Consider the following 57,671-nt stretch of genomic DNA (forward strand, 5'->3'; position numbering starts at 1 on the left):
GAAGGTCGAGCGTTCGCATCGCATCGACGCCGAAGAGTTCTACCGCCTGCTCGACGGCGTCGTCCTCGGCGACATCGGAGCGTTCAACGACAAGCACAAAGAGTGGGAGGACTACTACAACTACCACCGCCCGCACGGGAGCCTGGCCGGCCAGACCCCATATGAGAGGCTGCTACAGAAAACCCAACTCCCATCCCAGGGTGTCAACGACCTGAAACAGCAGTACAGCTAGCTCCGGGTCCACTGCTGGGAACCGCCGGCCACGCAGGTCTGCAGGGTCACCGGCGTGCTGTTCCCCGTGCCGCCGCTCGGAGCCAGGCACAGCCCGGAAGCCACTCCGGTGATCGTGCCGTCGGTGTTGGTGGTCCACTGCTGGTTGGCGCCGCCCGTGCAGTCCCAGATGATCGCCCGGGTGCCGGGGGTGGTGGCGGCGCCTTCGGCGTCGAGGCACTTGCCGCCGTACACCAGCAGCTGCCTGCCGGACGTGAGCGTCCACTGCTGGTTGCTCCCGCCGTTGCAGTCCCACAGCGCCACCTGGGTGCCGTTGGCCTGCGACACGTTCGGGACGTCGAGGCAGCGGCCCGAACCGGTGTTGCGCAGCACCGACGTCGACCCGCCACCCGAGCCGGTCACGGCCAGGTTGTCGAACTGGGCCGTCTCCCCCTGGCTGGTGCCGATGCCGACCTGCCCGGCCGCGAAGGTGGTGTCGGTGACCGTACCGAGCACGGCGCCGTCGGCCGAAGCGGTGATGGTGCTGCCGGAGAAGCCCAGCGCCAGCTTGTGCCACCGGTTGGTGCCCAGCACGGCCGTCGTGCCGCTGCGCAGCGTCGTGACCTGCTGGCTGGTGTTGTTGCGCTGGATCGACCACGTGCCGGTGTCGCTGATCCGCAGGTAGTACGCGTTGACCGCGCCCTGGTTGCCCGTGTCCTGCGAGCCGACGCGGCCGAGCAGCTCGACGTACCCGGGCTTCTCCAGCAGCACGTCCGCGTTGACCGTGTAGGTGCTCCAGGCGACGTTGCCCAGCAACGCGTACGGATCGGTCGTCTTCTTCCAGGGGATCGCCTTCTGGGGCGCGGCTTGGCGCACGCACGTGCCGGCGCGCCCGCCGCCGCAGGACGACGTCTCGAACGCGCCCTCCATGTCCATCAGGTACTTGGCTTCCTTGCCGGTCGCGTAACCGTCGAAGTCGTCGCTGTAGGGCAGGTTCAGCGAACCCTGCGACGGGCCGGCCGCGGTGCCCTTGCCCTGCCCGGTGGTCGTCGTGACCGTGTACAGGTAGCCGGGCTGGGCGGTCAGGGAGAACGCGCCGCCGGACGGGGTGATATCGGCCGTGTGCACGAAGTGGTCGGCCGGGTTGTTCGAGTTCAGGTTGGTCGCCCACACGTGCACCTGGCCGGTGGACAGCCCGCCGGTGGTGGTGAAGTTCAGCGTCTGGGCCGAAGTGGCGTCCATCGTCTCGATGATCGTGCTGTGGTCACCGGTGGTCGGGGACTTCAAGGACACGTAGCTGCCGTTGGCGCGGTTGCCGCCGAGGTACCCGCTGGAGGCGTCGAGGTACTTCCAGCCGGGCGCGGTGAACTGCGTGGTGTGCGCGAGTGCCCAGGTGTCCTTGCCGACCGAGTAGGAGCCCGACCACGGCTGGTTCGCCAGCACCAGCCCGACGGTCGGCCACGGGATGTTCGGCGTGGTGGCGGCGATGAGGTCCCAGTTGAGGTACGCGGTCATCTTGCCGTCGAGGTAGACGCGGTTGATGCCGCGGGCCAGCGGCTTGGCGCCGTCGTTGTAGTCCTGGGAGCCGTTCTCGCTCGACCACAGCGTTTTACCCGTGTTCGTGACGCTGGACGGGACGCTGCACGACGTCTGCGCGCTGAGGTAGCCGCACGTGTAGTGGGCGCTGAGCACGTCGGTCGCGTTGCGGTAGGCCGTGTTCGTCGAGATCGCGCTCGCGGGTCCCCAGTCCCCCGGCCACGAGTCGCCCGAGATGAGCTTGACTGCGTTGTACCCGTTGGCGTTGAGCGCGTTGCGCATCGTGACGTTCCAGTCGGCGCTCCACTGCTTCTCGTTCTGGACGGTCGTGAGGTAGTCGATGGTCAGCCCGTGCTGCTTCGCGCACCCGAGCCACGAAAGGTAGTAGTCGGTCAGGTCGTTGGAGAAGAAGGTGCCGTTGCCGATCCAGCCCGGCGCGCCCCACGGCAGGCCCACGAGCCTGATGCCGGGGTTGCGCGCCTTGGCCTGCTCCATGATCCACCACTCGTACCCGCGGTTGCAGTCGAGATCACCGCGGAAGTGCGCGTGGCTGGGTTCCGCGCCGCTGGTGGAGTTGGTGTCGCCACCCATCTCGACCTTGAGGATCTGCAGCGCGGCGCCGTACCCCGGCTTGAAGAGGTAGTCGAGGATCTGGCCGCGCTGCGGCTCGGGGTAGTCGATCAGTAGGCGGCTGTTGCCGCCCCCGCCGCTGACCGCGCCGACGCCGTCGAACGTGCGGCCGGCCGAACCGCCGTCGAGCGTGATCGAGGTGGCGGCCTGGGCCGGCGCGGGGGCGGCCACCACGCCGGCCGCCACGAGGACGGTGGCGACCACCGCGGCTCGCACCCTCCGCAACAGGGTTCGGGGCATGGCAGCTCTCTCTTCCGGCGAAGGGGGTCAGACGGCCGTGACGGTCCACTGGTTGTTGGTGCTGCCGTTCGGGGCCCACAGGACCACCGCCGACCCGGACGTGGCGTTGCCCGCGCCGTCGAGCGCGGTACCGGTGGCCCGGTTGACGATCTGGTAGCGGCCGTTGCCCAGCGAGGCCAAGCGCCACTGCTGGTTGTCGCTCCCGGTCCACGCGGCCTGCACGGCGTTGACGCCGTTGCCGGTCCGGCCGCCGCTGTCGGCGACCATGCCGTTGGTGCGGTTGACGATCCGGTGGTAGCCGGTGCCGAGGTCCACCAGCTGCCACTGCAGGTTCGCCGAGCCGTCGTAGGACCACTGCTTGAGCACCGACCCGGCCGCGACGTTCCCGCCGCTGTCGAGCGCCAGACCGGTCGTGACGTTGGCGATCCGCACCCAGCTCGTGGGAAGCGGACCGGAGCCCAACGCGGGAATCTGGCCGGCGAAGGTCAGCTTCACCGCGTACGCCGGGGCGCTGAACGGCGCGGTGGCCGACGGCATCCGGATGTGCAGCCCGGAACCGTCCTGGGTGCGGTCGGGCAGGTCGGTGTACGACCCGGCGGCGGAACCGAGCAGCTGCACGGTCTTCAGCGTGGCGAGGTCGATCCGGCCCGAGCCGAGCGTCGTGATGTCCAGCGTGCTGCCCGGCCAGCCCAGGACCGTGGCGTACAGGACGGAGTTGTCCTTGCTGCGGGTGAACCGGATGTCGCGGTTGGTGCCCTCGCGCGGGGTGGTGAACGATCCGCCGCCCATCTGCGTCGGGCCCTCACCGAAGGCCGACCACGCGCGGGTGGCGTAGATCGACTCGCCGAACCGGCCGAGGTAGTCGCCGATGCCGAGCAGGATGGTCCGCTGCCCGGACGGGATGGTGCCGTCGGCCATCGGCGCGATGTTCAGCAGCATGGTGCCGTTCTTGCTGACGCGGTCGATCAGCGCGTGCAGCATCGCTTTCATCGAGTAGTAGCCGATGCCGGTCGTGTAGCACCAGCTGGAGCTGGAGATGCTGTCGTCGGTCAGCCAGTACGGGTTCTGGATGTCGCCGGGCCCGCCGCGCTCGAAGTCGAAGACCTCGCCCCGGTTGTCGAACCCGTCCTTGTAGGTGGCGACGACGTCCTTGTTCCAGGCGACGGCCTTGGTGTAGTAGTGCGCCAGGAAGTCCAGCCGCCGGGACTCGTCGACGTGGGACAGGTTGAAGTCCTGCCAGAGCAGGTCCGGCTGGTAGCCGTCGACGACCTCGGCCAGCTTGTCGTACCAGAGCTGGTTTTCCGCGGCCGAGCCCAGCTGGCCGTACAGCTTGCGCAGGCTCGCGTCCGACTGCGCCGGCACGTGGTCGTAGTAGCCGGTGAAGTGGTAGGCGTGGTGCAGCGACACCATGAACTTCAGGCCGCGGGCCCGGATCGCGTCGGCGTGCAGCCGCACCAGGTCCAGCCGCGGTCCCTTGGCGACCGAGTTCCATTCGTTGACGGCGCTGTTCCACATCGAGAAGCCGTCGTGGTGCTCGGCGACGGGACCGGCGAACTTCGCGCCGGCGTCGGCGAACAGCTGCGCCCACTCGGCGGGGTCGAAGTTCCCGCCCGCGGACTTGAGCTTCGGCCCGAACTGCACCCAGTTGCCGGCCTTGTCGCGGGCCCCGTTGACGAAGTTGTGGTACGGCCACGCCGACGGGTCGCCGTACACGGCCTTGTGGTGGTTGTTCTCGCTGGACCCGCTGATGTACATGTTCCGGGGGTACCACTCGTTGCCGAACGCCGGGACGCTGAAGACGCCCCAGTGGAAGTAGATGCCGAACTTGGCGTCCTGGAACCACTCCGCGGCGGGCGGGTGCTGGTCGACCGACGACCACGTGGGCGTGTAGCTGCCGGGCCCCGCGGTGGCCGACGCGGTCCCGGCGCGCAGGAGACCGGCCGCCGCCGCGCCGCCGACCGTGAACAAGCCCAGTGCTGTGCGACGGCTGAACTCGGGCATGTCGGGAAAGCCTCCTCGGCTCCGGAATGAGTTAGCGCTAACACGCTCTGTCTAAGCTCGGGCGACAGCGGCGGTCAAGCCTTTCCCGGGCACGGAATCGGGGAATATCCGGAAATCCCAGCGTGAACCATCCGCGCGAGGGTGTAACTTTCACGCCCTGCGGCGACCGCTTGTGAGCGTGAACATCGCCGTGCCACACTGCTCCTCGCCTGGCCTCGGAGCGCGAGCAACGGTGACCACCATCGAAGGAGCACCCGTGAAAGTCGCCACCCTCGTCGTCGTGCTGCTGTGCGCTCTCGGGCTGTTCCCGGCCGCGGCCGTGGCGGACAACCCGATCGTCCAGACCATCTACACCGCCGACCCGGCACCGCTGGTGTACAACGGCCGCGTCTACCTCTACACCGGGCACGACGAAGACGGCTCGACGAACTACACCATGAAGGAATGGCGGGTGTGGTCTTCGGCGGACATGGTGAACTGGACCGACCACGGATCGCCGTTGAACCTCGCCAGTTTCAGCTGGGCGAGCGCGAACGCCTGGGCGGGCCAGACGGTCTACCGGAACGGCAAGTTCTACTGGTACGTCCCGATGACGGTGCGGGCGACCGGCGCGATGGCGATCGGCGTGGCCGTGTCGACCAGTCCGACCGGGCCGTTCAGCGACGCGCTCGGGCACCCGCTCGTCGGCAACGGCGAGATCGATCCGACGGTGTTCATCGACGACGACGGGCAGGCGTACCTGTACTGGGGCAACCCGCACCTGTGGTACGTCAAGCTGAACCCCGACATGATCTCCTACTCCGGCGCGGTGACCCAGATCCCGCTCACCACCGCCGGGTTCGGCACGCGCACGGGGAACGCGAGCCGGCCGACGCTGTTCGAGGAAGGTCCCTGGGTCTACAAGCGCAACGGCTTGTACTACAACGTCTTCGCGGCGAGGTGCTGCTCCGAGTTCATCGCGTATTCGACCGCGCCCGGCCCCACCGGGCCGTGGACCTACCGTGGGACGGTCATGCCCACCCAGGGCGCCAGTTTCACGAACCACCCGGGGTTGATCGACTTCAACGGGAACTCCTACTTCTTCTACCACAACGGCGCTTTGCCGGGCGGCAGCGGCTACACGCGCTCGGTGGCCGTGGAGAAGTTCACCTACAACGCTGACGGCACGATTCCGACGATCACCATGACCACGACGGGCGCGCCGCAGGTAGGGCCGTTGAACCCGTACACGCGGCAGGAAGCGGAAACGATCGCCTGGGAGTCGGGCGTCGAGACCGAGCCGTCCAGCGAGGGCGGGATGAACGTCGGCTACCTCGAGAACGGCGACTGGATCAAGGTCAAGGGCGCCGCTTTCGGTTCCGGCGCCCGGTCCTTCACCGCGCGAGTCGCCTCCGCGGCGTCCGGCGGGCGGATCGAGCTGCGGCTGGACAGCACCGGCGGCACCCTCGTCGGCACCTGCACCGTCGGGGGCACCGGCGGCTGGCAGACGTGGACGAGCGTGTCCTGCCCGGTGTCCGGAGCCACCGGGACGCACGACCTGTACCTCCGGTTCACCGGCGGCAGCGGCTACCTGTTCAACGTGAACTGGTGGCAGTTCGCGGCCTGACGACTTCGGGAAAGAGGCGACGATGCCCGTTCGACCGCGCCACCTGCTCACCGCCGCGGCCACCGCACTGGCCGTGCTCACCGTGCCGACGACCGGCGTCGCCGCGCCCGGCAGCCCGGCGCTCACCCCGCCGCTGGGCTGGAACAGCTGGAACAGCTTCGGCTGCGGCGTCAGCGAAACCGCGATCCGCCAGGCGGCCGACGCGATGGTCTCGTCCGGGATGAAGGACGCGGGCTACCAGTACGTCGTCGTCGACGACTGCTGGTTCGACCCGCAACGCGACGCCCAAGGCGCGTTGCGCGCCAGCTCGTCGAAGTTCCCGAGCGGGATGAAGGCCTTGGGCGACTACATCCACAGCCGGGGCCTGAAGTTCGGCATCTACCAGGTGCCGACCGACCGCACCTGCGCCCAGCGCACCGGCACCTATCCCGGGTCGACCGGCAGCGCCGGGCACGAGGTCCAGGACGCCGGCACGTTCGCTTCCTGGGGCGTGGACTACCTCAAGTACGACTGGTGCTCCCCCGCCGGCACGCGCGACGAGCAGGTCGCCCGGTTCACGGTGATGCGCGACGCGCTGCGCGCCACCGGCCGCCCGATCGTCTACAGCATCAACCCCAACAGCTACCACGCCATCACCGGCGACAAGTACGACTGGGGCCAGGTCGCCGACCTCTGGCGCACCACCGAGGACCTCCTCGACATCTGGCAGAACGGCAACACCAACAGCTACCCGATGGGCGTCGGCAACGTCCTCGACGTCACCGCCCCGCTCGCCGCGCAGGCCGGACCGGGGCACTGGAACGATCCGGACATGCTCGTGGTCGGGCGGCCCGGGCTGACGCTGACCGAGTCCCGCGCCCACTTCGCCCTGTGGGCCCTCATGGCCGCGCCCCTGATGGCGGGCAACGACATCCGCACGATGTCCGCCGACATCAGCGCCGTGCTCCGCAACCCGCGGCTGCTGGCGGTCGACCAGGACCGGCTCGGCGCGGGTGGCCGCCGGGTGCGCGACGACGGCGACGTCGAGGTGTTCGCCAAGCCGCTGGCCGACGGGTCGGTCGCGGTCGGGCTGCTCAACCGCGGCGGCGGCACCACGACCGTGAGCACGACCGCGGCGCAGATCGGGCTTTCCGGCTCGGCGTTCACCCTGACCGACCTGTGGACGGGCGCGACCTCGACGACCGGAGGCGCGATCAGTGCGAGCGTGCCCGCGCACGGCGTCGCGGCGTACCGGGTGTCCGGCGGTTCCCCGCGGGCGGCCACGACGTCCCGCCTGCGCGGCACGGGGTCCGGGCGCTGCCTCGACGTCGACAACGCCTCGACGGCCGCCGGGGCGGGCACGCTGATCTGGGACTGCCAGACCGCGGCGAACCAGCTCTGGACCACGTGGGACAACGGCGAGGTCCGGGTGTTCGGCGACAAGTGCCTCAGCGGTGGCACGAGCGGGGCGCCGGTGACGAGCATGCCGTGCACGGGGCAGGACGACCAGAGGTGGACGTTCGCAGCGGACGGCTCGGTGCGCAACGTCCATTCCGGACTGTGCCTGGACGCCGAGGGGGCGGCCACGGCCAACGGGACCCACGCGATCCTGTGGTCCTGCAACGGCCAGCCGAACCAGCGCTGGAGCCGCGCCTGATCCTCTTGGCGACCAGCCGAACGCCCGAGCTGTCCTCCGACGGGATGGCTCGGGCGTTTCGCTGTCCACCGATGGCTATCGCAGCCTCGGCGGGTCGCGGCCCACGGATCACCCTCGGCGAGACAGCCGAACGCCCGAGCCGTCCACCGACGGCTCGGGCGTCCGGTTCTCCCCGGCAGGTGGCCTCAGCGGTAGCCGGCCGCCACTATGTTCGCCTGGACCGCGTTCTCCGTCGCGTCGGACGGATACCCCGCGACCATCGCCCCTTCGTAGAACGTTCCCGCGCTCAGGTTCGCGCCGCCGCCCGGCTTGCAGCAGTCGCCGCCGCTGCCCAGGACGATCGCTCCCTGCTTCTTCATCGGGCTGTAGCCGCTCGGGAGGCCGCCGTCCCACAGCGTCGTGAGGCCGCCGGACTGGGCGTCGCTGCCCTTGATCGCGAACCGGGACGTCCCGTTGTTCTTCAGCACCGCCGTGACGAACTTGCTGCCGAACGCCCGCTGGTTCGGGTTCCACGTCTGGCTGCCGCCGGGGTAGAGCCCCCACTCGAGGTCGGCCTGCACCCACGGTCCGGTTCCGGAGCAGCCGCCGAACCAGCACTCCTTGCCGAAGTTGAGCGCGTCCATGGCGCCGGCCGCGTCGGCCTTGCGGGTCGTTTCGCTGTTGCCGTAGTCGAAGCAGCAGCCGCTGTTGACGTGCGTGCCGCTGGTCACCATGTACATGCCCTCGGGCGCGCTGCCGGTGGGCACGCCGGTCAGGTGACCGTCGCGCCAGTAGCTGTTGCCCGGGTTGATGTACAGCGAATACGCCTTGCTGCCGCCGACCGCGAGCGACTCCGTGGTCGCCTTCGCGGGGCTGCTCTGGCTGGAGCCCGGCACCGCGCTCGACCCCTGGTACCACAGGTCGTTCCCGCGTCCGGACTGGTCGTAGACCACCGTGATGACGCAGGAAGTGCCGCTGCAGAAGGAATCCTGGGCCGTGGCGTCGGCGACGCCGCCCGCCGCCAGGACGCCGACGTTGCGGGTCGCGTTGTCGGACGCGCGCCGGACCTGGTACAGGCTCCCGTTGTAGGACCCGTACAGCGCGCGGACCGTGCTGTGCGCGGCGACGCACGGCGTGCCCCCCGACGCGTAGATGTCGCACGGGCCCGTGCCGGACGGCGGGGTGGTGGTCCCGGTGGTCCACCGCTGGTTGCTCTGGCCGTGGCAGGTCCACAGGATGACCGCGGTGCCGTTGGCCGTCCCGGCGCCGTTCACGTCGAGGCACAGCCCGGACTGGACGCCGGTGATCGTCCCGTCGGCGTTCTGCCGCCACTGCTGGTTCGCCCCGCCGGTGCAGGACCAGATGATCACCGCGGTCCCGGGCGCCGTCCGGTTGCCGTAGGCGTCCACGCACCGCGTCCCGTTCAGCGTCCGCAGCTCACCGGCGCCGGTGAACTCGAAGGCCTGGCTCGCCTGGCCGGTGCAGTCCCGGATCTCCAGTGCCGTGCCCGGGGTGTCGACGCCGCCCGTCACGTTCAGGCACCGGCCCGACGCGGCGCTCGTGAGCGACGTCGACGCCGCGGACGCCGGTACCGCGCCGGCCAGTGCGGCCGCCACCAGCGCGGCGAGGACCAGCACGGCCCGCACCGGGTTGACTCGAGTGGTCACGAATCCTCCTTCGGGCACCGCAGCGCGCCGCAGCACCATTGTTAGCGCTAACACTTCAGTGATCAGGTGTCCCGGTTCATCCGGAAATGCGGGCGACGAGCTCGGTGTCGAGCACCGCGCAGCGGGGCCCGGCCGAGCCGCCGAGCATCGCGAGCAGCTCGCCCGTCATCCGGGCGCCCATCTCCTCGATCGGCTGGCGGACGGTGGTGAGCGGCGGGTCCGTGCGCCGGCCGATCGGCAGGTCGTCGAACCCGATGACGGCCACGTCGCCGGGCACCCGGCGGCCCGCGCGGCGCAGCGCCCGCATCGCGCCGACCGCCATCATGTCCGACGCGGCGAAGATGGCGTCGACGTTCGGCCGGCGGTCCAGCAGGCGGGCGGTGGCGTGCTCGCCGGAGGCCTGGCCGAAGTCCCCGAACACCACCAGCCCCCGGTCGCCGTGCCCGGCGCCCGCCACCGCCTGCCAGTAGCCGAGCAGCCGGTCCACGCCGGCGGTCATGTCCTGGGGCCCGGCGATGGTCGCCACTGTGCGCCGGCCCGCGTCGAGGAAGCGCTGGGTGGCCCGCTGGGCGCCGCCGCGGTTGTCCACGTCGACGTAGGAGTACCGGCCGGGTTCCCGGCCGCAGACCGGGCGGCCGCCGAACACCACCGGGATGCCGAGCCAGCCCAGGTCGAGCGGGCGGCGGCCGTGCATCCCGATGACCAGGGCGCCGTCGACGTGGCCGCCGTCGAGGAACCGGACGACCGGGGCCTGGTAGTCCTCCGTCGCCGGCACGGTGAGCAGCACCAGCTGCAGGCCGACCCCGGTCAGCGCTTTGCCGGCCCCGGCGGCGATGCGGGCGAAGTAGGGATCGGCGAACAGCCGCGGGACTTCTTCGCACACCACCATGGCGACCGAGCCGGTAGGCCCGGCCGCCGCCCGCGCGGCGCGCTGGCGGGCGTAGCCCAGCTCCGACATCGCCGACTCGACCTGCTTGCGCGTTTTCGGCCGGACGCGGGGAAAGCCGTTGAGCACGCGGGACGCGGTGGCGGTCGACACCCCGGCCGCCCGCGCGACGTCGGCCAGGGTCGGACGGAGTTCGGGTGACTCGACGGAGGACACGTTCGCTCTCCCAAGACGTCGTTGTCTTCGTGGGCTCGCTCGAGGATAGCGCCGGATCCGGGCCGCCTCAGGCGCGCTGGATCCGGAACCGCTGGTTGGCGGCACCGGTGTACGTCCACTGGGACACCCGTGCGCCGTCGGCGCTCGAGGCTTCCCAGACGTCCATCGCCAGGCCGCTCAGCCGGTTGACCAGGCTGACCACGCCGCCGCCCTGGTCGGTGACCCGCCACTGCTGCGCGGGGGCGCCGGAGTCGGGTTGCTGGGTGATGTCCGCGCCGGTGGCGGAACCGGCCACCTGGAGCACCAGGCCGCTGTGCCGGGCCCGGATCCGGTAGTAGCCGTCGCCGGAGTCGAGGAAGTCGAACTGCTGGTTCTGGCCACCGGTGGCCGTCCACTGCTGCAGCGGGGCGCCGGCGGCGGTGGAGACGCCGCTGATGTCCAGGAGCTTGCCGCTGTGCTCGGCCGCCAGGGTGTAGTTCACGCCGACCTGCACCGGCGACCCGGACGGCGGGGTCGGCGAACCGAACTGTGTGAAGAACTTCCACACCTCACCCGAGGTCCAGGTCTGCCAGCCGCTGCAGGCGCACCCGTCGCGCGGGCCGGGGTCGTGGCCGCCGTCGAACGCGGCCCAGACCACCGGGTAGCCGGCCCGGCAGCCGGAGTAGGCGGTCACGATGTGGGTGTGGCTCCCGCTCGCGGGTTCCGGCGGGTTCTGCGGGGTGCACCCGTTATTGCGGACGAACTGGTCACGCAGCGCCCGGCCGGACGCGATGGGCAGGACGTTGTCCCCGATGCCGTGCATGCCGATGTAGGCGACGGGCTGGGTGCCGCCGCTGCACCCGCTGAGGTTCGCCCCGGAGTAGACGGCGACCGCGCGGAAGACCGTCGGCCGCGCGCAGGCGAGCGCGTAGCTCATCGCGGCGCCGTAGCTGAAGCCGCCCGCGAATACCTGCGAGGTGTCGACGCACAAGGCCGCCTCGAGCTGCCGCAGCAGGTCGTCGACGAAGGTGACGTCCTGGCCGCCGGGGTTGGCCCAGCCGTTGCCGTTGCCTTGGGGCGCCACGAAGATCGTGCTGTTGCCCGCGCTGTCCGCGAGCCGCCGGAGCCCGTAGTAGGACCAGTTGTAGCCGTCGGTCCCGCCGGAGTCGACGTCGTTGGCCGTGCCGCCGCGCCAGTGCAGTCCGACGAACAGCCGGTACGGGTGGGCGCTGTCGTAGTTCGCCGGCACGCGCAGGATGTAGCTGCGGGTCTGGCCGCCGCTGGAAATCGTGTGGCTGCCGCTCGTCAGCCCGGGGGCCTGGCCGCAGCCCGCGGTGCCCGCGGCGGCCACCGACGGCGACGGCACGCCGGCGACGGCGGCTTGGGCGGTGCCGATCCCGGGCGTCGCCAGCAGCGCCCCGATCGCGACGGACGTGAACAGCCGTCCGAACCTCATCATGCGGCTCCTTCCCATGGTCAGTTCCGGGTCCATTGCTGGGTGGCCGCGTGGGTGCAGGTCCCCAGCCGCACGGCAGTGCCGTTGCCGGTCGCGCCCGCGAGTTCCAGGCAGAGCCCCGACTGCGTCGCGGTGACCGAGCCGTCGGAGCCGATCCGCCACTTCTGGTTGGCCCCGCCGTGGCACGCCCAGATGATCGCGGCCGTGCCGGGCGTGGTCCCGGCGCCTTCGGCGTCCAGGCAACGCAGCGAGCCGCCGGAGTAGACGGTCAGCTCGCCGGCGGCGGTGGCCGTCCACGTCTGGTTCGCGCCGCCGTGGCAGTCCCAGATCTGCGTCCGGGTGCCCTGGGTGGTCGACTGCCCCGGCACGTCCAGGCACCGGCCCGCGGCCACCGAACGCACCGGCGCACCGGTGGTCCCGCTCGCGCCGCTGTCGAGACCGAGGAAGGAGATCGCGTACGCGAGCATTCCCGCCTGCGGCAGGGTGTGACCGGTGCCGGCGATCGTGATGCCCTCGACGGGGGCCTGGGTCCCGGTGCCGCCGTAGCGGTTCCGGGTCCACGACGACTGCGGGTGGTCGGTGGCGGACGGCGTCTGGCCCAGCCCGCGCAGCGCGGTCCACTGCTTGATCTCTTCGCCGTAGTTCGGGTACGCCAGCGTGGTGTCCTGGTCGCCGTGCCACAGCTGCATCCGGGGGTAGGCGCCGGTGTAGCCGGGGTACATCGCGTGCGCCTGGTCGGCCCACTGCTGCGCCGACTTGATGACGTTGCCGCCCGCGCACTGGCTGTTCCAGAGCGAACCGTCGGTGGTGGCGAAGCACCCGGCGGGCACCCCGGAGAACGCGGCACCGGCGGCGAAGACGTCCGGGTATTCGGCGGCCAGGACGTTGGTCATCATGGCGCCCGAGGAGAAGCCGCTGACCACGATCCGGCCCGGATCCACGTTGTAGTGCTGGCGGGTCCAGGCCACCATCGCCATGATGCCGGTGGTGTCGCTGCCGCCGTCGCGGGTGAGGCCCGCTTTCGTGGACACGTCGAAGCAATGGCCGTCCCGGGTCGCCTCGGGGACGACGATCACGTAGCCGTAGCGGTCGGCGGCCGTCGCGTAGTCGTGCCCGTTGCCGTCGAAGATCGCGCTCGCCGAACCGCCGCAGTAGTGCACCAGCACGAGCAAGGCCGGTTTGGGCGCCACGTTGTCCGGCACGTACAGGTACATGCCGAGGTTGGTCGGGTTGGCGCCGAACCCGGTGACGCGGGTCAACGCGGCGGCCGCGGCCGGCCGGGCGGTCGCGAATACCACCGCGAGGGGCAGCAGGAGGAGGAAGACGAGCAGACGTTTCACCGCAGGCTCCATTGCTGGTCGGCCTGGCCCCCGCGGGACCACGGGAGCCCGGTGCTGGTGTTCACGTTAACATTCGACCGATGACCGGGTTGCCCAGTGCGGCCGGAGTCGTCCACTGTGGACAGGACGTGCGGGAGGGCCGCGCGCAGAGTACGGGACAGCGTCGTCACGGGTACTCCTCTTCAGGAGCGCAAGGAGCGCGCGGGGTGCGCGCTGCGAAACCGCCCGGTTACCGCCCGAACGGACTCCAGCCAAGATAGGAGCCGCCGGCGGCAAAGGTCAATCCATCGTGAAAATTACCCACCGGCAACGGATCCCCGCCGGAGTCCACAAAGGAATGAACTCACGGCGGGCTTCCCGGGCCGGGCCCGGGGAGTCCGCGGTGAGCTCATCGGCCGAAGACGCGGCGCTGGATCTCCCGGCGGTAGTCCTCCAAGGTGTTGTCGAGGTGCACGGCGACCGCGCCGGCCGCCGCGTCCGGATCGCCGTCGCGGATCGCCCGGTGGATCGCGGCGTGCTCGTCGATCGCGCCCGCCGCGTGCCCGCCGACCGTGCCGGACATCCCGATGGCGTTGGACTGGCGTTGCAGGCGGCGGGCTTCGCGCACGGACGCCACGAGGAACTGGTTGTGCGACGCGGTGGCGATTCCGAGGTGGAAGTCGTCGTCGCCGCGGTCGAACAGCGCGGACCGGCCGGTCAGGTGCCCTTGCCGGCAGGTCTCGGCGGCGGTCTCGATCGCGCGCAGCTCCGCCGGGGTGGCGTTGACCGCCGCCAGCCGGGCGGCGGCGGTCTCCTGGACCCGGCGGAACTCGAACAGCATGTAGACGTGGTCGAGGTCGGTGGGCAGGAAGAAGCCTCCCCAGCGCGAAGCGCCGAGCATGCCCTCGTCGTCGGACACATACAGCCCCCGCCCCTTGTGCGCTCGTACCCGGCCGATCGCCGAGAGGATCTTGACGGCCTCCCGCACGACGGTCCGGCTGGTCCCCATCCGCGCCGCCAGCTCGACCTCCGTCGGCATCCGGTCACCGGGCCTCAGCCCCAGCTCGGCGATCAGCTGCAGGATCTGCTCGGCCACCAGTTCGTAGCCGGGCCGGTACGGGGCCGGCAGCGCGGTCTTCTCATCACCGGTCACCCGATGAGTATGACTCAAGGGGCGCCGGCCAGTGACCATACCTCGGGGCCCCGCACTCCGGTCAACACTCGCGAGCGCGGCGTGAAATTTACATGCATCTCCGCAGTTGGACGCGGCGAAAGCCGCTCGGTTCGCGTCGCCGCTTGACGCGATTCGGCTCATGGCCCCATATGAGTCCGACACATCCGCCACGGTCCGCGGGCCGGAACCACAGCGAAGTGGGGTAGCCGATGAGGGGTCGACCACGCGGCACGTGGCCGCGCACCGGATCCGTGGCCGCCGCGCTCGCGGCCGCCGCCCTCGTCGTGAGCGCGCTCGCCGCGCCGCCCGCCCACGCCGCGGCCGTCACGATCGCCGTGGCCCCGGGCGGCGACGACGCCAACCCCGGCACCCCCGAGCAGCCCGTCGCCACCCCGGCCAAGGCGCAGCAGCTGGCCCGGGCCCAGTCGGGCGCCGGTGACGTGGTCGTGCAGCTCGCCGGCGGCACCTACCGGCTCGCGGCCCCGTTGACGTTCACCAGCGCCGACTCCGGGCAGAACGGCCACACCGTCACCTGGCAGGCCGCGCCCGGCCAGACGCCGGTCCTGTCCGGCGGCTCGGCGGTCACCGGCTGGACGGTGCAGGACGCGAGCCAGAACATCTGGGTGGCGTCCGTGCCGCAAGGGTCCGACTCCCGGCAGCTGTTCGTCGACGGGGCGCTGGCGCCGCGCGCGTCGATCCCGATCTCCCGCGGCGACGTGCAGGTCACGACGTCCGGCCTGACCATCGTCAACTCCGCGCTGAACTACCTCGCCGCGCTGCCGCAGCAGAACCGGATCGAGGTGGAGAGCCAGAACTCCTTCACCGACCGGTACTCCCCCGTCGACCACGTCAGCGGCACGTCGATCGTCATGCAGCAACCCGCGTGGAACAACAACAACTGGGGCTACGACACCCTCGCCAAGCCCTTCGGCGGTGGCCAGCTGTTCCTCGAGAACTCCTACTCGTTCCTGAAGAACACCGGCCAGTGGTACCTGGACCCGCAGGCCGGCAAGCTCTACTACAAGGCCCCCGGCGGGTGGGTCCCCGGCAGCCACGACGTCGAGCTGCCGCGGCTGACGTCGCTCCTGCGGGTCAGCGGCAGCTACGACAACCCGGTGCGGGGCCTCGCCTTCAGCGGACTGCACTTCGAGCACACGACGTGGCTCACGCCGGGCACGTCGGTCGGCTACGCGAACCAGCAGAGCGGCACGTTCCTCCCGGCCGCGGCGCCGATGCCGGGTGACTTCCTGAGCTCGTGCCAGTCGGGCTGCCCGCTGTTCGAGGGCGCGCGCAACAGCTGGGCGCAGGCCCCGGCCGCCGTCCAGGTCTCGGCCGCCACCGGGATCACGTTCAGCGGCAACACCTTCACCCACCTCGGGCAGGTGGCGCTGGGCATCGGCAACGACGCCGACGCGCACGCGTCCGGGGTCGGCCTCGGGGCGTCGTCGATCACCGTGGACCACAACACCTTCACCGAGGACTCCGGCGCGGGCATCGTCGTCGGCGGCGTGCGGCCGGACGCCCACCACCCGTCGAACGCGGCGATGACCGACCACGACATCACGCTGTCGGACAACACGGTGAGCCGGGTCGCCCTCGACTACCGGGAGATGGCCGGCATCCTGTCGACGTACGTCACGCACGCCGTGATCACGCACAACGACGTGGCGAACCTGACCTACGACGGGATCGACGTCGGCTGGGGCTGGGGCGCGAACGACCCGGGCGGCAGCCAGGACTACCGCAACCGGGGCCTGTACGACTACCAGCCCGTGTACTCCACCGCGACGACCCTGCGCGACACCGTCGTCAGCTACAACCGGGTGCACGGCACGAAGAAGCTCATGCACGACGGCGGGAGCATCTACAACCTCTCCGCCAACCCCGGCAGCTCCATCGACCACAACCACGTCTACGACAACAACCGCACGGTCGGCCTGTACCTGGACGAAGGTTCGCGGTACGTGAGCCTGTCGGCCAACGTGATCCAGGACTCCGGGGTCTGGGCCTTCACCAACGCCAGTGGCAGCAACAACACCGACGACAGCACCTTCAGCGGCAACTGGTACAACGGCGGCGCGACCAACGTCGCCACCGGACCGCCGCACAACAACGTCCTGAGCGGCAACGTCCAGGTGAGCGGCACGAACTGGCCGTCGGGCGCCCAGCAGGTCATCGCCGCCGTGGGCCCGCGCGGTACCGGTCCCGCCGCGAGCCCGGTGCGCGCGGCCGGGGCCGGCAAGTGCCTGGACGTCAACGGCGCCAGCACCACGCCCGGCGCCCAGGTGCAGATCTGGGACTGCAACGGCGGCACCAACCAGTCCTGGACCCGGACCACCGCGGGCGAACTGACCGTCTACAGCGGCGACAGCACCCGCTGCCTGGACGCGTCCGGGCAGGGCACCACCGCGGGCACCAAGGTCGTCGTCTGGACCTGCAACGGCGGCGCCAACCAGCGCTGGCAGGTCACGCCGGCCGGCGCCGTCACCGGTGTCCAATCCGGACTATGCCTGGACGTGACCGACGGCGCTACCGCCAACGGCACCGCCGTCCGGCTCTGGACCTGCACCGGGCAAGCCAACCAGAAGTGGACCTTCGGCTGACCGATCGAGGAGTATCCATGAGAATCCGGCTCATCGCGGCCGCGACGGCCCTGTTCCTGAGCGCGTTGCTCCCCGGCACCCCGGCGGCCGCCGAATCCAACGGCGGGGTCCGGGTCATGCCGCTGGGCGACTCCATCACCGAAGGCACGCAGGTCCCCGGCGGCTACCGGATCGGGCTGTGGCAGCGCCTGAGCGCGGGCGGCTACCGCGTCGACTTCACCGGCTCGCAGTACAACGGCCCGGCCGCCCTCGGCGACCACGACCACGAGGGCCACCCGGGCTGGCGCATCGACCAGATCGACGCGAACGTCGTCACCTGGCTGCGCAACACCGCCTCGAACACGGTCCTGCTGCACATCGGCACCAACGACATCCTGCAGAACTACGACGTCGGCCGCGCGCCGGCCCGGCTGTCCGGGCTGATCGACCACATCACCGCGACCGCGCCGGACGCCGAGGTCTTCGTCGCCACGATCATCCCGCTCGCCAACTCCGGCCAGGAGTCCGTGGCCCGCACGTTCAACTCCGCGATCCCGGGGATCGTGCAGAGCAACCGGAACGCGGGAAAGCACGTGCACCTGGTGGACATGCACTCCGCGCTGACCACCGCCGACCTGACCGACGGCGTCCACCCCACGGCCACCGGGTACGACAAGATGGCCGCCACCTGGTTCGCCGCGCTGCAGTCGGTGCCCGGGAGCATCGGCACCCCGGGGACGTCCACCGCGCGGCAGATCGTCGGCACGCAGTCGGGCCGGTGCGTGGACGCCGCGAGCGCCGCCAACGGCACGCAGGTGCGGCTGCAGGACTGCGGCGGGCAGGCCGGCCAGGCGTGGACCCGGACGGGCCAGGAGCTGACGGTCGGCGGGACCAAGTGCCTCGACGCGTCCGGCCACGGGACGGCCAACGGCACCCTGGTGATCGTCTGGGACTGCCACGGCCAGGCCAACCAGCAGTGGACCGTCACCGCGAACGGCACGATCACCGGCGTCCAGTCGGGGCTCTGCCTCGACGCGTACGGGCAGGGCACCGCCAACGGCACCCAGCTGGTCCTGTGGACCTGCAGCGGGCAGGCGAACCAGCAGTGGACGCTGCGCTAGGAGGCGACGACATGGCCCGCGTGCTGGTCCTTCCTGCGAGTGCTGGATAAAACGAGCCCGGGCCCAGCGACGACAACCGCCTCACCCCAAGGAACTCCGGTCGGGAGAACGTCATGACGAAGAGAAGAATCAGCCGCAGGATCCGGTTTCTGACCGCGGTGCTCACCGCCGCGGCGACCGTGGTGGTGACGGTGACGCTGGGCGCCGGCCCGGCCGCGGCCGACGTCACCGGCGCGCTGCGCGGGGTCGGTTCGGGCCGCTGCCTGGACGTCCCGAACGCGAGCCAGACCGACGGGACCTTGCTGCAGATCTACGACTGCTCGGGCGGCGCGAACCAGCAGTGGACATCGACGGCGAGCGGTCTGCTGACCGTCTACGGCAGCAAGTGCCTCGACGTGCCGGGAAGCGCGACGAGCGCGGGCACCCGGGTCCAGATCTGGACCTGCCACGGCGGAGCCAACCAGCAATGGCGGGTCAACGCCGACGGCACGATCGTCGGCGTGCAGTCCGGGCTCTGCTTGGACGTCACCGGCGCCGCGACGGCCAACGGCACCACGGTGGCTCTCTGGACGTGCAACGGCGGCAGCAACCAGAAGTGGACCGGCCTGTCGAGCACACCGACGACCACGACGACGACCGGTGGCAGTTGCACGCTGCCGTCGACGTATCGCTGGTCGTCGACAGGGGTGCTGGCCACGCCCAAGAACGGGTGGGTGTCGCTGAAGGACTTCACGAACGTCGTCTACAACGGTAAGCACCTCGTTTACGCGTCGAACGTCTCGGGGTCGTCGTACGGCTCGATGGCCTTCACGCCCTTCACGAACTGGTCCGACATGGCCTCGGCCGGTCAGACCGGGATGAGCCAGTCCACGGTGGCGCCCACGCTGTTCTACTTCGCGCCGAAGAGCATCTGGGTGCTGGCTTACCAGTGGGGCGCGTGGCCGTTCATCTATCGGACGTCCAGCGATCCCACCAATCCCAACGGGTGGTCCTCGCCGCAGCCGCTGTTCACCGGGAGTATTTCCGGCTCGGGTACCGGCCCGATCGACCAAACACTGATCGCCGACGGCTCCAACATGTACCTGTTCTTCGCCGGAGACAACGGCAAGATCTACCGCGCGAGCATGCCCATCGGAAACTTCCCGGGCAGTTTTGGCTCGAACTACACCACGGTGATGAGCGACTCCACCAACAACCTGTTCGAAGCTGTCCAGGTCTACAAAGTCCGAGGCCAGAACCAATACCTGATGATCGTCGAAGCGATCGGCGCCAACGGACGGTACTTCCGTTCGTTCACCGCGAGCAGTTTGAGCGGTTCGTGGACACCGCAGGCCGCCAGTGAAAGCAACCCGTTCGCGGGCAAGGCAAACAGCGGCGCGAGCTGGACCAACGACATCAGCCACGGCGACCTGGTCCGCTCCAACCCGGACCAGACCATGACCGTCGATCCGTGCAACCTGCAACTCCTCTACCAAGGCAAAGACCCCAACGCCGGCGGGGCCTACGACCAGCTGCCCTGGCGACCGGGCCTGCTGACGCTGCAGCGCTGACCGGCGCCGAGGAGGGAACCCCAGCTGTCCACCGGCTGGGGTTTCTTCCTTCCGGACAGGGGTTTTCCCGGCTAGGCTCGGTCCCGGACCGATCGGAAACTCCGACCGGCACGGTCAGCGCGGACCCGAGGGAGCCATCGACGTGGTCGAAACGCCCGACATCGTTCGCCCGCCCGCCGAGCTCAGCGCGGCCCTCGCGGCCATCGGCAGCGCGACCGCCAGCGGTGAGCTCAGCCGGATGGGCATTCGCAGCGCCTTCATCCGCGGCCCCGTTTCGGTGACCCCCGGGGTGCGCGTCGCCGGACCCGCGCTGACGCTGCAGTTCCTGCCGAAGCGGGAGGACCTCTACCCCGTCGACGAGTACGAGGAACCGGAAAAGCAGCTGCACCGGCACGTCATGTACCACACGCGGCCCGGCGACATGATCGTCGTCGACGCGCGCGGTGACATGGAAAGCGGCGTGTTCGGCGAAATGATGCTGACCTACTTCAAGGGCCGCGGCGGCGCCGGCGTCGTGGTCGACGGGTGCCTGCGCGACACCCCGGAAGCCAAGAAGCTCGGCCTCGGGCTGTGGATCCGGGGCGCCACGCCGAACTTCCACGCGCAGACCGGCATAGTCCCGGTCGCCGTCAACGTGCCCGTGGCGTGCGGTGGCACGGTCGTCGAGCCGGGCGACATCGTCGTCGCCGACGACGACGGGGCCGTCGTGGTGCCGGTCAAGCTCGCCCCCGCCCTGGTGGCCCACGCGCGGGAACACGCGGATTGGGAGGAGTTCTCCCGGATCCGCCTGGCCGAGGGCGGCGACCTGAGGCGGTACTACCCGCTCTCGGACGAAGCCCGGCCCGAGTACGAGCGGTGGCGCGCCGACCAGGGCCGCGCCTAGCTCCACAGCCGGTCGTGGCTCGACTCGGTGTCCCAGTGCGTCGTCTCGGCGAAGAACACCGGGTCACGCGGGTCGAGGTGGCGGCGCAGCAGGTCCTCGTCGAGGTCGCCGAACCCCAGGCCCGGGGTGTCCGGCACGGTGATGTGGCCGTCCCGGATCAGCGGGCGGGGCAGGCCGGTGACGAGGTCGCTCCAGAACTCCACGTCGGCCGCGTGGTGTTCGAGCGCCAAGAAGTTCTCGGTGGCGGCGGCCAGGTGCACGCACGCCATCGTCGCGATCGGCGACGCCGCCAGGTGCAGCGCCATCGGGATCCCGCGCTCCTGCGCGTAGTCGCCGAGCCGCTTGGTCTCCGCGATCCCGCCCGCCGTCGCCGGGTCGGGGTGCACGACGCGGATGGCGCCCGCGTCCAGCAGCGGCCGGAAGCCGTCGAGCAGGTAGATGTCCTCCCCCGTGCACGTCGGGACGGCGACGGCCGCGGTCAGCCGGCGCCACTGGTCGGTCAGCTGCCACGGGATCAGGTCCTCGATCCACGCCAGGGTGAACGGTTCCAGCGCGCGGCCGATCCGGATGCACGAGTCGAGGGCTATGTGGCCGAAGTGGTCGGCGGCGAGCGCGACGTCGTAGCCGACGACGGACCGAACGATGTCCACATAGGACACCAGGTGCTCGACCCCTTGCGCGGTGATCTGGATACCGGTGAACGGGTGCATCGTCGACCGGTCTTCCCGGGCGCCCGGCGGCGCGATCAGCGCGCCCGGGATGTCCCACAGCAGGTCGATGCCCACGTCCATCTTCAGCATCGTGAACCCGCGCAGCTTGCGCTCCAGCAGCCGGGCACCCATCGCGTGCGGGTCCGGCAGCGACGGCGTGTCCGCGTAGCAGCGGATCTCGTCCCGGAACCGGCCGCCGATCAGCGCGTACGCGGGTACTCCGTACGCCTTGCCGGCCAGGTCCATCAGCGCCATCTCGACGCCGGAGACCCCGCCGCCCTGGCGGCCGTGGAACCCGAACTGCTTGATCTTGCGGAAGATCTTGTCGACGTTGCACGGGTTCTCGCCGACGAGCCGGCTCTTGAGCACCAGCGCGTAGGTGGCGCTGGCCTGGTCGCGCACCTCCCCGTAGCCGACGAGCCCCTGGTTGGTGTCGATCCGGATGATCGACGAGCGGAACGGCACCCCGTCCACGGCGGCCACCCGCAGGTCGGTGATGCGCAGGTCGCTCGGCCGCGACGCCGTCGAGACGTGCTTCTCCGTGATGGCGCTCATCCCTTCACCGCGCCCGCGGTGAGGCCCTCGGTCAGGAACCGCTGCCCGAACCCGTACATCAGCACGACCGGGATGCTGACCAGCAGCGAGGCCGCGGCCAGCTGCCCCTGCGGCACGACGTCGCCGAAGATCATCGACTGCATGCCGACCGGCAGGGTCTTGTTCTCGTCCTTGGTGATGAACACGAAGGCGAACAGGAACTCGTTCCACGCGTTGGTCAGCGTGAACAGCGCGACCGCGAGCAGGCCCGGCTTGGCCAGCGGCAGCACGATCCGGCGGAACGCCCCGAACCGCGTGCAGCCGTCGACCAGCGCGGCCTCCTCGAGGTCGGCCGGGATCGACTTGAAGTAGCCGACGAGCAGCCACGTCGCGAACGGCAGCGTGAACGTGGGGTAGGCGAGCACGAGCGACCACAACGAGTCGTTCAGCCCGATCCCGCTCATCAGCTGGTACAGCGGGATGAACAGCAGCGCGCCCGGCATGACGTAGGTGAGCAGGATCGTCACCGTGAAGCTCTCCGAACCCCGGAACTTCAGCCGCGCCAGCGCGTAGCCGGCCAGCGCCGCGCAGACCAGGGCGATCACGGTCGACGCCACCGACACCAGGATCGTGTTGACGTACCAGGTGCCGAACGCCCGCCCGGTGAACAGGTTCGTGAACTGCTCGGTGCTCCACGGGGTCGGCCAGAGGTCGTCGGTGCGCGCGACGATCTGGTCGTCGGACTTGAAGGCGGTGATCGTCATCCAGTAGATCGGGGCGAGCACGAAGCACAGCAGCCCCACCAGCGCGATCCCCGAGCCGGTGCCGCCGACGAGGCGGGCGGCCAGCCGTTTGCTCCGCGCGGCGAGCGCGGAGACCACCTGGCCGACGACGGCCGCGAGCACCACGAACACGCCCAGCACGAGCGCGGCCTTCCAGACGATGTGCGGCGACGCCCAGACCAGCACGAGCACGGCGGCCACGACGATCACCCACGGCAGCGCCCGGCGCTGGGCGGGAGTCAGCTTCCGGCGCCCCAGGTCGGCCGCGCCGGGCTGGTCGCTGCGTCTCATCATCCGCACGAGGATCACCACGAGCACGGCGATGACCGGCAGCATCACCAGCGTGACCGCGGCGCCCGCGCCCAGCTGCAGCTGCTGGATGGCCTTCGAGTAGGCCACCATCACGTACGGGGCCGTGGCGTCCCCCGGTCCGCCCTGGGTCATCAGCCAGATCAGGTCGAAGTTGTTGAACGTCCAGATCGACGACAGCAGCACCGTCACGATCATCACCGGACGCAGCCCCGGCAGCGTGATGTGCACGAAGCGCTGCCACGGCGAAGCGCCGTCCACCATCGCCGCCTCGTGGAGGTTGCCGTCGATGGCCTTGAGCCCGGCGAGGAACGTCACCGTGAAGAACGGGATGCCCTTCCAGACGTTGACCAGGATGACCGCCGGCATCGCGAGCGCGGGGTCGGACAGCCACTCCGCGGGCCACTTGTCGACGAGCCCGATCGCGGCGAGGCCGGGCCCGATCCCGGTGTCGGTGAGCAGGACGTTGACGCTGCCGAAGATCGGGTCGAGCAGCGACCGCCAGGTGAACGCCGTGACGACCGTCGGGATCACCCACGGCAGCAGGATCACCCCGGCGATGAGTGCCTTGCCGCGGCGCATGTGGTGCAGCATCAGCGCCGCAATGAGACCGAGGGTCACCTTGAAGATCTCGGCGTACGCGGTGAAGACGAAGGAGTTGAGCACGCCCTTGTGGAACAAGGCGTCGTCGATGAGGGCGGTGTAGTTGTCCAGCCCGGCGAAGACCGTCTCGGCACCGTGGCGCTCGGTGACGCTGGTGAAGACCGAGCTGACGATCGGCACCAGGATCAGGCCGGCGACCAGCACCAGCGTCGGCCCGATGAACACGGCGGCGAGGCGCCAGTCGCGCCCGAGCAGCCGCTGCGTCCTGGTGAGCGAAGAAGACGCACGCGGCGCCGGACCGGCCGGCGCCGGGCGCGAACGCAGGACGGTCACTGCCGATAGCCCTGCTGCTCGAAGATCTGCACGATCCGGCCGTGGGTCGCGGCGACGGCGTCGGCCGGCTTGGTGCCCTGGATGACCGACTGCATCATGTCGGTCAGCAGGTAGGCGGCGGTGGCGGCCTGCTCGCCGGGGCTCGGGGCCTGGGGGAACGCGTAGCCGGTCTTGGTGGTCACCGGGAGCTGCGCGCGGGTCTGCTCCCGCAGCGCGGGGAAGGCCGGGTCACCGCTCGTGTAGTACGGGTCGGAGTCCCACACCTTGTCCCACGAGGGGTTGACCAGGCACGGGGCTTCCTTCGCGACCCCGAGCAGCGCGCTCCCGCCCGCCATGAACTTCGCCACCAGCTTGGCGAGATCGGGGTTCTTCGCCCCCTTGAACACGACGAACGAGTTGGACTCGCCGAACGCGAGCGGCCGGTCGAGCGCCGGCCCGGTGGCGCCGTTGAACACGTGCGTGTTGGCGTACACCGGGTTCTTCTTGGTCTTCGAGTCGGCGTAGACGCTGAACTGGTTGAGCGTGAGCCCGAGGATCTGGGCCAGCCAGTTCTCGTTGTTGCTCGAGTCGGTCCAGCTCCCGACCCCGGGTGGCAGCATCGGCTGGTACTTCGGGTTCGTGTAGATGTCGCCGATGAACGTGACGGCCGCGACGGTTTCCGGCGAGTTGAACACCACCTTCGTGCCGGTGTTGTCCGCGATCGCCCCGCCGTAGGTGTTGATGACGTTCGCGATGAAGCCGTTGGCGTCGCCCGAGCGGTTCACCGTGAGCCCCCAGCCGAAGCGCCGCTTCCCCGGGTCGGAGACCGCCAAGGCGTTGTCGCGCAGCTCTTCCCAGGAGTAGTAGGGCTTCAGCGGGAGACCCTTTTCCGCGTACCAGTCCTTGCGCAGGTACATCCCGGACGCGATGAAGTGGTACGGGATCGCGAACCAGCGGCCGTCGAACACGCAGTAGTCGTTCGCCTCGGTCGCCGGGTTCCCGTAAAGCGCTTTCATCCCGGTGACCACGTCGGTGACGTCGGTGAGGGCGCCGAGGTTGTGGAGCTGGCCGACGAACCGCCGGTCGCTCACGAAAGCCAGGTCGCGGTTGGTGCCCGCCTTCACCTCGGCGTCCATCTTCGCGACCATGTCGCCGGCGTCGCCGGAGACCAGGTCGTTGCGGATCGTGGTCCCGGTGGCCTGCGCGAACACCTGCAGCGACTTGTCCAGCGCCTTGTTGGCCGCCTCGGCGTACAGCTTCTGCGAGAGCATCCCCACCGACCCGCCGCGCAGCCGGGAAGCTTCATCGAGCAGTGCCTGGGGAACCTGGACGTCGACCTGCGGTGCGGGTGCGGAGCCGCTCCCGCACCCGGCGAGACCGAGCACGCCCAGCGCGCCCACCCCCGCGCTCATCCCGAGGAAGGTACGCCTCGACAGGTCCGTTTTCTCTTCCATGACAACTCCTCATACCGACGGGGCGACGTTGCGACCGGCGGGGACAGCGCGGCGAGTGCCGCGCTGCGGTCTTTCAAAGCTGCAGGCTTTTCATGCGGCGAAGGACGCCGAACTGCTGATGCGTTGCCCGGGCAGCCCGTCGAACAGCCCGGCCGAACCGCGGGGCCGCCACAGCGGCACCGGACCGGCGCCGGGCACGGGGTCGAGCGCCAGCGCGGCCGCCTGGTCCGCGGAGTCGAGCGCCCGCTGGACGACCATCGCGTTGGCCACGCTCTGCGCGACGCTGCCGACCGGCCGCACGCCGAACTGCACGGCGTCGGCGAAGTCGACGAGCTCCGCGCGGTAGCCGTTGTCGCTGCCGCGGAAGACGGTCGTGTGGGTGGTGGCGTCGCGGCTGCTGCGCGTCACGCGGCGCTCCGACTCGGATCCGGCGAGCACGAGCACGCCCTCGGTTCCGTAGAGCCGCATGTCGTTGGGCTCGGGCGGCACCGGGATTTCGGGGAAGGACGCGGTGTAGCTGCCGATGGCGCCTCCGGTGAAGACGAGGGTGAGCGCGAGGTCCGACGGTGCGTCGATCGTGCTGTTGGCCGCCTGCACGGCACCGTGCACCCGCGCGATGTCGCCGCAGAGCAACCGGATCTGGGCGATGTGGTGCACGCCGAAGTCGAGGTGCACGCCACCGCGGTACTGCGGCCGGTGCCGCCACGGCGTGCTGGTGAACCCGCCCGGCCGGGGCACCGACTGGCCGGCGTACCGCCACGCCATCAGGTGCGGGCGGCCGATCGCCCCGCTGTCGAGCAACGCGCGCGCGTAGCGCAGGTCGTCTCGGTAGAAGTAGTTCTCCCCCACCACGAAGGTGCGGTCCGGGTGCCCGGCCGCCAGGGCCAGGAAGGCCGCGGCCTGCCGGGCGTCGGCACCGGCCGGCTTCTCGCAGAACACGTCCTTGCCGGCCGCGAGCGCGTCGCGCGCCACCTCGTACAGGTGCGGGATCGGCACCGAGATCAGCACGGCGTCCACGTCGTCGCGGGCCAGCAGTGCGGCCCGGTCGGCGACGGCCAGCGCCGGATCGGTTCCGCTGTAGCCGGTGAACCGCCTGCGCTGGTCCGCGGACGGGTCGGTGAACGCGGTGACGACGTACCGGTCGGCGAGCCCGCGCAACGCCGGCCAGTGCAGCTTCTCGACCGCGAGGCCGGTGCCGATCAGCCCCAGCCGGATCGGCGGGATCCCCGGTGCTCCCATGCCCAGTCCGTTCTCGTCAACGGTTGGCGGAACTCGGTCGTGCCGTGTGCTAACGCCGCTTGGCGGCCCGCTTGCTTCGCTGCTTCTTCTCCGCGACGAGCGTGGAGTAGTTGTTGCTCAGGTGGTTGCGCATCGCCGCGCGGGCCGCTGCCGGGTCGCGCGCCACGAGCGCCTCGTAGATCTCCGTGTGCTGGGCGGTGGCGCGGTGCAGCCCGGCGGGCGCCTCGTTGGTGACGCGCCGGCTGGCCGTGCCGAGCCAGCGCGCGGAGTACATGATCCGGTCGAGGATGCGGTTGTCGGCCGCCCGGCAGATCTCCATGTGGAACTCGTGGTCGACCTCGAGGTAGGCCTCGGGGTCCGCCTCGAGCGCCGCCATGCGGCCGATCTCGCCCCGGAGCCGCTCCAGCGTCTCGTCGGTGATGCTCGCCGCGGCCATCGCGGCCAGTTCGGGTTCGAGCAGTGCGCGCATCTGGTGCAGTTCCTGCAGCAGTTCTTCGACGATCTCCGCGGGCAGCCACTCGATCAGCAACGGGCTCAGGTAGTCCCACTCGGCGCGGGGGCGCACGACGACGCGGCGGCCCTGCGCGACGTCGACGATGTCGAGCGAGGCGAGGATCTTGAGCGTCTCCCGCGCCACCACCCGGGAGACGCCGAACTCAGTCGAGATCTCGAGTTCCGACGGGGCCCGGCCGTCCTCGACGGCACCGCTGACGATGCGCCGGGTCAGGTGGGCCGCCACCTGTACCGGGAGGGTCCGGACCTTGACAGCGTCCGGAGACTCTTGTCTCCTTGGCATGTCATCAGCTTATAGGACAAGTTGGACCTCGCGACAGTCCCGTTCTTCGGCACTACCCAGCGGCAGGAGAGCAATGCGGATCGTGAACGTCACGACGGCGGTGGTGGCCTACCACGGTGAGGCCACCCTGGTGCGGATCGACACCGACGAGGGCCTCAGCGGGTTCGGCGAGGCCAATCCCGACGCGGGCGCGGGCGCCGTCGTCGGGATGATCGGTTCCCTGACCCCGCTCCTGCTCGGCGAGGACCCGCGCAACGTCGAGCGGTGCTGGGAGAAACTGCGCCGCAGCAAGGTTTTCGCGGGCGCGCAGAGCGGGGTGTTCGTGATCGCCCTGTCCGGCATCGAGCTCGCGCTGTGGGACCTCGCGGGCAAGGCCGCGGGCCAGCCGGTCCACCGGCTGCTCGGCGGGAAGTTCCGCGACAAGATCCGCCTCTACGCCGACTGCGGCGACGGCGACGACCCCGCGGGCTCGGTCGCCGGGTGCGTCGACCGCGCCCAGCGAATGGTCGCCGAAGGCTTCACCGCCCTCAAGTTCGACATCGACGACCTGCACCACCCCGCCAAGTTCGACGCCTTCAACCACACGGTCAACGCCGCCGAGCTGCGTTCGATGGTCGAGCGCGTGGCCGCCGTCCGGGCCGCGATCGGCCCGGACGTCGACCTCGCCATCGACCTCCACGCCCGCTACGACGTGCCGAGCGCGTGCCGGATCGCGTGGGAGCTGGAGCCGTTCCGCCTGATGTGGCTGGAAGAACCGCTGCCGGCGGAGAACGTCGACGCGCTGGTCCGGGTGCGCGAGCAGACCCGCACGCCGATCTGCGCGGGAGAAAACCTTTACCTGCGCTGGGGATTCCGCGAGCTGCTCGAACGCGGCGCCGTGGACGTCATCGAGCCGGACGTGCCGAAGTGCGGGGGCCTCGCCGAGGCCAAGAAGATCGCCAACCTCGCGGAGCTGCACTACATCCCGTTCGCCCCGCACCTGGTGTCGACGCCGCTGGGCACGATGGCGACGTCGCACCAGTGCGGCGCGATCCCGAACTTCCTCGTCCAGGAATGGCACGCCCTCGAGGAGCGGGCGGTGTGGGACAGCTACGTCCACGCCCCCGACGGGAGTGGCTCGATCGTCAAGGACGGCTACATCACGCTGCCCGACGCCCCCGGCATCGGGGTGGAGCTCGACATGGACGGCGTCCGGAAGCACGCCGTCGCGGGCTACGGGGTGTTCGAGTGACTCACCCGCCGACGGCGGGGTACGCCCGGTTGAACCGCGGCGGTGTGTAAGGCAGGTACCGTCCCGGCACGCCGTCCGCGGCCGTCGCCAGCCGGTTCATCCTCCGCGGTGCGGTATCGGGCCAGTGCCCGGTCCGCAGCCGCGTGAGCATCCGGTCGATCGCCGCCTGCTGTTCGCCGGTGGTGTAGGTGCAGTGCCCGGCAGTCTCGACGTACGTCTGCCGCAGCAGCGACGCGGTGCCCGCCCGGGCGGCCAGGGCGCCGTAGGACCGCTGCTGGGCGACGGTCGAGATCTGGTCGCCGGTGCCGTTGACCGTGAGCACCGGGATCCGCAGGTCGCCGGTGAACACGATGCCGCGCTCGAGGTAGCGGACGGCGGCGGGATCGGCGGCCACGCGGGGTCCGGCGGCGAGCCGGCCGAGGTCGGCGCGCAGGTCGAGCCCCGCCCGCGCGTACAGCCGGCGGACGGCGTCCTGCTGCTCCGGCGCGGCCATCGTGAGCTGGTGGGCGTAGTCGATTCCGGTGTTCCACGACGGGTTCCCGCCCGCCAGCTGTTCGATCGCGCGGCGGCTGCTGACCGCCTGCCCGAGGTACGGCAGCGGGCCGCCCGCGAGCGCCAGGAACATGCCCCGCTCGACGCCGTCGGCGTCGCGGCCGTCCGGGACCGGGGTCGTCGTGCCGTCGGCGGCCAGGCCCCAGCCCGGCAGCTGGCCGATCGCCGCCGCGAGCGCGATCCGCGCCCGGCCCGCCGCCGTCGCCTGGGCCGACGTCACCGCCGAAACCCACTGCTGCTGGGTTCCCGGGACGTCGGCGGGGATGCCGGTGACCGGCAGGGCCGAGTCGCGGAACAGCAGCGTTTTCAGCGTGAAGACGGTGTCGAGCTTCTGGTTCCACTGCCCCACCGCGCCGCCGAGCCCGCCGCACATCGGGACGGCCGCGTCGAAGCGGTCCGGGTGCACTTGCGCCACTCCCGCGGCGACCATCCCGCCCATCGAGCGGCCTTCGGCGATCCCGTACCGAGCGCGGCCAAATGCGGCTTCGAAGCGATCGAGCGCCTCGGCCTGGTTGTCGATGGCTCCGGCGATGTTCCAGCCGGTGACCGTGCGCGTCGTGCCGCCCACCGCGTAACCGCGCTCCAGCAGGCTCACCGTGAGCGCGCTCGGGCCGCCCGCGGCGAAGTCGAGGTCGACCAGCACGGCCCCGTTCCACCGCGCCGGTTTGGCGAAGGCGTACGGCGTGCCGTCGGTCAAGTGCCCATCAGTGCACCTCGCCGCCGAGACCGGGTCCGGGCACGGTTTCCCGGTCTCCGCCGCCTGGGCGGTCGCCGGTAGGCCCGCGAAGAGGACCGCGATCGCGGCCAGTGCGGTGATCCTGGGACGCATGAATCGCTCCTGTCAGAAGTTCTTGGCGGTGACGGTCCAGCCCGGCGTGGTGCACAGCCCGCACCCCGCGCCGAGGAAGGAGCCGCGCGCGGTGCGGTTGCCGTCGAGGGTGAAGTCGAACCAGTCGACGAGCACCCGCACCGCTTCTTCGCGGACGCTCGGGTCGGGGTTGCCGTCGCGCTGGCCGTAGACGAACCCGGTGTGCCCGGCGGCGGGGTTGGTGACCCGGACCGCGGGGACGGTGACGAGGTCGTAGTTGGCCCCGCTGTTCGGGTAGGCGACGTCGGCGGGACCGCCGTCGGCGAACAGGACCGGCGTGTGCAGCTTCCGCAGGTTCTCCCGGCCGTAACCGAGGGTGCCGTCGGCGAAGAATCCGCTGTCGAGCGAAAGCACCGACTTCACCCGCGGGTCCGCCCCGGCGACGAGGGCCTCGATGCCGCCGCAGGAGTGCCCGGCCACGCCGATCCGGTGGGTGTCGAGCTTGGTCCGCAGCGCACTCCCCGGCGGTCGTTCTCCCGTTCCGCCCAGGTGATCGCGTCGAGGATCGCCTTCGGTTCCGGGCTGCCGTTCTCGGTCAGGGCGGGCTCGTCGAACCCGCCGATGGCCACGACGACGAACCCGTGCGCGGCGAGCAGCGTCTCCAGGGTGAGCAGCTCGTCGTTGCTCGTGTGCCGGCACGCGCCGTTGCCGAACACCACGACCGGCAGGCGCCCGCGCATCCGGTCCGGGTCGGCGGGCCGGTAGACGGTGTACTCGGCGGCGTAGTCCCCCGTCCGGGCCGCGGGTTCGCGGACCACCGGGTGGAACACCGCGGCCGCGGGCGGCGCGGGGGCGGCCGCGACGTCGGCGCCGGGAGAGCCGGGCACCGTCGCGGCGGTCACCGCGACGAGCGCGGTCGCGGCGGCGACGAGGGCGGGCTTGAGCCAGGTGCGTCCCGCCTGCGGCAGCGCGGCCGGCCCGATGGCGGCGGCGAGGACCGTGCTTCGACAACGTCGGCGAAGTGGCGATCTCACGGGGATCCTTTCCGGACGGTCAGGTCAGCTCGTCGAGCCACGCGGTCATCCGCGCGCTCAGGTCGGCCCCCGTGCGGGCGTCGACGTTGTCCGCGTGCAGCTCCAGCACCGGGATGCCGGCCGCGCGCAGGGCGCGGGTGGTGAAGTAGCCGCCGCGGGCGTCGTCGGACACGAGGTGGACCACGCCGTCGACGCCGTGGTGCCGGGCTTCCTTGACGTACCACTCCGCCGACCACGGCGGCGTGTAGAGCTGGTCGCTGAAGGCGGCGAAACGGGCGGCCAGCGCGCGCAGCGGGTCGTCGCCGTAGCGCAGGTAGCCGTCGGCGGCGATGGCGAGGTACATCGACCACACGAACACCGCGCCGTGCGACTCCTGGAACCGCCGGTAGAACTCGAGGTCGAACCACAGCCCGCGGCCGATCCACATCAGCCGCAGCCGCTCGTCCGGGCACGCCGCGACGCCGGCGTCGACCCGGTCGCGCACCTCGTCGTGGAACGCGCGCGCCGCGTCACGCGCCCACTCGGTGCCGCGGTGCCATTGCGGCACCATGACGCTCGGGATGCCGTCGGTGACGGCGATCGGGCACGGCCGGGCGGCGGCGATCAGGTCGCGGGTGCGGCGGTTCCACTCCTGCTGCTCGTTGACCAGGTCCAGGACCTCGCGGAAGCGCGTCTCGGAGAACACGCGGCCGGTGGTCTGCTCGAGGAACCGGATGAGCCCGGTCAGCTCGCCGGTCAGCAGGTCGAGGCGGTCGCCGCCGATCGCCTCCTCCCAGCGGTGCGGCATCAGCTCCCACCACCGCTCCGGAACCTCGTTCTCCGCCGCGCTTTCCAGCGGGTAGTACGTGACGCCGGGCTGGGCGTCCCAGACGTCGAAGATCTTGCGGGACGCGTCCCCGGTCGTCTCGCCGAGCACGATCGACGGCGTCGGCAGGCCACCCCACGGCGCCTGGACGGGGTCGTCTTCGAACGTCGACGCCAGCGAGGTGGCGCTGTACTGCTCGACGTAGTCGGGGTAGCCGCGTTCGCGCAGCAGGCCGAGGTAGCGCTGGGTCTGGCGTTTCGCCGCGACGATCGAGGCCCACCACTGGTTGACCACGTAGGGGATGCCCATCGCGCGGAAGATCTCCTGGGGCGCGTCCGCGTTCACCAGCGCCAGCGGGCCACCCTCGTCGCGCACCCGGGCGAACCAGTCGCGCTGGTAGGCGGTCGCGGTGGTCGCCGACGCCAGCCGGGCCGTCATGCCGCCGCTCCGGCCGGGACGAGCGCCGCCAGCGTCTCGGGAGCCAGCTCGCCGTACGGCTGACGCTCCGCCAGAACCGCCGGCAGTCCCGTCGCGGCCCGCTGCTCCGGGAAGTCCCACGGCGGAGCGTCGTCGTGGACGCGCGCGTAGGAGAGCAGGACCTCCGCACCGCAAGCACGGGCGGCCGCGGCGGTGTGCGCGGCGCGCTGCCGGATCGAGGCGCGCGGCGCGGACGGGCCGTTGTACTGGTAACGCTCGGCCAGCGCGAGTTCCGTCGGTGCCGCGCACGTGCGCGCAAACAGCAGTTCGCCCCAGTCGTGGTCCTCCCCCACGACGAGGAAACCGTTGCGCTCCAATGCTTCGTACACGTCCGGGCAGTCGTGGGAACTCCCGGTGAGGAACAGCCGCACCCCTTCGGTCTCACGCGGGTCGGCGGATACGCCGTCGACGAGCGCGATGGCTTCGGTGACCGGCAACGCCGTGGTCGCGGCGACGACCTCGAGGAACCGGGTGCCGCTCAGCCGGTTCGCCCGGCGCAGGTCGGCGAGCCGCCCGAGCGATCGCCGCAGCGTGTCGTGCGCGGTGACGGCCGCGGCGAGGTCGTCGTCGCCGATGGGCCGCCACCGGCCCAGCCACTCGCGCAGCTGGGCGATCTTCGCGTGGACGTACCGGGTGGTCGTGTGGTGCGGCAGGTGCAGCACGTCCACCAGGCGCACCGGCGGCAGCCCCAGCGCCGGTTCGACGCGGTGCAGCTCGCGCAAAGCGTAGAACAGGCGCAACGACGCTTCGCAGTCGCGGGAGACCACGATGGCCTCGAGCGGGCCGTAGTCCTCGGTGAGGATCCGCGTCAGGATCGACCGGGCGACCGGATCCACCCCGCGGCCGAGGTAGCGGTCGCCGAGCGTGCGGTCCTCGCCCGGCTTCCCGGTCAGCCGCAGGGGCCGCAGTCCCGCCGCGGTGATCAGCTCGACCGGGACGTCGGCGCCGACGTACCCGACGGTGCTCAAATGACCGCCTCCGCCACGAGGTCCGCCAGCTGCTCTTCGGTGTAGCCGAGCAGCTCGCGGTAGACGTGTTCGTTGTGCTCCCCCAGGTCCGGCGCGGGCCGGTCGAGGGAGACGTGGGCCGCGGAGAACCGGATCGGCACCCCGGTCCCGGCCAGGTCGGCCACGTCGCCGTGCCGCGGGTGCCGCAGCGGGACGACCTCCTCGCGCGCCAGGACCAGCGGGTCGCGTAGCGCCTCACGCGGCTCCCGCACCTCGGCCGCGGGCACCCCTTCGGCGGTGAAGGCGGCGAGGATCTCCTTCAGGGGCCGCACGCGGCACCACTCGCGGATGAGCCCGTGCAGCTCGTCCGCGGCTCGGACCCGCTGGTCGCGCGTGCGGTAGCGGTCGTCCTCGGCCAGTTCCGGCCGGCCGATCGCCCGGAGTACCCCGTGGGCGAAGGCGTCGGTGGGCGCGCAGAGAGCGAGGTAGCCGTCCAGAGCCGGGAGGATCCCGAAGGGAGCCAGCCGGGGCACCATCGACCCGGTGCGCTGGGGCAGGCCGACCGCGTCGAAGGCGTCGAAGGGCTCGCACGCGACCAGCGAGGTCAGCGCGCCGAGCATCGAGACGTCCACGTGCTGGCCCTCACCGGTGTGCTCGGCCTGCAGCAGCGCGGACACCGTGCCGACCACGGCGAACAGCGGGGCGAGGAGGTCGCCGATCGGCAGGCCGAAGCGGACCGGGCCCTCGTCGGGCTCGCCGGCGGTCATCATCACGCCGCTCAGCGCCTGGATGATCGAGTCCATCGCCTTGCCCGACCCCGGGCCGCCCTGGGCGCCGAACCCGCTGATCGAGGTGTAGACGAGCCGCGGGTTGATCTCCCGGACGTGGTCGTAGGAGATGCCGAGCCGGTCGGTGACGCCGGGGCTGTAGTTCTCGACGAGCACGTCGGCGTCGCGGACGAGGTCGGTGAACACCGCGCGGGACCGCGGGTTCTTCAGGTCGAGGGTGACGCTGAGCTTGTTGCGGCCGCGCAGCAGCATCGACACCGAGAGGTCGTCCTCGTGCTTACGGGAGAGGTTCAGCCCGTCACGGCCGACGTAGGGCGCGTTGTTGCGCGAAGAATCCCCGCCTGTGGCCGGGTTCTCGACCTTGATGACGGTGGCGCCGAGCCCGGCGAGCAGCAGCGTCGCGTACGGGCCGGCGAGCGCGGTGGTCAGGTCGACGACGGTGCGGCCGGCCAGTGGCTGGTCGGTCATGCGGAAATCCCTTCGGAGAGAGCGACGAGCACTTCGGTGCCGCGGGTGGTGAACCGGCCGTTGAGGTTCGCTCCGCGGGTGATGTCCTCGACGTACTTGGTCACGGCCTCGCCTTCCGGCGTGCCGCCGACCGGGACCGGCCGGCCGTGGTCGTCGATCCAGCAGGGCACGAACCCGGCTTCGCGCAGCCCGGTCTCGTCGAAGCGGCAGAAGGCGATCGCGGTGTTGCGGCTTTCGGGGTGGAACGGGAAGAACGGCATGTCCGGGTCGGGGGCGAAGCCGTAGAGCTTGGTGCGCCGCTCGGCCCACGCGCGCAGTTCGTCCGCACCCACGCCCGCCCCCGGCGTCAAGGCGTGGGTGACGGTGGCGAAGTTGCCGAGACCGTGGAAGATCGGCCGTCCTCTGTGGACTTCGATGCCGCGCATGATGTGCGGGTGGTGGGAGAACACCGCGTCGGCCCCGGCGTCGATCGCCGCGCGGGCGACCGGGCTCTCGTACATCGCGACGACGACCGGGGTGTGCCCGACGCCCTTGTGCAGCGACACGAGCACGACGTCGGCCTCGGCCCGCAACCGGCGCACGTCCTCGGCCATCGCCTCCAGGCTGTCCGGATCGGCGAAGGTGTAGATCTTCGGCGGTCCGCCCGGGCTCGCGTGGTCGAGTTCGTAGTGGGTGAGGACGTGCACGTACGCGCAGCCGGGTTTGCGAGAGGTGGCCCAGGATTCGCGCGGGCCGACGCAGTTGTACGACAGCACGCCGACGCGCAGGCCACCGCGTTCGACGATCGCCGGCCGCCGGGCTTGCGCGAGGTCCTGCCCGGCACCGGTCGTCTGCATGCCTGCCGCGCGGGAGTAGGCGATGGTGTCGGCCATTCCCCCGTCACCGGCGTCCATGACGTGGTTGCCCGCCAGGGTGACCACCTCGAACCCGGCCTCGGCCACCGCTTTCAGTGCCGCGGGGTCCGCGGGCGGGGCGGGGACGTCGGTGCTGTGCTGGACCGCCGTGGTCGAGTGCGGGACCTCGACGTGGCCGATCGCGAGGTCCATCCCCTTCAGCACCGGCGCGGCCGGGGCGAGGAAGAACTCCGGGTCGGGCTCGTCCAGGATGAGGTCGCCGACGGCGCCGACAGTGATCACGAGACACCCTCCTTTTCGGACAGATGGCGGGACAGGAAGGCACGCAGCCGGTCGGTGCGCGGCCGGGTGAACAGCTCGGCCGGCGGGCCCTCCTCGACGATCCGGCCCGCTTCCATGAACACGCACCGGTCGGCCACTTCGCGCGCGAACGCCATTTCGTGGGTGACGACGACCATCGTCGTGCCCGCCGCGGCGAGGTTGCGGAGCACGGCCAGGACCTCGTCGACCAGCTCCGGGTCGAGGGCGCTGGTCGGTTCGTCGAACAGCATGATCCGCGGCCGGACCAGGACGGCCCGGGCGATGGCGACGCGCTGCTGCTGGCCGCCCGACAGCTGCCGCGGGTAGTGGTCCTCGCGCCCGGCCAGGCCGATGCGCTCGAGCAGCTCCCGGGCCTCTCGCTCCACTGTGGACCGATCACGGCCGTGGACGCGGACGGCCGCGTCGGTCACGTTGCGCAGCACGGTGAACTGCGGGAACAGGTTGAACTGCTGGAAGACCATGCTCATCCGGCGCCGCTGCGCGGCGATCCGCCGCTCGGTCAGCGGGCGCAGGCCGCCCGGCGACCGGCGGTGGCCCAGCAGCTCGCCGTCGAGGTACATCGCGCCGCCGTCGATCGGCTCGAGCTGGTGGGCGCAGCGGACGAGCGTCGACTTGCCCGACCCCGACGGCCCGATCACCACGACCGCCTCGCCTTCGTGCACGTCGAGGCTGACCCCGGCCAGCGCGGTCACCGCGCCGAACTCCTTGCGGACGTCGTGGATCCGCAGCACCGGCGCGCTCATCGGACGCTCCGGTGGCCACGGGAGAAGCGGCGTTCCAGCCGGCGTTGCCCGGCCGTCAGGAGGGTGACCACGACCAGGTACCAGAAGCAGGCCACCAGCAGCATCGGCACGATCTCGTAGGTGCGGTTGTAGATGACCTGCACCGAGTGCAGCAGGTCCGACATCGCGATCACCGACACGAGCGCGGTGCCCTTGAGCACGTTGATGAACTGGCTGCCCGCGGGCGGGATGATCACGCGCATCGCCTGCGGCAGCACGATCCGCACCAGCGTCTGCCCCGGCGGGTACCCCATCGCGCGGGCCGCGTCACGCTGACCCGGATCGACCGACGACACCCCGGCGCGGAAGATCTCCGCCAGGTAGGCCGATTCCACGAGCGACAGGCCGATCACCGCGGCGGTCAGCGGCGTGATGACGGTGTTGGCGTCCCAAGTCCCGAAGACCGGGCCGAACGGGATGCCGAGCGACAGCTTGGGCAGCAGGTAGGCGAGGTTGAACCAGAAGATCAGCTGCACCAGCGGCGGGATGCCGCGGAAGAGCCCCACCCACAGCGTCGCCACCCACCGGGCGGGCCCGAACCCGCTCAGCTGCATCGCCGCGACCACCCCGCCCGCCAGCGAGCCGAGCACCATCGCCGCGACCGCGAGCAGCACCGTGGTGCCCAGCCCGGCCATGACGCTCTTCTCGAACAGGTACTTCGCTACGACGTCCCACTGGAACCGGGAGTTGCCGGCCAGGAAGACGGCCAGCTGCGCGGCCAGCACCACCAGCACGAGCACGAACAGCCAGCGCAGCGGGCGGAACCGGCCGCGGGCTCCGGCGACGTCGTCACCGACCGCCGTCGGTTCCTCCACAGTGGACACGGCGGTCATTTCGCGGACGCCGCGTCGAACAGCGGCTGCGGGACCGTGACGTCCTGGAGCCCCCACTGCCGCATGATCCGAGCGTAGGTGCCGTTGCGGAACAGCTCCTGGAACGCCTTCTGCAGGACCGGGCCGAGCTTGCCGGACTTCGGCGTGTAGAGCGCGAGGTTGTCCTTCGTGGCGCCCTGTTCCTCGGTCTGCGTCACGTATTCGTACTGTCCTTTTTGCTGGGTCGTGACGTCGATCGCCGCGGCCTGCGTCATACCGGCGGCCTCGGCGCGACCGGACTTCGCGGCCAGCAGGGTGGCGTTGGTGTCGTCGAGCCCGACCACCTGGACGGCCGGGCGCTGCTGCTTTTCGCAGAACGCCGACAACTTGGCGAGCTGGTCCTCCACGACGCTGGCGGTGACCACCGCGACGCGCTTGCCGCACAGGTCGGCGGCCTGCTTGATGCCGGCACCGGAGCCTTCGGGGACCACGTAGGAGGTGCGCGTGGTCATCCAGGTGACGGTGTCGAACTGCTTCTCGCGCTCGGCCGTGGCCTTGACGGGCCCGTTGAAGGCCTCGTAGCGGCCGCTGAGCATGCCCTGCAGCGCGGCCGGCAGACCGCTGACGATCGTGGTTTCCGTGCGCACGCCCAAGAGCTGGCCGAGCGCCTGCTGGAAGTCGTTGTCGATGCCGGTGACCGTCTTCCCGTCCGGGCCGACGGTGCGGTACGGCGGGTGCGAGTCGCCGGCGAACCGCAGGACACCGGAGTCCTTGACGGCCTGCGGCAGCTGGTCGTGCAGCGCCTGGTCGGCGCTCAGGGCCGCGGCGGTGGGCGCCGCGGCCGGGCCGTCGTCGACCGTGCACCCGGCCAGCGCGAGTCCGGCGGCGACCGCGGCGAGCGTGCTTCGACGCCATTGGCGAAGTGAGAAACCCATGTCGGTTACTTCCTGCGGAAGGCAATAGGTTGCTAATCGGGTGCCGATCGTCGCATGATGTGTCGCGTGATTCAACCCCTCGATGCGCCCGGCCGGACCGCACTGACACCATGGAGGCCATGGACACCGGCGGTGAGCGCGCGATGACGGGCCCGCTGCCCCGCGCCCAGCAGGGAGCCGAACCGCAGCTGCTGCTGACGTCCCTGCTCGGCGACTTCTGGTACTGGCGCGACGAGCACATCCCCTCGGCCGCCCTGGTGGAGCTGCTCGGCGAGTTCGACATCAGCCCGGCGAGCGCGCGGGCGGCGATCCGCCGCCTCGCCGCCCGCGGTCTGCTCACCGTGTCGCGCAGCGGGCGGACGACGGCGTACGGCATCCCCGCGCGCACGTCCGAGGTGATCATCGAGCGCACGCACCGGATGCTGACCTTCGGCACGACTGCGCCCGAGTGGGACGGGCGGTGGACCGTGGTCACCTTTTCCGTGCCGGAGCAGGACCGCGGGCTGCGCACGGCGCTGCGGTCGCGGCTGCGGGTCCTGCGCTTCGCCGCGCTCTACGACGGCGTGTGGGTCAGCCCGCACGATCTGACCGGCCCGGCCCTGGCGGCCCTGGACGAGCTCGGCCTCCGCAGCGCCACGGTCTTCCGCGCCACCGAGGTCCCCGGGTCGGCCGCCGCGGTCACGGCGTTCGACCTCGGCCCGCTGGCCCGCGAGTACGAGCAGTTCGTCGAGCGGTACGAGCGGGTCCTCACCGGCCTGGACGCCGGCCTGATCAGCCCGGCGCAGGCGTTCCGCACCCGCACCGAGCTGCGCGTGGACTGGCGCCGGTTCCCGGAGAGCGACCCCGACCTGCCCGCCGACCTGCTGCCCGCCGACTGGGCGCGCGACCGGGCCCAGAAGGTGTTCCTCCAGATCTACGACCGGCTCGGCCCGCTCGCGGAGATCCGGTTCCGCCAGGTGCTGGCCGCCACGGACCCCGCGCTGGCCGAGCTCGCGTCCCACCACGACTCGGTCAAGGTGGCCGCGTTGTTCGCCGGGCTGGGCGATCGCCACCCGGCGGGCGACACGCCGTTCGAGCAGGCGGCCGAGGCCCGCCGCTTGGACGACGCGCGGCGCCGGTAAGGGCGGCACTTCCCGCGTCGGCCGCACGGCCACCTGGGCTCGAAAGTCGATCGAAACTCTTTGCGGACCGGCTCGGACCCGTGTTCTTCTGCTGACGGTAAGCAACAACGTCGATGCGTGCCGTTAAGGAGACCACCCATGCCAGGAAGTTCGCCGAGCCCGCGCAGCAGATGGTGGCGATCCCCCGCCACCAGGGCACTGGCCGGAGTGGCCACCGTCGCCGCGACCGCCGCCGTCCTGGTCACCGCACCGGGCGCCGATGCCGCAGCCAGCACGTTGGGCGCCGCGGCCGCGCAGTCCGGCCGGTACTTCGGGACCGCGATCGCCGCGAGCAGGCTCGGGGACTCGGCCTACACCACGATCGCGGCACGCGAGTTCACCATGGTGACGCCCGAGAACGAGATGAAGCCCGACGCGACCGAGCCCAACCAGAACCAGTTCAACTTCTCCGCCGGCGACCAGGTCTACAACTGGGCGGTCGGCCACGGCGCCAAGGTCCGCGGGCACACCCTGGCCTGGCACGCCCAGCAGCCGGGCTGGATGCAGAGCATGGGCGGCAGCGCACTCCGCAGCGCGATGATCAACCACATCCAGAAGGTGATGGCCCACTACCAAGGCAAGCTCGCCTACTGGGACGTGGTCAACGAAGCCTTCAACGAAGACGGCAGCCGCCGCTCGTCGAACCTGCAGAGCACCGGCAACGACTGGATCGAGGTCGCGTTCAAGACCGCGCGCGCGGCCGACCCGTCGACCAAGCTCTGCTACAACGACTACAACATCGACAACTGGAACTACGCCAAGACCCAGGGCGTGTACAACATGGTGCGGGACTTCAAGTCCCGCGGCGTGCCGATCGACTGCGTCGGCCTGCAGGCCCACTTCACCGGCGGCAGCTCGGTCCCGAGCAGCCTCCAGACGACGATCTCCAGCTTCGCGGCGCTCGGCGTCGACGTGGCGCTCACCGAGGTCGACGTCACGAACGCGTCCACGTCGCAGTACGCGGCGCTGACCCAGGCGTGCGTGAACGTCGCGCGCTGCGTCGGCATCACCGTGTGGGGTGTGCGGGACAGCGACTCGTGGCGCTCCAGCGAGAGCCCCCTTCTGTTCGACGGCAACGGGAACAAGAAGGCCGCGTACAACTCGGTGCTGAACGTCCTCAACTCCGGCGGCGGGACGACCACGACACCCACCACCACGCCGACGAACCCGACGACGACACCGACGACACCGACGGCTCCGACCACGACGCCGGGCGGCGGCAGCTGCACCGCGGCGCTGTCGGCCGGGCAGTCCTGGAGCGACCGGTACAACCTCAACGTCTCGGTCAGCGGTGCCAGTTCGTGGACGGTCACCATGACCGTGCCGAGTCCGGCCCGGATCAGTGCCACCTGGAACATCAACGCGACGTGGCCCAGCAGCCAGGTCCTCATCGCGACCCCCAACGGGAACGGCAACAACTGGGGCGTCACCATCCAGCACAACGGGAACTGGAACTGGCCCAGCGTCAGCTGCAGCGCTTCCTGACCCGCGAAGGGGCTCGTTCGCCGAGTAACACCGGCGAACGAGCCCTCTCGACCGTCGCAGAATGTTAGCGCTAACAATACTAGAGAGGTCATCATGAACAGAGCAGGTAAGAGCCGCAGGATCGCGGCGCTCGCCGCCGCGGCGACGTTCGCGGCGGCCGTGGCGTCGGCGGTGACGCTGGGCGCCGGCCCGGCCGCGGCCGACGTCGCCGGCTCCTTGCACGGGGTCGGGTCGGGCCGCTGCCTGGACGTCCCGAACGCGACCCAGACCGACGGGACGTACCTGCAGATCTACGACTGCTGGGGCGGTACCGGCCAGCAATGGACGGCGACGGCGAGCGGTCAGCTGACGGTCTTCGGCAGCAAGTGCCTGGACGTACCGGGCAGCGCGACCACCGCCGGCACGCGCGTGCAGATCTGGACCTGCCACGGCGGCGCCAACCAGCAGTGGCGCCTGAACTCCGACGGCACGATCGTCGGCGTGCAGTCCGGGCTCTGCTTGGACGTCACCGGCGCCGGCACCGCCAACGGCACCGCCGTGCAGCTCTGGACCTGCACCGGCGCCAGCAACCAGAAGTGGACGGGTCTGTCGACCACACCCACGACGACGACCACCACGACCGGCGGTGGCAGCAGCTGCGCACTGCCGTCGACGTACCGCTGGTCGTCAACGGGCGTGCTCGCGACTCCGAAGAACGGGTGGGTGTCGCTGAAGGACTTCACGAACGTCGTCTACAACGGCAAACACCTCGTCTACGCCTCCAACGTCTCCGGATCCACCTACGGCTCCATGGCCTTCAGCCCCTTCACCAACTGGTCCGACATGGCTTCCGCCGGTCAGACCGGGATGAGCCAGTCCACGGTGGCGCCCACACTGTTCTACTTCGCACCGAAGAACATCTGGGTCCTCGCCTACCAATGGGGCGCCTGGCCGTTCATCTACCGCACCTCCAGCGACCCCACCAACCCCAACGGCTGGTCCTCACCGCAACCACTGTTCACCGGCAGCATCTCCGGCTCCGGCACCGGCCCGATCGACCAAACACTCATCGCCGACGGCTCCAACATGTACCTCTTCTTCGCCGGAGACAACGGCAAGATCTACCGCGCGAGCATGCCCATCGGAAACTTCCCCGGCAGCTTCGGCTCGAACTACACCACCGTCATGAGCGACTCCACCAACAACCTGTTCGAAGCCGTCCAGGTCTACAAGGTCCAAGGCCAGAACCAGTACCTGATGATCGTCGAAGCCATCGGCGCCAACGGCCGCTACTTCCGTTCATTCACGGCGAGCAGCCTGAGCGGTTCGTGGACACCGCAAGCCGCCAGTGAAAGCAACCCGTTCGCGGGCAAGGCCAACAGCGGCGCGAGCTGGACCAACGACATCAGCCACGGCGACCTCGTCCGCACCAACCCCGACCAGACCATGACCGTCGACCCCTGCAACCTCCAACTCCTCTACCAAGGCAAAGACCCCAACGCCGGCGGAGCCTACGACCAGCTGCCCTGGCGACCGGGCCTGCTGACACTGCAGCGCTGACCGGCTCGGTGAACCCCGGCCACCCAAAGGCTGGGGTTCACCGGCGCGCACCCCGAAACCGATTCCGTCGATGAATTCGACGAAGAATTCCTTGACGGCGTCATGAGGATTCGGTCAAGACCTCCGGCATTTGCGCCGAATGCCGGAACGCGCACTTCCGTCCGAACGCATAGACTCGACCGGCCGATGACCCACGTACACCGCTGAGATGAATGCGGGGTCGCTCGAATGTTTCCAGCAGCAGGGACCACTTCTCGCAGAACGGCGCTGAAGCGACTGGGACTGGGCGGTGGCGCGGTGGCCGCGACCGCCTTGCTGTCCGCGTGCACCAGTGTCCAAAATGGACCTAACAACGCGAGCTCCGGCCCGTTTCCGGGTACGCCCGGCTGGCGGTTCGTGTTCGTCAACCACGTCACCACGAACTCCTTCTTCGTCCCGACCCGGTCCGGGCTCGCCGACGCCGCGGCGTTGCTCGGCGTGCCCGAGCCGCAGTGGACCGGCTCGGAAAACGGCAACGTCGCCCAGATGGCGAGCGCCATGGAAACCGCGATCACCGGCAAGGCCGACGGGATCGCCGTCGCGCTGACCGACAACAACGCGTTCGTCGACCTGACCAAACGCGCGCTCGGCCAGGGCATCCCCGTGCTCGCCTACAACGCGAGCGCGGCCGGCAACTACCCGCTCACCTACGTCGGCCAGGACCTCTACCTGTCCGGTTTCCGGATGGGACAGCGGATCGCGCAGAAGATCACCTCCGGCGACATCCTCGTCGGCATCGCGCAGCCGGGCGGCAACAACGTCCAGCCGCGGCTGGACGGCATCACCGACGCGCTCAAGCAGGCCGCGCCCGGCGTGCGCGTCCAGTCGGTCAACACCGGGGCCGAGCAGGCGGGCGAGCTCAACGCGATGACTGCCGCCTACACCGGAAACCCGGGCGTCAAGGGGATCTACGCGGTCGACGCCGGCAGTACCGCCGCGTGCGCGAAACTCATCGCCGACCGCAAGCTGTCCGGCAAGATCGGCGGCGGCGGGTTCGACCTGCTCGACGACACGGTCGCCGGGGTGCAGAGCGGCGCGCTCGACTTCACCATCGACCAGTCCCCCTACCTGCAGGGCTTCCTGTCGGTGCTCTACCTGTACCTGTTCCGGTTGTCCGGGACGCTGGTGGCACCGCCCGCCACCGACACCGGCCTCACCTTCGTCACCAAGGAGAACGTCGGCCCGTACGCGACCGCCCACAGCCGGTTCGAAGGCGGCGACAAGAAGGACGTCGTCGCGATGCCCGCCTCGATCCCGTTGCCGCCGGCGTCGGTGCTGAGCCGGTAGCGGGGCGACGGTGAGAGGGCTGCTGCTCGGGGTGATGCGGGTCAAGGAGCTGAGCATCCTGCTGGTCACGATCGCCGCCGGGATCTACTTCACGGCGACCAGCGACGCGTTCAACTCCTTCGACAACTACCGCACGATCGCCCAGTACGTCGCGCCGTGGTCGATCATCGCCGCCGGGCAGGTGATGCTGCTGATCTGCGGCGAGATCGACCTGTCCGCGGGGTTCGTGTTCACCCTGTCCCCCTTCATGCTGATGCAGCTGTTCGTCAACGGCTGGTCGCTGTGGCTCGCCCTGCTCGGCGCGATCGCGGTGAGCACGCTGATCGGGGTGGTGAACGGGCTCATCCGGACGGTGCTGACGATCCCGTCGTTCATCACCACCCTGGGCATGGCGTTCCTGTTGCAGGGCCTGGTCCTGATCATCTCCAACGCCCGGCCCGTCGCGGCACCGACGGACAGCGCGGTGCTCGAGGTCTTCGGCGGGGCGCGCTGGAGCGAGTTCCTGTGGGCGATCGGGGTCGTCGTCGTCATGCAGGTGGTGCTTTCCGCGTCCCGGTTCGGCATCCACACCCAGGCCACCGGCGGGAACCCGGTCGGTGCGGCGGAGTCCGGCATCGCGGTCAACCGGGTGAAGGTGGTCAACTTCGCGATCACGAGCACCCTGGCCGGGCTCGCCGGCATCCTGCAGGGCACCCGGGTCGGCTCCTACGACCCGACCAACGGCGGCTTCACCACGATGTTCTTCGCCGTCGCCTCGGCCGTGATCGGCGGCACGGCGCTGCTGGGCGGGTCCGGCACGGTGGCCGGCGCGTTCCTCGGCGCGCTGCTGCTCGGCATCGTGTTCGACGGCTTCAACCTGACCGGGGTCAGCGCCAACGCGTTCAACGTCGTGCTCGGCGCCGCCATCCTGCTCGCGATGGTGCTGAACGTGACGCTGATCGTCGTGCGCAAACGCGCCGGATCCCGGGAGCCGGCATGACCACCGAACCCGGCGACGACGTCATCCGGGTCGAAGGCGTCGGCAAGAGCTTCGGCCCGGTGAGCGCGCTCGCGGACGTCAACCTGCACGTGCGGCGGGGCGAGATCCTCGGGCTCATCGGGGACAACGGTGCCGGCAAGTCGACCCTGATCAAGATCCTCACCGGCTACCACCAGCCCGACGCCGGCCGCATCCTGTTCGAGGGCGAGCCGGCCACGCTGAAGTCCGTGGTGCACGCGCGAGCGCTGGGCATCGAGACGGTCTTCCAGGACCTGGCGATGGTCGACGACCTGCCCGTGTACCTGAACCTGCACCTGAACCGAGAGCTGACCCACCGGCCGATCCCGTTCCTGCGCCGCCGCGAGATGAAGCGCCGCGCCCGGGAGGCACTGGACTCGATCGGGATCACGGTCCCGTCGGTGACGGCCGAGGTAGGCATGCTTTCCGGCGGCCAGCGCCAGGCGATCGCGGTGGCCCGTTCGGTCTATTCGAAGGCGAAGCTGCTGCTGCTCGACGAACCGCTCGCCGCGATGGGCGCCAAGGAGAGCGCGGTGATCCTGCGCCTGCTGCGTGAGCTGAAGCAGCGCGGCGACATCGCGATCATCCTCATCGCCCACAACTACGGACAGGTGATGGACGTGTGCGACCGGGTGAACCTGTTGCAGCACGGCCGGATCACGTTCGACCAGCCGGCCGCGAACACCTCCGTGGCGGAGCTGCTCGAACTGGTGAACGCGGAGTACCGGGTTTAGCACGAGTCGTGCGACGTCGGGGACCACCTCGTTCTGGCGACATCTGGAAGTCGCCGAGTCACAGCCGGTCGAGCGGGACGGCCGCGGCCATCGCCGCGTAGCCCGCGTCGCTCGGGTGCAGGTGATCACCTGAGTCGTACACCGCGCGCATCGTCTCCGGGTCGGCCGGGTCGCGGACGGCCGCGTCGAAGTCGACCCAGCCGTCGAACACCCCGCCGTTGTCCCGGATGAACGCGTTGACCTGGTTACGCGCCGCCAGGTGCGCGTCGCTGCTGCACGAACACCCCTTGATCGGGGTGAGCGTGCCCGCCAGCACCCGGATGCGGGCCGCGTGCAGCCCGGCGGCGATCCGCTTCAGCCCGGCGATGACGTCCTCGGCGCCCGTGCCGCTGTTGATGTCGTTGATGCCTTCGAGGACGATCGCGGTCCGCGCGCCCGGTTGGCTGATCAGGTCGTGGTTCAGCCGGGCCAGGGCGTTCACCCCCGCGGTGCGGCCGTCGGGGTAGCCGCTGAAGGCGTCCTGCAGGATCCGGTTGCCGGAAATGCCTTCGTCCACGACCGCGCGGCCCGGCAGGCGGCGGGCCAGGAAGTCGGGCCAGCGGCTGTTCGTGTTCGGGGTGGACGAGTAGCCGTCGGTGATCGAGTCGCCGAACGCGACGACGGTGCCGGTGCCACCCGGTCCGGTCACGTCGATCCCGGCCAGGATCGTCCAGAAGCCGAACGTGCCGGCGGAGGGGAACGCGACCCCGTCGCCCGTGTGGTCCCCGGTGCCGTCGGCCGTGGTGTACATCTCCTGCAGCGCGACGCTGTGCATGGGCGCGTTCGTCACGGTGCCCTTGAGGTACAGGCTCACCAGCAGGTCCGCGCCGGCGGGCACGGAGAACGGCAGCGGGTCGCTGACGGCCTGGCCGCCCGCGGGCAGCGCGGTCTCCTGCCGCCCGCCGAAGGTCAGCGTCACCGGGGTGCGGACCGGGACCGCGCCGACGCTCCGGACGGCGATGGTCGCGTGGCCGACGGCCAGCGGCCCGGGGTCGTAGGCGTTGTCCAGCCGGATCCGCACGCCGGAGCCGCCGCGGCTGGTGTGCTCGACCATCCGCAGTGTGCGCTCGGTCCACGGCCCGGCGGCGAGCCCGTCGTCCGTCGCCGTCGCCCAGGTCGCCGTCCAGGGACCGGCCGCGGGCCGGGTGCCGATGGAGAACACGTGCAGGGCGCCGCCCGGGCTCACCTTCGGCAGGGTGACCGCGGTGACCGGCACGTTCGCGTCGAGCGGGATCGAGGCGGTGTAGAGCTTGGCGGGCACCGCGCTCGGCCCGGCCGGGGTGTTCCACCGCGGGAACGCCACGGTCAGCCGGCTGCCCGGCCCGACGATCCAGTCGGGCACGTCCAGCCGGTAGTCCTGGACGTGCCCGTCGGCGTACTCCAGCGTCCCGGTGCCTTCGGTGCCGGCGCCCGTGCTCGTCACGAGGAACGACAGCGCCGCACCGGCGAACCGGCCGCGGACGCGCTGGCCGTCGGCGACGACGTTGTCCGGGGTCCCCAGCGCGGCGGCGGGCAGCCGCAGCGGCGCGCCGTCGACCGTGACGACCCGCCCGCGGTCCCAGCCCGCGGCGGTGCGGTCTTCGGCGACGAGGCTGTGCCCGCTGCCGTCGAAGTCGGCGGCCGTCGGCGCGGCGGCCGGGCTGGTACTCGCGTTGTCGAACGCCGACGCGAGGTCGGGGTAGGTGACGGCCGCGTCCGCCGTCCCGGCCGGGACGAGCAGCCCGGCGGCCAGCAGGGCGGCGAGCAGGATCCGCTTCACGAGGTCCTCCGGGGTCAGGCGCAGTGGCGGGCGGTGAACTTCGACGTGCCGGAGCCGACCGGGATCCGTTGCCCCGTGGGCAGGGTGACGGTGGCGGTCGTGTTGGCGGGCACGGTGACGGTGAGGTCGAACCGGCAGCCGGTCTGCGTCCATTCGGAGGCGACCGGCCCGCGGACCGTGTCGATCGACGCCGCGACGTGCCCGAGCCCGGCGGGCACTCGCGGGGCGATGGCGATCGACGCGTACCCGGGCGCCGCGGGCGTGATGCCGGCGAACTGCGTGTAGAAGGCGGCGTTGATCCCGGCGAACATCGCGTGGTCGTGGGTTTCCATGCCGGACTCGTACGTCCACTGTTCCCACGGTGTCGTCGCACCGCGCGTTATCTCGTACCCGAAGCCCGGATAAGTTTTCTGGCGGAGAATGGTCAAAGCGACGTCGATCCGGCCGGCTTTCGCCAGGGCTTCGGGCAGGTAGCGGGTGCCGAAGATGCCGGTGTCGAGGTGGCCGCCGTCGTGGTTCAGGATCGTGTCGACGAGCTTCGCGCCGACCGCGGCCACCTTGTCCGGCGGCACGATGCCGAAGGCGAGCGGGAGGACACCGTTCGTCTGGCGGCCGTCGCCGTAGGTGTCGCCGTCGAGGAAGTGGGCGTTGAACGCGGCGGCGATCGCCTTCGCCAAGTCCGCGAAGTGACTCGCGTCGTCGCTCTTTCCCAGTGCCTGTCCGGCTTTCGCGACGTCTTCCACTTGCCGGTAGGACAACGCCGTGTTCACCAGCGAGCGTTCGCTGAAGCACGCGCCCGCGGCCGGGTCCCCCTGTCCCCCGTTCGCGTTCGGGCTCCGGTCGGGCGGGCACCAGTCGCCGAACCCGCGGTCTTCGGGCCAGATGAAACCGGGGTAGGCGGCCGCATTTGTGTCCACAAAGGCCTTCATCGCCGGGTACGCGGCAGCGAGCCGCGGGAGGTCGCCGTACTGCTCGTAGAGCGACCACGCCAGGTCGACCGAGCCGCCGCCCATGTCGGGCAGCTGCGCGTTCCCGTCGTCGCTGGGCAGAGCCGTGCCGGGTGGCAGGTCGAGCAGGTACTCGCCGTAGAACGTGTCCATGCCGAAGTCGAGGACGGACGCGTCGTGGTAGGCCTGCACGTCCATGCCCGGCGGCGTCCGCTCGTCCCGCACGGGGTTGTCCGTGGGCAGGCTCATCGAGTTGTTCAGCACCGCGCGCCGGTTGTTCACCCAGATCGTGTTCAGCAGCGGGTCGGACGTCTCGACGTGCCCGGTGGCGGCGACGTCGGCGTGCACGACCCGGCCGGCGACGCTCCCGAGGTCCGGCGTCCCCGGGTAGCCGGTCAGCTCGAGGTAGCGGAAACCGTGGTAGGTGAACCGGGGTTCGTACACCTGGACTCCGCGCGCGGTGCCGAGCGTGTAGGAATCCGTCGACGCGGCGTTGCGGTTGGTCGTGGTGTCGAGCATCCCGTCGGCGGCGAGCTCCTCGGCGGTGCGCATCCGCACGGTGGTCCCGGCCGGCCCGGCGACGCTCAGCTGCGCCCAGCCCGCGAAGTTCTCCCCGAAGTCGTAGACGAACACGCCCGGACGCGGCTGCTGCACCGAGACCGGCCGGATCGTGCGGACCACGCGGATCGGCGGTGCGACCGAGCCGGTGAGTGACGCGCTGGGCGCGCTCGTGACCCGCACGGGGTGCCAGCCGGAGTCGTCGAAGCCGGGGCGGTCCCAGCCGTCCCGCTGCTGCCGGGCGTCGTAGCTCTCGCCGGCGTAGAGGTCGTTGGCGGTGACCGGGCCGTCGGACCAGCGCCAGGCCTCGTCGGTCGTGATCGTCCGGCGGGTGCCGTCCGCGAAGGTGACGACGAGGGCGAGGATGCCTTGTTTCGGGCCGCTCCAACGGAAGCCGTACTGGCTGAAGCGCGGCCCGTACCCGTTGCCCAGCCAAAGTCCTGCGGCGTTGAGTCCTTTGTGGACCTGAATGGTCACGTCGAAGGAGTCGTACAGGTTGCGTTTGTCATAGGGCGTGCTGCCCGGCGACAGGACCTGGTCGCCGACCTTGCCGCCGTTGAGGTGCAGTTCGTAGAAGCCGAGGCCGTAGACGTAGGCGCGGGCGCTCGCGACGGGCTTGTCGAGGACGAACTCGTGACGCAGCAACGGCGCGTCGGGCGACTGGGCCAGCAGGAGCGGATCGCCCTGCGGCTCGAGCTTTCCGTCGGTGACCGCCGCCCCGGGGAACCGGGCGTCCGGCGCGGCCGAGAAGTCGTCGGAGAACAGCGGTGTGCCGTCGAGGCCGTGCACGGCGAGGTTGTCGTAGGCGGCCGCCTCGGGCGTGCCCTGGCTGACCGAGGTCCGGAACCCGATGGTGCCCGCGCGCACCGCGTCGACCGGCCGCGAGTCCACCTCGGTGCCGTCGACGGCCGTGACGACGGTGCTCCCCCGCGCTTCGATCCGCAGGTGGTGCGGCGCGGCGGCGGTCTGCGGAGTGATCACCGCGCTGAGGTCGGTCTCCCCCAGCAGCGTGAACGATCCGTGGCTCTTCGCGTGCGGCCGCAGCAGCACCTTTCCCGGTGTCTCGGCGGCGTTCACCTGCCACATCAGGAAATCGTCGGGTCCGGCGGCCCGGAAGACCACGCTCGCGGCCGCCGACTTGATCGTGAAGTCGACGTCGAGGACGAAGTCCTGCCAGCGGTAGGCGTCCCCGGTGTCCGGCGTGATCCACTGCGCGCCGCCCCAGTCGGCCGGCCGCGCGGGCCCGGTCTCCCACCACGCGGGTTCGGCCCGGACCGGCCCGTTCCCGCGGGCGTCCCACACGTCGACCGTCCAGTAGTTCCGCTGCCCCACGGCCGTCGCGGGCCCGCGGTAGGGCACGGCGACCGACTCCGTGCTCGCGACCTTGCCGCTGTCCCAGACGTCGGCGCGGTTCGCCGCGAGCAGCCGCGGGCTGGTGGCGACGAGGATCCGGTACGCCGTCTGCCGCTCACCGGGCCGTCCGGAGCGCAGCTTCCAGCTCAAGGTCGGCGCGCCGCTCACCGCCAGCGGGTCGACGACGTTCCCGGCGCGCAGATCGAAAACCTGGACAGTCGGGCTCTCCGCTACCGCGTTGCTCGGCGATGGCGTGAACACCGTTGCCAACACCGCGGCCAGGAGCACGAGCCTCGAGCGGTGACCGGACATGAACACTCCATTCGCGAGTCGACTTCGTCGTCAGCTGTGCCGCGGATGTTCATACGGATCCTTGAAACGTTTCAAAGCATGATAGCAGCGTGATCTTGGCTCCCCAAGGTTGTCCACGAGACAGAACGTCGCCGGGAAGCTGTGGATCGGCTTAAAGAACCCGCCGGGTGGTCGCCGCGGCCCGTCGCGGGTTCCACCATCTAAGGCATGGTGGTGCTTTCCGAACGAGCGGTCGTCCGGCGGCTGCACGACCGCCTCGGCTTCGGGCCGCGGCCCGGCGACCTCGACCGCGGGTTCGCCGAGACCCGCGACCGGCTGCTGGGCGGCGGGCCGGACGCCGGCGCGGCCGCGACGCCGATGCCCGATCCCGGCCCGCCGGCGGACAAACCCGGCAAGAACGCCGACCCGGCCGCCAAACAGCAGGCCCGCAAGCAGACCCAGGCCCAATCCACGCAGGCCGTGGGCTGGTGGCTGGACCGGATGGTGGCCGCCGACCTCGCGTCCGTGGAGCGGCTGACCTGGTTCTGGCACGGCCACTTCGCCACCGGCGAGCAGAAGGTGCGCAGCCCGCAGCTGATGCTTGCGCAGAACCGGACCCAGCGCGAGCACGCGCTCGGCAGCTTCACCGACCTGGCCCGCGCGATGGCCGTCGACCCGGCGATGCTGCTGTGGCTCGACGGCAACAGCAACAAGGCGGGCAAACCCAACGAGAACCTCTCCCGCGAGTTCATGGAGCTGTTCACCCTCGGCGTCGGGCACTACACCGAGGACGACGTCCGCGAAGCCGCCCGCGCCCTCACCGGCTGGACTGCCCAGCGCGACGACCCGGCGTCCCGGCTGGTCGCCAAGCGGCACGACGACGGCGTGAAGCGGATCCTCGGCACCAGCGGCGACTTCGACGCGCAGTCCTTTGTGGACCTCGTCCTGAGCCGGCCCGAGTCGGCGCCGTTCGTCGCCGGGCGCGTCTGGTTCCGGCTGGTGTCCGCGACGCCGCCGGCCGCCGACACGCTCAACCGCCTCGTCGCCGCGTACGGAAGCCGCCGCGACATCGGCGCGTTGCTCCGCGCGATCACCGACGAGCCGGCGTTCCACGACAGCGCGACGTCGCTGGTCAAGCAGCCGGTCGAGTGGCTGGCCGGCTTGCTGCGTGCCCTCGGCGTCCGGCCGGGGAAGCTCGACGACAAGACGCGGACGCAGCTGCTGGCGGCGTTGCGCGGCATGGGCCAGGTGCCGTTCCAGCCGCCCAGCGTCGGGGGCTGGGCGGCCGGCGGGGCCTGGCTGACGACGTCGGCGGGCGTGGCCCGTCTGCACGCGGCGCAGCTCGTCGCCGAGCACGCCGACCTCGGCGCGGTGGCGAAGGCGCGGGACAAGGCCGCGGCGATCGGCGACCTGCTCGGCGTCGACGCGTGGTCGGACCGGACCCGCGCCGCGCTGGCCGGCGTCGGCGGCAACGTCCGCCAACTGTCCACAGTGGCCGCTTGTGCCCCCGAATACGTAGTGAGCGGGTGACGATCGTGCAGCAGGTGAACCGTCGCAGGTTCCTCACCGCGACCGGCGTGACGGCCGCCGCGGCGCTGGCCGCCGGCGCCACGCAGGTCGACTGGGGCCGGCTGATGTCGGCCGCGCAGGAGAACCCGCTCGACCCGAACGCGGGGGTGCTCGTGGTCGTCACCCTCTACGGCGGCAACGACGGCCTCAACACCGTCGTGCCCGCGGGCGACCCGGCCTACCAGAACGCGCGCTCCGAGCTGGCCTACCGGCCGGAAGAGGTGCTCGACCTCGGCGAGGGGCTCGGGCTGAACCCGGGGATGAAGGGGTTCAAGGGGCTGTGGGACAGCGGTCAGCTCGCCGTACTGCGCGGCGTCGGCTATCCGAAGCCCGACCACAGCCACTTCCGGTCGATGGCGATCTGGCAGACGGCGTCGCCGGAGACGTCGGTGCCGACCGGCTGGCTGGGACGCTGGCTGGACGCCACCGGCGACGACCCGCTGCGCGCGGTGTCGGTCGACCCGGTGCTGCCGCCGCTGCTGGCCGGGGAGCGGACCGCGGCGGCGTCACTGCCGGTGGGCGGGCTGAAACTTCCGGAAGGCGCGCTGGGCAAGGCGTTCCAGGACCTCGGAGCGCCCCAGCCGGGCGAGGGTTTCTGGCAGGCGCGCGCGGCGCGGTCGGTGACCGACCTGCACCGGGCGGTGCAGACCCTGGGGAAGCCGGGCGAGAACGGGAAGAAGGCGAAGGGCGAGCTGGCGGCCCAGCTGGACGTCGTCGCGGGACTGATCGAGGCGGGCGTGCCGACGCGGGCGTACTCGGTGTCGCTGGGCGGCTTCGACACGCACGCCGACGAGCGCGGCACCCAGCAGCGGCTGCTGACCGAACTGGACGGCGCACTGACCCCGTTCGCCCAGCGCCTGGCGAAGTCCGACCGCGGCAAGCAGGCCACGGTGCTGGTGTATTCGGAGTTCGGCAGGCGCGTGACGGCGAACGCGAGCCAGGGCACCGACCACGGAACGGCGGGCCCGATGTTCGTGCTGGGCCCTCGCGTGAAGGGCGGCTTCCACGGAGCGGAGCCGAGCTTGACCGACCTGGACAACGGAGATTTGAAGCTGACCACGGACTTCCGGGACGCCTACGCGACGGTGCTGGAGGACGTGCTCGGGATCGACGCGGGCAAGGTCCTCACCGGCCACAGTGGACGAATGGACGGCTTGTTCGCCTAGGCCGGCGGCAACCCGGTCAACCGGAACCGCGCTCCCCTGCCCGGCGCGGCCTCGCACCACAGGTCGCCCCCGTGGGCTCGGGCGAAGCCACGCGCGATCGGCAGGCCCAAGCCCGACCCGCCCTCGCCGCGGGCCGCGTCCAGCCGGACCAGGCGGTCGAAGATGCGCTCGCGCTCCGGACCCGGTACGCCCGGGCCCGTGTCGGTCACCGTCAGCCCGTCGCCCGTGACCTCCAAGGTGAGCGTTCCGCGGCCGGCCATCGCGCGGACCGCGTTGCCCGCCAAGTTGGCCAGGATCTGCGTCAGCCGCGCCCGGTCGCCCAAGACGACCGTGTCCGGGCCGGTGATCTCGACCGTCACCTCCGGGGCGGTCAGCCGCACCTGCTCGGCCTGCGCGGCCGCCAGCTCCCGCAGCGCGACCGGCGTCCGCTCGAGCTCGGCGCCCGCGTCGAGGCGCGCCAGGTCCAGCAGGTCGGCCACGAGCCGGCCGGCTCGCTGGGACTCGCGGACCACCAGCAGCTGCAGCCGCTCCCGCTGCTCGTGCGGGGTGTCCGCCGGCTGCTGCAGCAATGCTTCCGCCGCCGCCTGCACGCCGGCCAGCGGGGTGCGCAGCTCGTGGGCCGCGTCCGCGACGAACTGCCGCGTGCGCTCCTCCGACGTGCGCGCCGCCTGCTCCGCGCCCTCGAGGGCGTCCAGCGCCGAGTCGAACGCGGCCGCCGCGCGCCCCAGTTCGGTGCCGGTCCGCTCCGGGGCGAGCCGGCCGCCCCGGCCGCCGGAGACGATCGAGCGGGCCAGCCGCGTCATGGCGTCCAGCGGCGCGAGCGCGAACCGGACGGCCAGCAGCAGCGCGACGGCGGCCACGACCAGCGCCGCGACGCCGGTGGCCAGCAGCACCCACCGCAGGCTCTGCTCGGCCGCCGAGATCAGGGACTCGTCGGCGGTGAGCGTCAGCTTCGCGCCGTCGATCCGGGCCGGCCCGGACAGCGTCGCGCGCACCTGGCGGATCCGCGTGTCCGGCGGCGGGCCGGCCGCGCCGAGGAACGAGCCGTCGGGCAGGGTCAGCGACCCCTGCACCCCGCGCGTCTCGACGCGCCGCAACAGGTTCTGCGGAGAAACGTTCTGCTTGGCCAGCTGCTGCGCCAGCTGGACGCGCGCGGTGAGCACGCCGTTGACGTCCCGCTCGGCCTGCGCGCGGAACACCGTGTCCACGACCAGGCCGACGGCGACCAGGACCACCGCCAGCACCACCAGCACGGTGACGGTGACCCGCCGGCGCAGCGACGCCGTCCGCAGGCCCGTCACGCCGCACCGCGCAGGACGTACCCCTGGCCGCGCACGGTGTGCAGCACCCGCGGGCCGTGCGCTTCGAGCTTGCGGCGCAACGTGCTGACGTTGACTTCGACGAGGTTCGGCGCGTAGTCGCCGTAGCCCCACACGGCGGTGAGGACCTGCGTCTTGGAGACCACGCGGTCGCGGTGCCGGGCGAAGTACAGCAGCACCTTCCACTCGGTGGAGGTCAGCTCGACGTCGGCGCCGCCGTAGCGGGCCCGCCCGCCTTCGACGTCGATGACGAGGTCGCCGATCTCGACGGCCGGGCGGGTGCGCCCGGTCCGGCGCAGCACCGCGGTCACCCGCGCGACCAGTTCGGCGAGCACGAACGGCTTGACGACGTAGTCATCGGCGCCTTCGCCGAGCCCGCGCAGGCGATCTTCGACCTCGTCGCGGGCGGTCAGCATCACCACCCCGGCGGCGGAGGCCCGCCGGATCACCCGCAGCAGCTCGAAGCCATCCCGGCCGGGCAGCATCACGTCCAGCACGACCAGGTCCGGGCGGGCGCGGGTCAGCTCCGCCTCCAGATCGGCCCCGTCGGGCCGCGACCGCACCGAGAACCCCGCTCCGGCCAACGCGGACTCGACCGACACGCGGATCGCTTCCGCGTCCTCGATCACCAGGATGCGCGGCGGGGTCAGCTCGTCCACCGCGTCAGCTTAGAGGCGCGCGGGGCACCTCGCCACGTCCCGAGTGTCCACATCGGACCACCATCCGCCGCGGTGTCCCTTTCCGCACCACGGCCCGTGCTTCAGTTCCGCCGCTCGGGGGGCACGTACTCGAACGTCGGGCCCGCGGTCGTCTTCCCGTCGCCGGTGGGCATCGTCATCAGCGCCAGCGCCTGCTTGCGCAGGCCGAACATCGTGCCGACGGCGCCCATCATCCCGCCCGGGCTGCCGGTGAACGCCTCTTCCAGCTGGTAGAGCAGGAGACTGTAGGTCTGGTTGAACTCCTCCTGCGCGACGCGGATCGGGCTTCCCTCCGGGTAATCGGCGGTGCGCGGGTCGGGCCGCATCGGCAGTACGCCGTCGAGGTCGACCGCGATCTCCTCGCCGGTCGGGCCGGACCGCGGGGTGTCGCCGGTGCGGTAGCGGCGGCCTGCCTTCAGCTCCTGGAACCGGTAGTAGTGCGCGACCTCTTCCCGCTCGGGGTGGAAGACGTCACGGTCGCCGTCCCACACGTCGGTGCGCGCGGCCCCTTCACCCTGCTCGACGATTTCCGCCAGCGCAGCCGACGCGGACTTCAGGTCGTGGACCGGGATCACTTCACCCCCGCCGCCGCGGAGGTGGAGCTCACCGATCTGGCGGGCCGGGTCGCCGGTGAGCACCTGCTCCTCGCCCAGTTTGTCGCACAGGGCGCGCAACCCCTGCTCGATGGCGGCGTAGAACTGGCCGATCGTCCGGTACTCGTCGGTCTGCGGCGGCGCGTCCGCCGACGCGGGCTGTTCGATGCGCAGGAACAACTCCAGCGCTTCGGGGCCGAACGGCGCCAGGTGGACGTGCACGGACCGATCGCCGTGGGGCAGCGGATGCGGGTACGGCGGCAGCAGGTCCGGCGTGTCGAGCTTCGGCGAGCCACCGACGGCGTTGAGCAGGTTCGCAGCCAGCGCCAAGTGGATCATCTCCTCGGCGAGGACCGTGCCCACGACCTGGGTGGCTTCGGGGTTGCGGGCCGGGTCCAGCGAGTAGAGCGCGCACAGGTAGGGAGGAATCGTCGCGTGCTCGAGTTCGATCGCCCACTGCAGGTGGCGGCGGAGATCGTCGAGCGTGTCGATGGCGTGGGCGCCACGGCTGTCCATGCGGTACTCCGGTTCGTCAGGTCGGTGTCGCCAGACAGGACAGGACGCCCCCGCGGTTTGTGACAGTCAGCCGTCTCCCAGCCGCGCGGCGCGGGTCAGGAGGTGGCGTTTCTCCGGCTCGCTGGTCGTGCGCCGGGCCGCCTCGCGGTAGCCGGCGCGTGCCGCCGCGTGGTCGCCGGCCAGCTCCAGCAGGTGGGCCCGCACGGACACCAGGTGGTGGGACGCCGAGATGCGCTCGTCGGCCGAAAGGGCCTCCAGCAGGGCCAGCCCGGCCGCGGGTCCGTGCACTTCCGCCACCGCCACCGCCCGGTTGAGCGTCACCGTCGGGTTGGGTGCCACGCGCTCGAGAACCGTGTACAGGGCCAGGATCTGCGGCCAGTCGGTGACGTCGGCGGTGGGTGCCTCGTCGTGGACCGCGGCGATGGCCGCCTGGAGCTGGTACGGGCCGACTGGGCCCCTCGGCAGCGTGTCGGTCACCAGGGCCACGCCCTCGGCGATCGCCTCGGCGTCCCACAGCGTCCGGTCCTGCTCGCTCAGCGGCACCAGCGACCCGTCCGGGGCCGTGCGGGCCGCGCGGCGGGCCTCGGTCAGCAGCAGAAGGGCCAGGAGCCCGGCCACCTCGCCGTCGCCGGGGACCAGCCGGTGCAGCTCGCGGGCGAGCCGGATGGCCTCGGCCGTCAGCTCGGCCCGCACCAGCCGCGCCCCCGCCGTCGCCGTGTAGCCCTCGTTGAAGACGAGGTAGATCACCTGGAGCACGACGCCGAGCCGCGCCGCCTGCTCGGCCGGCGGCGGCAGCTCGAACCGGGCTCCCGCCGCCTTGATGCGGTGCTTGGCTCGGCTGATGCGCTGCGCCATGGTCGCCTCGGGCACCAGGAAGGCCCGGGCGATCTCGACGGTCGACAGCCCGCCGACGGCCCGCAGGGTCAGCGCGACCTGCGACGACGGCGTCAGCGCCGGGTGGCAGCACAGGAACAGCAGCGTGAGGGTGTCGTCGCCGGCTGCGGCGTCGCCACCGGCGGGAGGGGGCGTGCGGAGGGCATCGGCCTCCTCCCGCCGGCGGCGGGCGACGTCACTGCGCACCTGGTCGGCCAGACGGCGCGAGGCCACCGTCACCAGCCAAGCCCGGGGGTTCTCCGGCCGGCCGCGCACCGGCCACTGGGCCGCGGCCTCCGCCAGCGCCTCCTGGACGGCGTCCTCGCAGGCGTCGAAGAGCCCGTATCGGCGCACCAGCACGCCGAGGACCTCCGGGACCAGCCGCCGGACGGCCTGCCAATCGGTCACGGCGCGACGTCGGCCTCGTCCATCAGCGGCCGGACCTCGACACCCCAGTACCGCGCCGACGGCGCCCGGGCCGCGATCTCCAGGGCCCGCTCCAGGCTGTCGCAGTCGACGATCGAG

At 71.1% G+C, this 57,671-nt stretch carries 46 protein-coding genes (1 of these 46 running past the window's edge); 16 read left to right on the forward strand and 30 right to left on the reverse strand.

Going from position 1 to position 57,671, the window contains the following annotated elements:
* The coding region (locus ACZ7OH_RS37625; protein WP_470285226.1) for a hypothetical protein at positions 1 to 232 on the forward strand (232 nt) is incomplete at its 5' end.
* On the opposite strand, the gene ACZ7OH_RS37630 is transcribed toward ACZ7OH_RS37625, so the two are convergent.
* Both ACZ7OH_RS37630 and ACZ7OH_RS37635 read right to left on the reverse strand, forming a co-directional pair.
* Positions 229 to 2,616, reverse strand: a complete 2,388-nt coding sequence (locus tag ACZ7OH_RS37630; RefSeq protein ID WP_470285227.1) for a ricin-type beta-trefoil lectin domain protein — start codon at positions 2,614 to 2,616, stop codon at positions 229 to 231. The two genes, ACZ7OH_RS37625 and ACZ7OH_RS37630, sit on opposite strands and share 4 nt — an antisense overlap.
* Before the next feature lie 27 nt (positions 2,617 to 2,643).
* Positions 2,644 to 4,617, reverse strand: coding sequence for an alpha-L-fucosidase (locus ACZ7OH_RS37635; RefSeq protein ID WP_470285228.1), 1,974 nt, complete (start codon positions 4,615 to 4,617; stop codon positions 2,644 to 2,646).
* A 256-nt stretch (positions 4,618 to 4,873) separates the two neighbouring features.
* Here ACZ7OH_RS37635 and ACZ7OH_RS37640 point away from each other — a divergent pair, with 256 nt between their 5' ends.
* Complete coding sequence (locus ACZ7OH_RS37640) at positions 4,874 to 6,223, forward strand: glycoside hydrolase family 43 protein (RefSeq protein ID WP_470285229.1); 1,350 nt, start codon at positions 4,874 to 4,876, stop codon at positions 6,221 to 6,223.
* A gap of 22 nt (positions 6,224 to 6,245) precedes the next feature.
* Positions 6,246 to 7,859 carry a glycoside hydrolase family 27 protein gene (locus ACZ7OH_RS37645; RefSeq protein ID WP_470285230.1) on the forward strand — a complete coding sequence of 538 codons (1,614 nt, stop codon included), beginning with the start codon at positions 6,246 to 6,248 and terminating at the stop codon, positions 7,857 to 7,859.
* A 185-nt stretch (positions 7,860 to 8,044) separates the two neighbouring features.
* On the opposite strand, the gene ACZ7OH_RS37650 is transcribed toward ACZ7OH_RS37645, so the two are convergent.
* From ACZ7OH_RS37650 to ACZ7OH_RS37675, 6 genes are all read right to left on the reverse strand, one after another.
* Positions 8,045 to 9,505: an arabinofuranosidase catalytic domain-containing protein gene (locus ACZ7OH_RS37650; protein WP_470285231.1), complete on the reverse strand. Its 1,461-nt coding sequence runs from the start codon at positions 9,503 to 9,505 to the stop codon at positions 8,045 to 8,047.
* Between the two features lie 76 nt (positions 9,506 to 9,581).
* On the reverse strand, positions 9,582 to 10,607 hold the full coding sequence (locus ACZ7OH_RS37655; protein WP_470285232.1) for a LacI family DNA-binding transcriptional regulator: 1,026 nt from the start codon (positions 10,605 to 10,607) through the stop codon (positions 9,582 to 9,584).
* A 67-nt stretch (positions 10,608 to 10,674) separates the two neighbouring features.
* Positions 10,675 to 12,045 carry an RICIN domain-containing protein gene (locus tag ACZ7OH_RS37660; RefSeq protein WP_470285233.1) on the reverse strand — a complete coding sequence of 457 codons (1,371 nt, stop codon included), beginning with the start codon at positions 12,043 to 12,045 and terminating at the stop codon, positions 10,675 to 10,677.
* A 17-nt stretch (positions 12,046 to 12,062) separates the two neighbouring features.
* Positions 12,063 to 13,382 (reverse strand): extracellular catalytic domain type 1 short-chain-length polyhydroxyalkanoate depolymerase, encoded by a 1,320-nt coding sequence (locus ACZ7OH_RS37665; RefSeq protein WP_470285234.1) that lies wholly within the window; start codon positions 13,380 to 13,382, stop codon positions 12,063 to 12,065.
* On the reverse strand, positions 13,379 to 13,552 hold the full coding sequence (locus ACZ7OH_RS37670) for a hypothetical protein (protein WP_470285235.1): 174 nt from the start codon (positions 13,550 to 13,552) through the stop codon (positions 13,379 to 13,381). Before ACZ7OH_RS37670 ends, ACZ7OH_RS37665 begins: the two co-directional genes overlap by 4 nt.
* Positions 13,553 to 13,770: 218 nt before the next feature.
* Positions 13,771 to 14,514: a FadR/GntR family transcriptional regulator gene (locus ACZ7OH_RS37675; RefSeq protein ID WP_470285236.1), complete on the reverse strand. Its 744-nt coding sequence runs from the start codon at positions 14,512 to 14,514 to the stop codon at positions 13,771 to 13,773.
* A gap of 230 nt (positions 14,515 to 14,744) precedes the next feature.
* On the opposite strand from ACZ7OH_RS37675, the gene ACZ7OH_RS37680 reads away from it, so the two are divergent.
* From ACZ7OH_RS37680 to ACZ7OH_RS37695, 4 genes are all read left to right on the forward strand, one after another.
* Positions 14,745 to 17,138 carry an RICIN domain-containing protein gene (locus tag ACZ7OH_RS37680; RefSeq protein WP_470285237.1) on the forward strand — a complete coding sequence of 798 codons (2,394 nt, stop codon included), beginning with the start codon at positions 14,745 to 14,747 and terminating at the stop codon, positions 17,136 to 17,138.
* 17 nt (positions 17,139 to 17,155) lie between these two features.
* Positions 17,156 to 18,238, forward strand: a complete 1,083-nt coding sequence (locus ACZ7OH_RS37685; RefSeq protein ID WP_470285238.1) for an RICIN domain-containing protein — start codon at positions 17,156 to 17,158, stop codon at positions 18,236 to 18,238.
* A gap of 113 nt (positions 18,239 to 18,351) precedes the next feature.
* Positions 18,352 to 19,788 carry a non-reducing end alpha-L-arabinofuranosidase family hydrolase gene (locus tag ACZ7OH_RS37690; protein WP_470285239.1) on the forward strand — a complete coding sequence of 479 codons (1,437 nt, stop codon included), beginning with the start codon at positions 18,352 to 18,354 and terminating at the stop codon, positions 19,786 to 19,788.
* A 142-nt stretch (positions 19,789 to 19,930) separates the two neighbouring features.
* A complete protein-coding gene (locus ACZ7OH_RS37695; RefSeq protein WP_470285240.1) occupies positions 19,931 to 20,671 on the forward strand; it encodes a ribonuclease activity regulator RraA in 741 nt (246 codons plus the stop codon).
* Here the strand turns inward: ACZ7OH_RS37695 and ACZ7OH_RS37700 are convergent.
* From ACZ7OH_RS37700 to ACZ7OH_RS37720, 5 genes are all read right to left on the reverse strand, one after another.
* Positions 20,668 to 21,936: a mandelate racemase/muconate lactonizing enzyme family protein gene (locus ACZ7OH_RS37700; RefSeq protein ID WP_470285241.1), complete on the reverse strand. Its 1,269-nt coding sequence runs from the start codon at positions 21,934 to 21,936 to the stop codon at positions 20,668 to 20,670. The genes ACZ7OH_RS37695 and ACZ7OH_RS37700 overlap by 4 nt on opposite strands.
* Complete coding sequence (locus ACZ7OH_RS37705) at positions 21,933 to 23,942, reverse strand: ABC transporter permease (RefSeq protein ID WP_470285242.1); 2,010 nt, start codon at positions 23,940 to 23,942, stop codon at positions 21,933 to 21,935. The genes ACZ7OH_RS37700 and ACZ7OH_RS37705 overlap by 4 nt, the downstream gene beginning before the upstream one ends.
* On the reverse strand, positions 23,939 to 25,375 hold the full coding sequence (locus ACZ7OH_RS37710; protein WP_470285243.1) for an extracellular solute-binding protein: 1,437 nt from the start codon (positions 25,373 to 25,375) through the stop codon (positions 23,939 to 23,941). The genes ACZ7OH_RS37705 and ACZ7OH_RS37710 overlap by 4 nt, the downstream gene beginning before the upstream one ends.
* 90 nt (positions 25,376 to 25,465) lie before the next feature.
* Complete coding sequence (locus ACZ7OH_RS37715; RefSeq protein WP_470285244.1) at positions 25,466 to 26,614, reverse strand: Gfo/Idh/MocA family protein; 1,149 nt, start codon at positions 26,612 to 26,614, stop codon at positions 25,466 to 25,468.
* A gap of 49 nt (positions 26,615 to 26,663) precedes the next feature.
* The gene (locus tag ACZ7OH_RS37720) at positions 26,664 to 27,410 is read right to left on the reverse strand and encodes a FadR/GntR family transcriptional regulator (RefSeq protein ID WP_470285245.1); all 747 of its coding nucleotides are present in this window, start codon (positions 27,408 to 27,410) and stop codon (positions 26,664 to 26,666) included.
* 73 nt (positions 27,411 to 27,483) lie between these two features.
* On the opposite strand from ACZ7OH_RS37720, the gene ACZ7OH_RS37725 reads away from it, so the two are divergent.
* A complete protein-coding gene (locus tag ACZ7OH_RS37725; protein ID WP_470285246.1) occupies positions 27,484 to 28,641 on the forward strand; it encodes a mandelate racemase/muconate lactonizing enzyme family protein in 1,158 nt (385 codons plus the stop codon).
* Between the two features lies 1 nt (position 28,642).
* Here the strand turns inward: ACZ7OH_RS37725 and ACZ7OH_RS37730 are convergent, their stop codons facing one another.
* Genes ACZ7OH_RS37730 through ACZ7OH_RS37775 form a run of 10 tightly spaced genes read right to left on the reverse strand, consistent with a single transcriptional unit; the run spans position 28,643 to position 38,224 of the window.
* Positions 28,643 to 30,022, reverse strand: coding sequence for a hypothetical protein (locus ACZ7OH_RS37730; RefSeq protein ID WP_470285247.1), 1,380 nt, complete (start codon positions 30,020 to 30,022; stop codon positions 28,643 to 28,645).
* A 12-nt stretch (positions 30,023 to 30,034) separates the two neighbouring features.
* Positions 30,035 to 30,424 (reverse strand): hypothetical protein, encoded by a 390-nt coding sequence (locus ACZ7OH_RS37735; RefSeq protein WP_470285248.1) that lies wholly within the window; start codon positions 30,422 to 30,424, stop codon positions 30,035 to 30,037.
* A complete protein-coding gene (locus ACZ7OH_RS37740) occupies positions 30,421 to 31,035 on the reverse strand; it encodes a hypothetical protein (protein WP_470285249.1) in 615 nt (204 codons plus the stop codon). The genes ACZ7OH_RS37735 and ACZ7OH_RS37740 overlap by 4 nt, the downstream gene beginning before the upstream one ends.
* A gap of 19 nt (positions 31,036 to 31,054) precedes the next feature.
* Complete coding sequence (locus tag ACZ7OH_RS37745; RefSeq protein WP_470285250.1) at positions 31,055 to 32,278, reverse strand: 2-hydroxyacyl-CoA dehydratase; 1,224 nt, start codon at positions 32,276 to 32,278, stop codon at positions 31,055 to 31,057.
* Positions 32,275 to 33,285 (reverse strand): 2-hydroxyacyl-CoA dehydratase, encoded by a 1,011-nt coding sequence (locus tag ACZ7OH_RS37750; protein ID WP_470285251.1) that lies wholly within the window; start codon positions 33,283 to 33,285, stop codon positions 32,275 to 32,277. The genes ACZ7OH_RS37745 and ACZ7OH_RS37750 overlap by 4 nt, the downstream gene beginning before the upstream one ends.
* Positions 33,282 to 34,520, reverse strand: coding sequence for a CaiB/BaiF CoA transferase family protein (locus ACZ7OH_RS37755; protein WP_470285252.1), 1,239 nt, complete (start codon positions 34,518 to 34,520; stop codon positions 33,282 to 33,284). Before ACZ7OH_RS37755 ends, ACZ7OH_RS37750 begins: the two co-directional genes overlap by 4 nt.
* Positions 34,517 to 35,656: a CapA family protein gene (locus tag ACZ7OH_RS37760; protein ID WP_470285253.1), complete on the reverse strand. Its 1,140-nt coding sequence runs from the start codon at positions 35,654 to 35,656 to the stop codon at positions 34,517 to 34,519. The genes ACZ7OH_RS37755 and ACZ7OH_RS37760 overlap by 4 nt, the downstream gene beginning before the upstream one ends.
* Positions 35,653 to 36,438 (reverse strand): amino acid ABC transporter ATP-binding protein, encoded by a 786-nt coding sequence (locus tag ACZ7OH_RS37765; protein WP_400891365.1) that lies wholly within the window; start codon positions 36,436 to 36,438, stop codon positions 35,653 to 35,655. Before ACZ7OH_RS37765 ends, ACZ7OH_RS37760 begins: the two co-directional genes overlap by 4 nt.
* Entirely contained in the window at positions 36,435 to 37,310 is an 876-nt protein-coding gene (locus ACZ7OH_RS37770) for an amino acid ABC transporter permease (RefSeq protein WP_470285254.1), read from the reverse strand. Before ACZ7OH_RS37770 ends, ACZ7OH_RS37765 begins: the two co-directional genes overlap by 4 nt.
* Positions 37,307 to 38,224, reverse strand: a complete 918-nt coding sequence (locus ACZ7OH_RS37775; RefSeq protein WP_470285255.1) for a transporter substrate-binding domain-containing protein — start codon at positions 38,222 to 38,224, stop codon at positions 37,307 to 37,309. The genes ACZ7OH_RS37770 and ACZ7OH_RS37775 overlap by 4 nt, the downstream gene beginning before the upstream one ends.
* A 119-nt stretch (positions 38,225 to 38,343) precedes the next feature.
* Between ACZ7OH_RS37775 and ACZ7OH_RS37780 the strand changes: the two genes are divergently transcribed.
* The 6 genes from ACZ7OH_RS37780 to ACZ7OH_RS37805 all read left to right on the forward strand — a co-directional run bounded on the left by ACZ7OH_RS37780 (position 38,344) and on the right by ACZ7OH_RS37805 (position 45,465).
* On the forward strand, positions 38,344 to 39,345 hold the full coding sequence (locus ACZ7OH_RS37780; protein ID WP_470285256.1) for a PaaX family transcriptional regulator: 1,002 nt from the start codon (positions 38,344 to 38,346) through the stop codon (positions 39,343 to 39,345).
* 138 nt (positions 39,346 to 39,483) lie between these two features.
* Positions 39,484 to 40,869 (forward strand): glycoside hydrolase family 10 protein, encoded by a 1,386-nt coding sequence (locus ACZ7OH_RS37785; RefSeq protein ID WP_470285257.1) that lies wholly within the window; start codon positions 39,484 to 39,486, stop codon positions 40,867 to 40,869.
* Between the two features lie 93 nt (positions 40,870 to 40,962).
* Positions 40,963 to 42,408, forward strand: coding sequence for a non-reducing end alpha-L-arabinofuranosidase family hydrolase (locus ACZ7OH_RS37790; protein ID WP_470285258.1), 1,446 nt, complete (start codon positions 40,963 to 40,965; stop codon positions 42,406 to 42,408).
* Positions 42,409 to 42,705: 297 nt separating this feature from the next.
* Entirely contained in the window at positions 42,706 to 43,734 is a 1,029-nt protein-coding gene (locus ACZ7OH_RS37795; protein ID WP_470285259.1) for a substrate-binding domain-containing protein, read from the forward strand.
* Between the two features lie 10 nt (positions 43,735 to 43,744).
* A complete protein-coding gene (locus ACZ7OH_RS37800) occupies positions 43,745 to 44,713 on the forward strand; it encodes an ABC transporter permease (protein ID WP_470285260.1) in 969 nt (322 codons plus the stop codon).
* Complete coding sequence (locus ACZ7OH_RS37805) at positions 44,710 to 45,465, forward strand: ATP-binding cassette domain-containing protein (protein ID WP_470285261.1); 756 nt, start codon at positions 44,710 to 44,712, stop codon at positions 45,463 to 45,465. The genes ACZ7OH_RS37800 and ACZ7OH_RS37805 overlap by 4 nt, the downstream gene beginning before the upstream one ends.
* Positions 45,466 to 45,523: 58 nt before the next feature.
* On the opposite strand, the gene ACZ7OH_RS37810 is transcribed toward ACZ7OH_RS37805, so the two are convergent.
* Together ACZ7OH_RS37810 and ACZ7OH_RS37815 are read right to left on the reverse strand one after the other, a co-directional pair.
* A complete protein-coding gene (locus ACZ7OH_RS37810) occupies positions 45,524 to 47,263 on the reverse strand; it encodes a GDSL-type esterase/lipase family protein (RefSeq protein WP_470285262.1) in 1,740 nt (579 codons plus the stop codon).
* Between the two features lie 14 nt (positions 47,264 to 47,277).
* Positions 47,278 to 50,433, reverse strand: a complete 3,156-nt coding sequence (locus tag ACZ7OH_RS37815) for a family 78 glycoside hydrolase catalytic domain (protein WP_470285263.1) — start codon at positions 50,431 to 50,433, stop codon at positions 47,278 to 47,280.
* Positions 50,434 to 50,640: 207 nt separating this feature from the next.
* Between ACZ7OH_RS37815 and ACZ7OH_RS37820 the strand changes: the two genes are divergently transcribed.
* Entirely contained in the window at positions 50,641 to 51,942 is a 1,302-nt protein-coding gene (locus ACZ7OH_RS37820) for a DUF1800 domain-containing protein (protein ID WP_470285264.1), read from the forward strand.
* Entirely contained in the window at positions 51,939 to 53,147 is a 1,209-nt protein-coding gene (locus tag ACZ7OH_RS37825) for a DUF1501 domain-containing protein (RefSeq protein ID WP_470285265.1), read from the forward strand. Before ACZ7OH_RS37820 ends, ACZ7OH_RS37825 begins: the two co-directional genes overlap by 4 nt.
* Here the strand turns inward: ACZ7OH_RS37825 and ACZ7OH_RS37830 are convergent.
* From ACZ7OH_RS37830 to ACZ7OH_RS37850, 5 genes are all read right to left on the reverse strand, one after another.
* Positions 53,144 to 54,448, reverse strand: coding sequence for a sensor histidine kinase (locus ACZ7OH_RS37830; protein WP_470285266.1), 1,305 nt, complete (start codon positions 54,446 to 54,448; stop codon positions 53,144 to 53,146). The genes ACZ7OH_RS37825 and ACZ7OH_RS37830 overlap by 4 nt on opposite strands.
* Entirely contained in the window at positions 54,445 to 55,125 is a 681-nt protein-coding gene (locus ACZ7OH_RS37835) for a response regulator transcription factor (protein WP_470285267.1), read from the reverse strand. The genes ACZ7OH_RS37830 and ACZ7OH_RS37835 overlap by 4 nt, the downstream gene beginning before the upstream one ends.
* Positions 55,126 to 55,226: 101 nt before the next feature.
* A complete protein-coding gene (locus tag ACZ7OH_RS37840; protein WP_470285268.1) occupies positions 55,227 to 56,273 on the reverse strand; it encodes a ferritin-like domain-containing protein in 1,047 nt (348 codons plus the stop codon).
* A gap of 66 nt (positions 56,274 to 56,339) precedes the next feature.
* A complete protein-coding gene (locus ACZ7OH_RS37845; protein ID WP_470285269.1) occupies positions 56,340 to 57,554 on the reverse strand; it encodes an RNA polymerase sigma factor in 1,215 nt (404 codons plus the stop codon).
* Positions 57,551 to 57,671: the 3' end of a YciI family protein gene (locus ACZ7OH_RS37850; RefSeq protein ID WP_470285441.1), read on the reverse strand. Its footprint extends 233 nt past the window's final position; only the last 121 of its 354 coding nucleotides appear in the window; its start codon lies beyond the right edge, outside the window; it ends in the stop codon at positions 57,551 to 57,553. The genes ACZ7OH_RS37845 and ACZ7OH_RS37850 overlap by 4 nt, the downstream gene beginning before the upstream one ends.

Source organism: Amycolatopsis sp. NPDC114478 (assembly GCF_055633805.1).

Coding starts and splice junctions, on each gene's coding strand:
- ACZ7OH_RS37765 (WP_400891365.1), bottom strand. CDS start 36,438: ATGAGCGCGCCGGTGCTGCGGATCCACGACGTCCGCAAGGAGTTCGGC.
- ACZ7OH_RS37710 (WP_470285243.1), bottom strand. CDS start 25,375: ATGGAAGAGAAAACGGACCTGTCGAGGCGTACCTTCCTCGGGATGAGC.
- ACZ7OH_RS37725 (WP_470285246.1), top strand. CDS start 27,484: ATGCGGATCGTGAACGTCACGACGGCGGTGGTGGCCTACCACGGTGAG.
- ACZ7OH_RS37820 (WP_470285264.1), top strand. CDS start 50,641: ATGGTGGTGCTTTCCGAACGAGCGGTCGTCCGGCGGCTGCACGACCGC.
- ACZ7OH_RS37785 (WP_470285257.1), top strand. CDS start 39,484: ATGCCAGGAAGTTCGCCGAGCCCGCGCAGCAGATGGTGGCGATCCCCC.
- ACZ7OH_RS37715 (WP_470285244.1), bottom strand. CDS start 26,614: ATGGGAGCACCGGGGATCCCGCCGATCCGGCTGGGGCTGATCGGCACC.
- ACZ7OH_RS37770 (WP_470285254.1), bottom strand. CDS start 37,310: ATGACCGCCGTGTCCACTGTGGAGGAACCGACGGCGGTCGGTGACGAC.
- ACZ7OH_RS37790 (WP_470285258.1), top strand. CDS start 40,963: ATGAACAGAGCAGGTAAGAGCCGCAGGATCGCGGCGCTCGCCGCCGCG.
- ACZ7OH_RS37720 (WP_470285245.1), bottom strand. CDS start 27,410: ATGCCAAGGAGACAAGAGTCTCCGGACGCTGTCAAGGTCCGGACCCTC.
- ACZ7OH_RS37775 (WP_470285255.1), bottom strand. CDS start 38,224: ATGGGTTTCTCACTTCGCCAATGGCGTCGAAGCACGCTCGCCGCGGTC.
- ACZ7OH_RS37645 (WP_470285230.1), top strand. CDS start 6,246: ATGCCCGTTCGACCGCGCCACCTGCTCACCGCCGCGGCCACCGCACTG.
- ACZ7OH_RS37685 (WP_470285238.1), top strand. CDS start 17,156: ATGAGAATCCGGCTCATCGCGGCCGCGACGGCCCTGTTCCTGAGCGCG.
- ACZ7OH_RS37805 (WP_470285261.1), top strand. CDS start 44,710: ATGACCACCGAACCCGGCGACGACGTCATCCGGGTCGAAGGCGTCGGC.
- ACZ7OH_RS37745 (WP_470285250.1), bottom strand. CDS start 32,278: ATGACGGCCCGGCTGGCGTCGGCGACCACCGCGACCGCCTACCAGCGC.
- ACZ7OH_RS37635 (WP_470285228.1), bottom strand. CDS start 4,617: ATGCCCGAGTTCAGCCGTCGCACAGCACTGGGCTTGTTCACGGTCGGC.
- ACZ7OH_RS37660 (WP_470285233.1), bottom strand. CDS start 12,045: ATGATGAGGTTCGGACGGCTGTTCACGTCCGTCGCGATCGGGGCGCTG.
- ACZ7OH_RS37730 (WP_470285247.1), bottom strand. CDS start 30,022: ATGCGTCCCAGGATCACCGCACTGGCCGCGATCGCGGTCCTCTTCGCG.
- ACZ7OH_RS37630 (WP_470285227.1), bottom strand. CDS start 2,616: ATGCCCCGAACCCTGTTGCGGAGGGTGCGAGCCGCGGTGGTCGCCACC.
- ACZ7OH_RS37815 (WP_470285263.1), bottom strand. CDS start 50,433: ATGTCCGGTCACCGCTCGAGGCTCGTGCTCCTGGCCGCGGTGTTGGCA.
- ACZ7OH_RS37780 (WP_470285256.1), top strand. CDS start 38,344: ATGGACACCGGCGGTGAGCGCGCGATGACGGGCCCGCTGCCCCGCGCC.
- ACZ7OH_RS37690 (WP_470285239.1), top strand. CDS start 18,352: ATGACGAAGAGAAGAATCAGCCGCAGGATCCGGTTTCTGACCGCGGTG.
- ACZ7OH_RS37700 (WP_470285241.1), bottom strand. CDS start 21,936: ATGAGCGCCATCACGGAGAAGCACGTCTCGACGGCGTCGCGGCCGAGC.
- ACZ7OH_RS37755 (WP_470285252.1), bottom strand. CDS start 34,520: ATGACCGACCAGCCACTGGCCGGCCGCACCGTCGTCGACCTGACCACC.
- ACZ7OH_RS37680 (WP_470285237.1), top strand. CDS start 14,745: ATGAGGGGTCGACCACGCGGCACGTGGCCGCGCACCGGATCCGTGGCC.
- ACZ7OH_RS37840 (WP_470285268.1), bottom strand. CDS start 56,273: ATGGACAGCCGTGGCGCCCACGCCATCGACACGCTCGACGATCTCCGC.